At 59.6% G+C, this 57045-nt stretch carries 52 protein-coding genes, 2 tRNA genes, 1 pseudogene and 1 riboswitch (2 of these 56 only partly in view); of the genes and pseudogenes, 34 read left to right on the forward strand and 21 right to left on the reverse strand.

The genetic code is table 11. From position 1 onward, the window contains the following. Positions 1–609 carry the start of a long-chain fatty acid--CoA ligase gene (locus CFB10_RS08585; protein ID WP_020011008.1) on the reverse strand. It extends 1104 nt beyond the left edge of the window, so the window shows 609 of its 1713 coding nt (coding positions 1–609); its start codon is at positions 607–609; the stop codon falls past the left edge of the window. Between the two features lie 358 nt (positions 610–967). On the opposite strand from CFB10_RS08585, the gene CFB10_RS08590 reads away from it, so the two are divergent. The 6 genes from CFB10_RS08590 (at position 968) to CFB10_RS08615 (ending at position 8818) form a co-directional block, all read left to right on the forward strand. Continuing rightward, the gene (locus tag CFB10_RS08590) at positions 968–2017 is read left to right on the forward strand and encodes an ABC transporter ATP-binding protein (RefSeq protein ID WP_020011007.1); all 1050 of its coding nucleotides are present in this window, start codon (positions 968–970) and stop codon (positions 2015–2017) included. A gap of 153 nt (positions 2018–2170) precedes the next feature. Continuing rightward, complete coding sequence (locus tag CFB10_RS08595) at positions 2171–3187, forward strand: extracellular solute-binding protein (protein WP_020011006.1); 1017 nt, start codon at positions 2171–2173, stop codon at positions 3185–3187. A 73-nt stretch (positions 3188–3260) separates the two neighbouring features. Beyond that, on the forward strand, positions 3261–4937 hold the full coding sequence (locus CFB10_RS08600; protein ID WP_026363790.1) for an iron ABC transporter permease: 1677 nt from the start codon (positions 3261–3263) through the stop codon (positions 4935–4937). 179 nt (positions 4938–5116) lie between these two features. Continuing rightward, on the forward strand, positions 5117–7306 hold the full coding sequence (locus tag CFB10_RS08605; protein ID WP_081629579.1) for a TonB-dependent siderophore receptor: 2190 nt from the start codon (positions 5117–5119) through the stop codon (positions 7304–7306). Positions 7307–7414: 108 nt separating this feature from the next. Beyond that, positions 7415–8296 carry an AraC family transcriptional regulator gene (locus CFB10_RS08610; protein ID WP_020011003.1) on the forward strand — a complete coding sequence of 294 codons (882 nt, stop codon included), beginning with the start codon at positions 7415–7417 and terminating at the stop codon, positions 8294–8296. Positions 8297–8425: 129 nt separating this feature from the next. Beyond that, positions 8426–8818: a PRC-barrel domain-containing protein gene (locus tag CFB10_RS08615; RefSeq protein WP_026363789.1), complete on the forward strand. Its 393-nt coding sequence runs from the start codon at positions 8426–8428 to the stop codon at positions 8816–8818. 94 nt (positions 8819–8912) lie between these two features. On the opposite strand, the gene CFB10_RS08620 is transcribed toward CFB10_RS08615, so the two are convergent. Together CFB10_RS08620 and CFB10_RS08625 are read right to left on the reverse strand one after the other, a co-directional pair. Beyond that, a complete protein-coding gene (locus tag CFB10_RS08620) occupies positions 8913–9155 on the reverse strand; it encodes a DUF982 domain-containing protein (RefSeq protein ID WP_003503584.1) in 243 nt (80 codons plus the stop codon). A gap of 318 nt (positions 9156–9473) precedes the next feature. After that, positions 9474–9632 carry a YqaE/Pmp3 family membrane protein gene (locus CFB10_RS08625; protein ID WP_020811433.1) on the reverse strand — a complete coding sequence of 53 codons (159 nt, stop codon included), beginning with the start codon at positions 9630–9632 and terminating at the stop codon, positions 9474–9476. 325 nt (positions 9633–9957) lie between these two features. Here CFB10_RS08625 and CFB10_RS08630 point away from each other — a divergent pair, with 325 nt between their 5' ends. Continuing rightward, positions 9958–10146: a hypothetical protein gene (locus CFB10_RS08630; protein WP_020011000.1), complete on the forward strand. Its 189-nt coding sequence runs from the start codon at positions 9958–9960 to the stop codon at positions 10144–10146. 113 nt (positions 10147–10259) lie between these two features. Here the strand turns inward: CFB10_RS08630 and CFB10_RS08635 are convergent. Both CFB10_RS08635 and CFB10_RS08640 read right to left on the reverse strand, forming a co-directional pair. Then, a tRNA-Thr gene (locus CFB10_RS08635) sits at positions 10260–10335 on the reverse strand. Between the two features lie 136 nt (positions 10336–10471). Further along, on the reverse strand, positions 10472–11434 hold the full coding sequence (locus CFB10_RS08640) for a nitronate monooxygenase family protein (RefSeq protein WP_020010999.1): 963 nt from the start codon (positions 11432–11434) through the stop codon (positions 10472–10474). Positions 11435–11689: 255 nt separating this feature from the next. Here CFB10_RS08640 and CFB10_RS08645 point away from each other — a divergent pair, with 255 nt between their 5' ends. Then, positions 11690–12835: a hypothetical protein gene (locus tag CFB10_RS08645; protein WP_020010998.1), complete on the forward strand. Its 1146-nt coding sequence runs from the start codon at positions 11690–11692 to the stop codon at positions 12833–12835. 52 nt (positions 12836–12887) lie between these two features. Here CFB10_RS08645 and ppk2 read toward each other — a convergent pair whose 3' ends face one another. Beyond that, positions 12888–13769, reverse strand: coding sequence for a polyphosphate kinase 2 (ppk2, locus tag CFB10_RS08650; protein ID WP_020010997.1), 882 nt, complete (start codon positions 13767–13769; stop codon positions 12888–12890). A 242-nt stretch (positions 13770–14011) separates the two neighbouring features. Between ppk2 and phoR the strand changes: the two genes are divergently transcribed. The 7 genes from phoR to phoB all read left to right on the forward strand — a co-directional run bounded on the left by phoR (position 14012) and on the right by phoB (position 21940). Next, on the forward strand, positions 14012–15274 hold the full coding sequence (phoR, locus tag CFB10_RS08655) for a phosphate regulon sensor histidine kinase PhoR (protein WP_051091648.1): 1263 nt from the start codon (positions 14012–14014) through the stop codon (positions 15272–15274). A gap of 195 nt (positions 15275–15469) precedes the next feature. Further along, positions 15470–16504, forward strand: coding sequence for a substrate-binding domain-containing protein (locus tag CFB10_RS08660; protein WP_026363787.1), 1035 nt, complete (start codon positions 15470–15472; stop codon positions 16502–16504). A gap of 266 nt (positions 16505–16770) precedes the next feature. After that, positions 16771–18255, forward strand: a complete 1485-nt coding sequence (pstC, locus tag CFB10_RS08665; protein ID WP_020010994.1) for a phosphate ABC transporter permease subunit PstC — start codon at positions 16771–16773, stop codon at positions 18253–18255. Further along, on the forward strand, positions 18252–19574 hold the full coding sequence (gene pstA, locus CFB10_RS08670; protein ID WP_020010993.1) for a phosphate ABC transporter permease PstA: 1323 nt from the start codon (positions 18252–18254) through the stop codon (positions 19572–19574). The genes pstC and pstA overlap by 4 nt, the downstream gene beginning before the upstream one ends. A gap of 14 nt (positions 19575–19588) precedes the next feature. Beyond that, positions 19589–20404, forward strand: a complete 816-nt coding sequence (pstB, locus tag CFB10_RS08675) for a phosphate ABC transporter ATP-binding protein PstB (protein ID WP_003503557.1) — start codon at positions 19589–19591, stop codon at positions 20402–20404. Positions 20405–20500: 96 nt separating this feature from the next. Continuing rightward, positions 20501–21226, forward strand: a complete 726-nt coding sequence (gene phoU / locus CFB10_RS08680) for a phosphate signaling complex protein PhoU (protein WP_003503555.1) — start codon at positions 20501–20503, stop codon at positions 21224–21226. A gap of 30 nt (positions 21227–21256) precedes the next feature. After that, positions 21257–21940 carry a phosphate regulon transcriptional regulator PhoB gene (phoB, locus tag CFB10_RS08685; protein WP_003493692.1) on the forward strand — a complete coding sequence of 228 codons (684 nt, stop codon included), beginning with the start codon at positions 21257–21259 and terminating at the stop codon, positions 21938–21940. A 312-nt stretch (positions 21941–22252) separates the two neighbouring features. On the opposite strand, the gene CFB10_RS08690 is transcribed toward phoB, so the two are convergent. Continuing rightward, positions 22253–22786: a GcrA family cell cycle regulator gene (locus tag CFB10_RS08690; RefSeq protein WP_020010992.1), complete on the reverse strand. Its 534-nt coding sequence runs from the start codon at positions 22784–22786 to the stop codon at positions 22253–22255. 431 nt (positions 22787–23217) lie between these two features. Between CFB10_RS08690 and CFB10_RS08700 the strand changes: the two genes are divergently transcribed. The 3 genes from CFB10_RS08700 (at position 23218) to CFB10_RS08710 (ending at position 26621) form a co-directional block, all read left to right on the forward strand. Further along, entirely contained in the window at positions 23218–24417 is a 1200-nt protein-coding gene (locus CFB10_RS08700; RefSeq protein ID WP_020010991.1) for an aspartate aminotransferase family protein, read from the forward strand. Between the two features lie 56 nt (positions 24418–24473). Further along, on the forward strand, positions 24474–25391 hold the full coding sequence (gene argF, locus CFB10_RS08705; protein ID WP_020010990.1) for an ornithine carbamoyltransferase: 918 nt from the start codon (positions 24474–24476) through the stop codon (positions 25389–25391). Between the two features lie 240 nt (positions 25392–25631). Next, positions 25632–26621 carry an Hsp33 family molecular chaperone gene (locus CFB10_RS08710; protein WP_020010989.1) on the forward strand — a complete coding sequence of 330 codons (990 nt, stop codon included), beginning with the start codon at positions 25632–25634 and terminating at the stop codon, positions 26619–26621. Between the two features lie 53 nt (positions 26622–26674). On the opposite strand, the gene apaG is transcribed toward CFB10_RS08710, so the two are convergent. After that, positions 26675–27067: a Co2+/Mg2+ efflux protein ApaG gene (gene apaG, locus CFB10_RS08715; protein ID WP_003503545.1), complete on the reverse strand. Its 393-nt coding sequence runs from the start codon at positions 27065–27067 to the stop codon at positions 26675–26677. A 233-nt stretch (positions 27068–27300) separates the two neighbouring features. Beyond that, positions 27301–28485 carry an O-succinylhomoserine sulfhydrylase gene (locus CFB10_RS08720; protein ID WP_003503544.1) on the reverse strand — a complete coding sequence of 395 codons (1185 nt, stop codon included), beginning with the start codon at positions 28483–28485 and terminating at the stop codon, positions 27301–27303. A gap of 42 nt (positions 28486–28527) precedes the next feature. Beyond that, positions 28528–28606: riboswitch (SAM riboswitch) on the reverse strand. Between the two features lie 73 nt (positions 28607–28679). Between CFB10_RS08720 and CFB10_RS08725 the strand changes: the two genes are divergently transcribed. From CFB10_RS08725 to CFB10_RS08745, 5 genes and pseudogenes are all read left to right on the forward strand, one after another. After that, positions 28680–29777, forward strand: a complete 1098-nt coding sequence (locus CFB10_RS08725) for a 2'-deoxycytidine 5'-triphosphate deaminase (protein ID WP_026363786.1) — start codon at positions 28680–28682, stop codon at positions 29775–29777. A gap of 55 nt (positions 29778–29832) precedes the next feature. After that, positions 29833–29906 (forward strand) — tRNA-Gly (locus CFB10_RS08730). Between the two features lie 58 nt (positions 29907–29964). Further along, positions 29965–30512: pseudogene (locus CFB10_RS08735) on the forward strand (RNA 2'-phosphotransferase). Between the two features lie 153 nt (positions 30513–30665). Continuing rightward, a complete protein-coding gene (aqpZ, locus tag CFB10_RS08740) occupies positions 30666–31391 on the forward strand; it encodes an aquaporin Z (RefSeq protein ID WP_020010987.1) in 726 nt (241 codons plus the stop codon). Between the two features lie 52 nt (positions 31392–31443). Next, a complete protein-coding gene (locus tag CFB10_RS08745) occupies positions 31444–31737 on the forward strand; it encodes a hypothetical protein (protein ID WP_026363785.1) in 294 nt (97 codons plus the stop codon). Positions 31738–31949: 212 nt separating this feature from the next. Here CFB10_RS08745 and CFB10_RS08750 read toward each other — a convergent pair whose 3' ends face one another. Further along, positions 31950–33872, reverse strand: a complete 1923-nt coding sequence (locus tag CFB10_RS08750; RefSeq protein WP_020010985.1) for a glycosyltransferase family 2 protein — start codon at positions 33870–33872, stop codon at positions 31950–31952. Positions 33873–34041: 169 nt separating this feature from the next. Between CFB10_RS08750 and CFB10_RS08755 the strand changes: the two genes are divergently transcribed. Beyond that, complete coding sequence (locus tag CFB10_RS08755) at positions 34042–34803, forward strand: transporter substrate-binding domain-containing protein (protein ID WP_020010984.1); 762 nt, start codon at positions 34042–34044, stop codon at positions 34801–34803. 37 nt (positions 34804–34840) lie between these two features. Here the strand turns inward: CFB10_RS08755 and uppX are convergent, their stop codons facing one another. After that, positions 34841–36133 carry a Wzx-type polysaccharide biosynthesis protein UppX gene (gene uppX, locus CFB10_RS08760; RefSeq protein ID WP_026363784.1) on the reverse strand — a complete coding sequence of 431 codons (1293 nt, stop codon included), beginning with the start codon at positions 36131–36133 and terminating at the stop codon, positions 34841–34843. Positions 36134–36419: 286 nt separating this feature from the next. On the opposite strand from uppX, the gene uppY reads away from it, so the two are divergent. Beyond that, entirely contained in the window at positions 36420–37715 is a 1296-nt protein-coding gene (gene uppY / locus CFB10_RS08765; protein WP_020010982.1) for a Wzy-type polysaccharide biosynthesis protein UppY, read from the forward strand. Between the two features lie 26 nt (positions 37716–37741). Continuing rightward, a complete protein-coding gene (locus CFB10_RS08770; RefSeq protein ID WP_020010981.1) occupies positions 37742–38494 on the forward strand; it encodes a polysaccharide deacetylase family protein in 753 nt (250 codons plus the stop codon). A 68-nt stretch (positions 38495–38562) separates the two neighbouring features. Here CFB10_RS08770 and CFB10_RS08775 read toward each other — a convergent pair whose 3' ends face one another. Together CFB10_RS08775 and CFB10_RS08780 are read right to left on the reverse strand one after the other, a co-directional pair. Continuing rightward, positions 38563–39213 carry a helix-turn-helix transcriptional regulator gene (locus CFB10_RS08775; RefSeq protein ID WP_006313323.1) on the reverse strand — a complete coding sequence of 217 codons (651 nt, stop codon included), beginning with the start codon at positions 39211–39213 and terminating at the stop codon, positions 38563–38565. 112 nt (positions 39214–39325) lie between these two features. Further along, a complete protein-coding gene (locus CFB10_RS08780) occupies positions 39326–39976 on the reverse strand; it encodes a response regulator transcription factor (protein ID WP_020010980.1) in 651 nt (216 codons plus the stop codon). Positions 39977–40229: 253 nt separating this feature from the next. On the opposite strand from CFB10_RS08780, the gene CFB10_RS08785 reads away from it, so the two are divergent. After that, positions 40230–40583 carry a DUF952 domain-containing protein gene (locus tag CFB10_RS08785; protein WP_020010979.1) on the forward strand — a complete coding sequence of 118 codons (354 nt, stop codon included), beginning with the start codon at positions 40230–40232 and terminating at the stop codon, positions 40581–40583. Next, positions 40583–41674 (forward strand): quinone-dependent dihydroorotate dehydrogenase, encoded by a 1092-nt coding sequence (locus tag CFB10_RS08790; protein ID WP_020010978.1) that lies wholly within the window; start codon positions 40583–40585, stop codon positions 41672–41674. Before CFB10_RS08785 ends, CFB10_RS08790 begins: the two co-directional genes overlap by 1 nt. A 142-nt stretch (positions 41675–41816) precedes the next feature. Here CFB10_RS08790 and CFB10_RS08795 read toward each other — a convergent pair whose 3' ends face one another. Both CFB10_RS08795 and CFB10_RS08800 read right to left on the reverse strand, forming a co-directional pair. Beyond that, on the reverse strand, positions 41817–42314 hold the full coding sequence (locus CFB10_RS08795) for a CAP domain-containing protein (protein ID WP_020010977.1): 498 nt from the start codon (positions 42312–42314) through the stop codon (positions 41817–41819). Between the two features lies 1 nt (position 42315). After that, positions 42316–42582 carry a DUF6460 domain-containing protein gene (locus CFB10_RS08800; RefSeq protein ID WP_003493739.1) on the reverse strand — a complete coding sequence of 89 codons (267 nt, stop codon included), beginning with the start codon at positions 42580–42582 and terminating at the stop codon, positions 42316–42318. A gap of 169 nt (positions 42583–42751) precedes the next feature. Between CFB10_RS08800 and CFB10_RS08805 the strand changes: the two genes are divergently transcribed. The 3 genes from CFB10_RS08805 (at position 42752) to CFB10_RS08815 (ending at position 45153) form a co-directional block, all read left to right on the forward strand. Then, the gene (locus tag CFB10_RS08805; RefSeq protein WP_020010976.1) at positions 42752–43693 is read left to right on the forward strand and encodes a class I SAM-dependent methyltransferase; all 942 of its coding nucleotides are present in this window, start codon (positions 42752–42754) and stop codon (positions 43691–43693) included. A gap of 134 nt (positions 43694–43827) precedes the next feature. After that, the gene (locus tag CFB10_RS08810) at positions 43828–44439 is read left to right on the forward strand and encodes a YitT family protein (RefSeq protein ID WP_026363783.1); all 612 of its coding nucleotides are present in this window, start codon (positions 43828–43830) and stop codon (positions 44437–44439) included. Between the two features lie 72 nt (positions 44440–44511). Next, positions 44512–45153 (forward strand): YitT family protein, encoded by a 642-nt coding sequence (locus tag CFB10_RS08815; protein WP_020010974.1) that lies wholly within the window; start codon positions 44512–44514, stop codon positions 45151–45153. Positions 45154–45179: 26 nt separating this feature from the next. Here the strand turns inward: CFB10_RS08815 and CFB10_RS08820 are convergent, their stop codons facing one another. Then, positions 45180–45641 carry a carboxymuconolactone decarboxylase family protein gene (locus tag CFB10_RS08820; protein WP_020010973.1) on the reverse strand — a complete coding sequence of 154 codons (462 nt, stop codon included), beginning with the start codon at positions 45639–45641 and terminating at the stop codon, positions 45180–45182. Between the two features lie 98 nt (positions 45642–45739). Next, entirely contained in the window at positions 45740–46243 is a 504-nt protein-coding gene (locus tag CFB10_RS08825; RefSeq protein WP_020010972.1) for an Rrf2 family transcriptional regulator, read from the reverse strand. 56 nt (positions 46244–46299) lie between these two features. On the opposite strand from CFB10_RS08825, the gene CFB10_RS08830 reads away from it, so the two are divergent. Then, positions 46300–48885: a ligase-associated DNA damage response DEXH box helicase gene (locus tag CFB10_RS08830; RefSeq protein ID WP_244559857.1), complete on the forward strand. Its 2586-nt coding sequence runs from the start codon at positions 46300–46302 to the stop codon at positions 48883–48885. A 28-nt stretch (positions 48886–48913) separates the two neighbouring features. Then, on the forward strand, positions 48914–49642 hold the full coding sequence (pdeM, locus tag CFB10_RS08835; RefSeq protein ID WP_020010967.1) for a ligase-associated DNA damage response endonuclease PdeM: 729 nt from the start codon (positions 48914–48916) through the stop codon (positions 49640–49642). A gap of 78 nt (positions 49643–49720) precedes the next feature. Here pdeM and CFB10_RS08840 read toward each other — a convergent pair whose 3' ends face one another. The 4 genes from CFB10_RS08840 to podJ form a co-directional block, all read right to left on the reverse strand. Further along, a complete protein-coding gene (locus tag CFB10_RS08840) occupies positions 49721–50158 on the reverse strand; it encodes a universal stress protein (RefSeq protein WP_020010966.1) in 438 nt (145 codons plus the stop codon). Positions 50159–50317: 159 nt separating this feature from the next. Continuing rightward, positions 50318–51145, reverse strand: a complete 828-nt coding sequence (locus CFB10_RS08845; RefSeq protein ID WP_020010965.1) for a TIGR02186 family protein — start codon at positions 51143–51145, stop codon at positions 50318–50320. Next, a complete protein-coding gene (locus CFB10_RS08850; protein ID WP_020010964.1) occupies positions 51142–52068 on the reverse strand; it encodes a sulfite exporter TauE/SafE family protein in 927 nt (308 codons plus the stop codon). The genes CFB10_RS08845 and CFB10_RS08850 overlap by 4 nt, the downstream gene beginning before the upstream one ends. 264 nt (positions 52069–52332) lie before the next feature. Beyond that, entirely contained in the window at positions 52333–56082 is a 3750-nt protein-coding gene (podJ, locus tag CFB10_RS08855) for a cell division protein PodJ (RefSeq protein ID WP_026363780.1), read from the reverse strand. 377 nt (positions 56083–56459) lie between these two features. Between podJ and CFB10_RS08865 the strand changes: the two genes are divergently transcribed. After that, positions 56460–57045, forward strand: the 5' portion of a protein-coding gene (locus CFB10_RS08865; RefSeq protein ID WP_020010962.1) for an acyl-CoA dehydrogenase C-terminal domain-containing protein. 1211 nt of this gene lie beyond the right edge of the window; 586 of the gene's 1797 nt are visible here — the first part of the coding sequence; the start codon lies at positions 56460–56462; the stop codon falls past the right edge of the window.

Raw genomic sequence — 57045 nt, forward strand, 5'->3', positions numbered from 1 at the left:
TTCCTTCAGCATCGCCTTGAAGCTGATGGAGCCGGGGATGGTATAGGCGGGCACCAGTTTCTTGACCTTGCGAACCACCAGATTGACGATATGTCCCTTGAGGCCGAGCAGATCGCCCATCGCCGCGACGACCACATGCCGGACGGCGGTTTTTGGCACCGCCTGCTGCGCCACATGCGCGAAGTTTTCCAGCACGAAGATCGCCTTTGCGCCGGAATCCTTAAGCTGATGTTCCAGTTCGCGCGGTGTGTAGAGCGGATTGACATTGACCACGACCATACCTGCCCGCAGTATCCCGTATACGGCGACGGGATTTTGCAGGATATTCGGCATCATCACGGCAACCCGGTCGCCTTTTTCCAGCCCTCTGGATTGCAGCCAGGCGGCGACCGCGCGGGTTTCAGCGTCCAGTTCCCGGTAGGTCAGGGACTTTCCCATGCTGGAAAAGGCCTTGCGGTCGGCAAATTGCGCACAGCTCTTTTCGAGAAGTTCGACAAGGGAGGCATGGGCGGATGCGGGGATTTCGGAAGGTACGCCCGGCGGATAGGATGCCAGCCAACGCTTCTCTGCGCTGACATTTTCCGGGTGTCCCAGGGACAGTTCACTCATGCTTCTCCTCCCAGAGTCTTTGTTGCGCCGCGCATTCATTGAAATGCGTGAACGGCGCTTTCGGCTGCCTGATGTTCACGAGGTTCCGCATTCAGCCGGCCAATCCGGCCGGGTTGGGGGAACCTCATGTGGCGTCACCGGATCGACCGCTCCTCTCGCTCCCCGGTAACGAATGATAGACGCGTAATCCCTTGGCGTCCATCTCGTCGGCAAAACCTATTTAACTCTAACGTAAACGTCAATATTGCTGCCGCACATCTCGCCAACTCGTGAAGGGAAATGCATTTTGCCGGGCTTTTTTGACTTTAATCCTGATTTGAGCGATCAACATAATTCGCAAAGCAGGGCAGGATTGGAAATGGCAGGCAGGGCAGCGCTGGAACTGAAATCGGTCGGGAAAAGATTCGGCGATACGGATGTGCTGTCCGATATCGATCTTTCCGTCGAGCGCGGCGAAATCATTTGCCTGGTGGGGCGCTCCGGCTGTGGAAAATCGACCCTGCTGCGCATTGTGGCGGGCGTGGAGACGCCGGACCATGGCATCGTTTCCCTGAACGGCGCTGTCGTTGCCGGTCCCGCTGTTTTCGTGGAGCCTGAAAAGCGCAATATCGGTTTTGTCTTTCAGGATTATGCGCTTTTCCCGCATCTCACCGTCGAGCAGAATGTCATGTTCGGTCTTCGGTCTTTGCCGAAGGTGGAGGCTCGCCGCCGCGCTGCCGAGATGATCGAACATGTTCACCTGCAGGAGCTGGCAAAACGTTATCCGCATACGCTTTCAGGCGGTGAGCAGCAGCGCGTGGCGCTTGCCCGTGCGCTTGCCCCGCAGCCCGGTCTGCTGTTGATGGACGAGCCTTTTTCCAATCTGGACAGGGGATTGCGCGACAGCGTGCGCGAGGAAACGCTCGGGCTCCTGCGGCAGCTGGGCACGACGGCGATCATGGTCACCCACGACCCGGAAGAGGCGCTTTCGGCAGGTGACCGTGTGGTGCTGATGCAGCGTGGGCGGATCGTGCAGAGCGGTACGGGCTACGAAATTCACGATAATCCTAAAACCCGCTACGCCGCCGATTTTTTCTGCGCCTTCAACAAGATCGAAGGCCACGTCAGGCAGGGGCGCGTCGAAACACCGCTCGGGCCCCTGGGCGATGCTTCCGATCTGCCGGAAGGCCTTGCCGCCGTCGCCTATGTGCGCCCCAACGCGATTTCGATCATTGAGGATAGCACCGCGAAAGAGGGGATCGCCGGCGAAATATCGAGCCGTGTTTTTCTCGGTGAGATCGAGCAGCTTGGTATAGCCGTGCCCGGCCTGCCGGCGGATTTGCGCGTCAGAACGATGCAGCGTACGCCGACCAAGACCACGGCCGTGCGTTTCGGCATTGATCCGAAGGGCGTTCTGATATTTACTTGAGGTTGAATGAGCGGATTTGCATGTTTGTTTACGCTCCATTTTCAACTCTTGGTGATCAAGTCCCGTCTGAAAACGGCCAAATAAAACTTGATTTACTCCATCAGGTATGATGTTTGCTCCCCATATTGCCGCCATCGGAGAGGGAGACCACATATGACGAAATTTTCCAAAATTGCCCTGCTTGCCAGCACCGTTGCTTTTGCAGCCGGATCGGTCAGCGCTGCGGAACTGAACATCTACACCACCAGAGAGCCGGGCCTTATCCAGCCTCTGCTGGAATCCTTCACGGCTTCGAGCGGCGTCAAGGTCAACACCGTGTTCCTGAAGGATGGTCTTGCAGAGCGCGTTCTGAGCGAAGGTGCAAGCTCGCCGGCCGACGTTCTGATGACCGTGGATGCCGGCAACCTCGTTGATCTCGCTGAAAAGGGCGTCACCCAGGCGGTTGAATCCGAAACCCTGACGAAGGCTATTCCCGCCGAGCTTCGCGACGCCAAGGGCCATTGGTTCGCGCTTTCCATGCGCGCCCGCGTTCTCTACGCGGCGAAAGATGTCGATCTCGCCTCCTTCAACTATGAAGATCTGGCGGATGCAAAGTGGAAGGGCAAGGTTTGCATTCGCGCTGGCCAGCATCCCTATAACACGGCGCTCTTTGCCGATTACATCGCCCATTACGGCGCTGCGGACACCGAGAAGTGGCTCGCCGGCGTCAAGGAAAACCTGGCCCGCAAGGCAGGTGGCGGCGACCGCGACGTTGCCAAGGACATCCTCGGCGGCATTTGCGATATCGGCATCGCCAACTCCTATTATGTCGGCCTGATGCGCTCGGGCAAGGGCGGCGAGGAGCAGGTGAAGTGGGGCGACGCCATCAAGGTGGTTCTGCCGACCTTCAAGAATGGCGGCACGCAGGTCAATATCAGCGGCGCGGCTGTGGCCAAGAATGCACCGAACAAGGCGGAAGCCGTCAAGCTGCTGGAATATCTCGTTTCGGACGAAGCCCAGAAGATCTATGCGGAAGCCAACTACGAATATCCGGTCAAGCAGGGTGCTGCCCTCAACGAGATCATCGCTTCCTTCGGCACGCTGAAGATCGATAACAAGCCGCTGACGGAAATCGTCTCGCACCGCAAGCAGGCAAGCGAGCTGGTCGACAAGGTCGGTTTCGACAAGTAAAGGCCAATCAGCGATAACATGGTGGAAGGCGTTCGCATCTGCGGGCGCCTTTCCGCGTATTCTCCAAAAGCACATGAATCCAGACGCCATCCAGCCATTGACACCTCGTACCCGAGCCAGGTTTTCATCCTCCTTCTGGTGGCTGTGCCTCTCCGTGCTGGCGGTCTGTGGCGCCATGGTGCCGGTTCTGGCGCTTGTCTCCCAGGCTTTGCAGGGGTCCGAAGGCCTCTGGGCGCATCTCGGCTCGACCGTTCTTTTGACGGCTCTGCCGGATACGGCGATCCTTCTCGCCGGCGTCGGGCTGCTGGCCGGCATCGTCGGCACCTATGCCGCCTGGCTGGTCACTGCCTATGATTTTCCCGGGCGTAGACTATTGGAGTGGGCACTGCTGCTGCCGCTGGCCATGCCCACCTATATCGTTGCCTATGCCTATCTGGATATCCTGCATCCCATCGGGCCCGTGCAGGGGGCGATCCGCTGGCTGCTCGGTTATTCCAGCCCACGCGAATTCCGCCTGCCGGACATAAGGTCGATGACGGGCTGCATCATTCTCCTCGGCTTCGTGCTGTTTCCCTATGTCTATATTCCCGTGCGCGCCATGTTCCTGACGCAGGCGGGCAACCTGCTGGAAGCGGCCCGCACGCTCGGCGTTTCAAGACGCGCCGCTTTTTTCAAGGTCGCGGTGCCGCTCGCGCGCCCGGCGATCGCGGTCGGTATCAGCCTTGCCTTGATGGAAGCGCTGAACGACATCGGCGCATCGGAATTCCTCGGCGTCCGCACCCTCACCGTTTCCGTCTACACTACATGGGTCACGAAATCCGACCTTCCGGGTGCGGCGCAGATCGCGCTTTCCATGCTGTTCATCGTTGTCGCCCTCGTGGGGCTCGAGCGCTGGGCGCGGCGCAAGCAGCGTTATGCGGTCTCCGCGCAGAAAAGCAGGGAGCTGGAGCCGCTGCGGCTCAACGGCCTGAAGGGCTGGGCCGCTTTCGTACTCGGCAGCCTGCCGGTCCTGATCGGCTTTGTAGCGCCCGCCAGCTATCTCGTCATTGAGGCTTGGAAGCGCTTCCGCTTCAGCGGCCTGTCGGCCCGTTTCGCCGATGAGGCTCTGAACACCATCCTCTTTGCCGGGCTGGCGACGGTGATCACGCTTATCCTGGGCCTTGCCGTTGCTTACGCCATGCGCCTTGCACCGGGACGTCTCGCGCTCTGGTCCTATCGTCTTTCGACAGTGGGTTATGCTGCCCCCGGCACGGTCATCGCCATCGGGATACTGATTGCACTCGGCGGTTTCGACCGGTTTGTCGACCAGACCGTGCGTGACTGGTTCGGCATCTCCACCGGCCTGATCTTCATCGGCAGCGGCGCGGCCCTCATCTATGCCTATTCCACACGTTTCCTCACCATCGCCGCCGGCGGCGTGGATGCCGGCCTCAGCCGCATCCCGCAATCCTTCGATCACGCCGCACGAACGCTCGGGCGATCTGCGACGCAGACATTCCGTCAGATTCACTTGCCGCTTTCCAAGGCGTCGCTTGCGGCGGCGGGGCTGCTGATCTTTGTCGATTGCGTCAAGGAGCTTCCCGCCACGCTTCTCCTGCGGCCGCTCAATTTCGAAACCTTCGCAACTCATCTTTATGGCGAAGCGGCGCGAGGCACCTATGAAGAGGCGTCTATCGCAGCCCTGGCAATTGTCGTCATCGGCATGCTTCCCGTGGTGCTGCTTGCGAGGATCGGCCGGCGTAAGGGCTGACATCGAAGCTTAGCCCGATAAATGACGGGCGCAAAACTGTGCGAGAAGCCAATAAGCTTCAAATCCGCCCCGAAAACGACAAGCATCCCGCCTTAATCATGATGTAAACACTCATCTTAATTGAGGTGCTGCGGCCTGTCGGATAGGGACATCGACCGCGATCTGTTTCGGGGCATATCTTGAAAAATTTGCATGGGATGTTTTTGAGCCGTCTGGCTTTGGGCACGGCCGCCATTGTTTTGCTGGCGCCAGCGATGGGCCACGCGCAGGACACGACCGTTCTTCAGCAGATTACCGTTGAAGGGCAGGGCGCGGAAAACGCGACTGGCCCGGTCCGCGGTTATGTCGCGAAGAAAAGCGCCACCGGTTCGAAAACCGAGACGGAAACCAAGGATATTCCGCAATCCGTATCGGTCGTCGGCCGCCAGGAAATGAACGACCGCGGCGCGGTGACGAAAATCGATGAAGTGCTGCGTTACACCCCCGGTGTGACGGCGGAACCCTTCGGCACGGACCCGGACACGGACTGGATTTATATTCGCGGTTTTCAGGCAACCCAGACCGGCGTGTTTCTGGATGGTCTGAACCTGTTCAGCTACGGTTTCGGCGGTTTCCAGATGGATGCCTACGGCCTGGAGCGCGTGGAAATTCTCAAAGGCCCCGCCTCGGTGCTCTACGGCGGCGCCAATCCCGGCGGCATCGTGCAGATGGTCCGCAAGCGCACGCAGGATGAGCCGGTGCGGGAAACGGAAATCGGCATCAATAATTTCGGCAATGCCTTCTTCGGCTTCGATCTCGGCGACAAGGTCGATGGTGAAGGCGTGTGGAAATACCGCGTCACCGGCAAGGTCTCCGGTGGCGACAATTATACCGACTATTCCGAGGATTTGCGCGGCTTCATCATGCCGCAGATTACCTTCGAGCCGGATGCGCAGACCAGCGCCACGCTCTACGGCTATTTCTCGGCGCTCGATCAGGTTCATATCGGCAACGGCTTCCTGCCCTATGTCGGCACGGTCGTGGATGCGCCTTTCGGCAAGCTCGACCGCAAGGCCTTTTATGGTGAGCCGAATATCGACAATGGCCGTGTGTACCAGTCCATGGTCGGTTACGACGTCAGCCATGAATTCGACAACGGCTGGAAGATCAGCCAGAACGCCCGTTACGGCCACCTCTACAAGCACGAGACCGGACCCTATGCGGGCGGCTGGGCCAACACGGACGCCAACGGCCAGCCGATCCTCGACGCCACCACCAACGACTATATGCTGACCCGTTTCGGTTACGATGGCGTGTCGAAGGTCGACAGCTTCGGCGTGGATAACCGCGTTGAAGGCCAATTCGATACCGGCGCGGTCAATCATTCGCTGCTCTTCGGCCTCGACTATAAATATTACCGGCTGGATCAGGTGCAGGCCTGCTGCGGATCGAATGCAATCGGTGCGCTCAACCCGGTCTATGGCTCCACGCAGGGAACAAACTTCGTTTATGCCGACAATATCGTGACCCAGCAGCAGATCGGCATCTATGCCCAGGATCAGCTGCGTTTCGGCGACGGCTGGCTGGTCACGCTGAACGGCCGTTACGATTATGTCGATACGGAGCTGAACAACAGGCTGCCAGCTGGCGCATCCCGCCGCTCCAATGACGATGCGCTGAGCGGGCGCGCCGGCCTCGCCTATGAATTCGACAATGGCCTGACGCCCTATGTCTCGGCTGCTACCTTCTTCAATCCGCTCATCGATACGCTTGCAGATGGCACATCCGCCGTACCGGAGGAGGGACACCAGTTCGAGGCCGGCATCAAATATGAGCCGACCTTCTTCGATGGCAGCATCACCGCCTCTGTCTTCAAGCTGGTCAAGGACAACGCCATCGTGTCCTATACGGCGGGCGGCGTAACCACGAGCGGCCAGTTCGGGCAGGTGGAATCCACCGGCTTCGAGCTGGAGGCCAAGGCCAATCTCAGTGAGAACTGGAAGACCATTGCGTCCTATTCCTATACCGATCTCGATATCACCAAGGATGCCAATCCCAACCTGATCGGCAAATCACCATGGATCGTGCCCGCCCACACCGCCTCGCTGTGGCTGGACTACGCCTTTACCAATGATGCGCTGGAAGGCCTAAGCCTCGGCGGCGGTGTGCGTTATCAGGGCAAATCCTGGGCGGATGCAACCAATACGCTGCGCGTGCCGGATGCAGCCGTCTTCGACGCCGCAATCCGTTATGAGAAGAACGACTGGACCGCGTCCATCAACGTCGCCAATGTCTTCGACAAGGAATATGTCAAGAGCTGCGCCGGGGTCTCCGTCTGCGGCTGGGGTGACAGCCGCACCATCACCTTCAAGCTTTCCAAGAAGTGGTGATGGGCGGCCAGAGGCCGTAGTTGCAGGAAAATTGGTTTGCCACTATAAACATGAATAGATTTATCATGTTTATAGTGGCGCCGTGGCGCCTTGCGGGATCGAGAGGCCATGGCTTTCCGCGTGCGGATGGAAAATGAGATCGAGGGCTTTGCCGTCATCGGCGGTCCGCGCTCCAGGGTGTGGAACGGCATTGTCGCCGATCTCTGGGATGTGCGCTGCGCCCCGAAGGCGGGTGGCCGTTATGTCGGCAAGGATCCGCGTTTCGTTTTTCTGCTGGATATGGATGGGACGGATGACGGCCGGTTCATGATGAACCGATGCCGCCGCGATAATTACGGGTCGTCAAAAGCGAACCGGATTTCTTTCGTTCCCGCCGATCTGGACGTTCATGCTGAACTGAGCAACGTCTCCTTCGTGCGCCATCTCGATTTGCATTTTGATGCGGGATTGCTGGGCGCCCGGCTGGTGCAGGGCTTCGATCCGCACGGGCTGCTAGACCCGCATCTGATGTTCGAGGATGAGCGCCTGCTGGCGCTGGCGCGGCTGATTGCGGCCGAATGCGATAATCCCGATCCGCTGCACGACCTCTATGGCGAAAGCCTCGTGCTCGCGCTGCTCACGGATTTCCTGAAAGTGAAACGGGAACCGGTAAAGAAACGCAGCAAGCTCGCCGCCTGGCAATTGAGGGCGGCCACAGACTATATCCGCGAACATTGCCTGCGGTCGATCCGTCTGGAGGAACTGGCGGAACTCACCAACCTCTCGCAATCCCATTTCAGCCACGCCTTCAAGGCCTCCACCGGCGTGCCCCCGCACCAGTGGCAGATGCAGGCGCGCATTGATCGCGTCAAGGAACTGATGATGCGGACCAACATGGCGTTGACCGACATCGCCATCGCTGCCGGGTTTTCCGATCAGGCGCATTTCTCCCGGGTCTTTCGCAAGATGGTCGGCGTTTCCCCCTCCGTCTGGCAGAAGATTCGTCAGTAGGCACGGATTTCGTTCCATTTTCCTTCAAAAAAATACCCAGCGAGGCGCCTGAAACGCGGCGGAACGAATTGTCGGTCGCGGGGTTTACCAGACGTGACCTCAAAGAGGAAAAACAAGGAGGAAAGGCACATGATGCATCAGGAACCCCGCGCCGGACAGGACCCCTATGTCAAGGATACGCCGAGCCTGATCGCCAGCGACAAGGTGGAAGGCACCCGCGTTTATGGCGCTGATGGCAAGCATATCGGCTCGATCCAGCGCATCATTCTGGAAAAACGCGGCGGCCGCGTCGCCTATGCGGTGTTGAGCTTCGGTGGTTTTCTCGGAATCGGCGACGACTATTACCCGCTGCCTTGGGAAAAGCTGCATTATGACGAAGAACTCGACGGTTACCGTATCGATCTTACCAAGGAAGAGATCGAAAACGCGCCGCACTTCGCCAATCTGGATGATGACGACCTGCTGAACGCCAGGGATCGCAAGGTCTACGACTATTACGGCGTCGCCCCGTATTGGATGTAAAATCTGTCAAAAGGCGCTTCCGGCTGTTCTATCGCCGGAAGCGTCGCACATAAAGGAACGGCTCCTTTTCAGGAGCCGTTTTTCGTTTGGCGCATCAATGCGTGTTGTTCTGCATCTCGGAAACTGCATCGGTAAAGCACTTGCGTGCCTCTTCGGGCGATTTGCGTCCGTCAAGAGCGGCGCGGCAGGCGCTTCTCGCTCTTACGAAGCTCAATCCCCCAATTTTGGGCCAGCCTTCGGTCAACAATGTCAGTGCTTCGAAGGGGCCGGCGATGACACTCTTGCCATTCGCCTCAAGATTGACCTCTACAGGTTCTGTCCATCTCTCGTTCTTCATCGTGCACCTCCCAGAGCAACGCGATCCCGAAATACACCCGACAGCGAAGCAACCCATGAACGCAGTCGTGTGTCACTGCCGCTTAGGATATGCGCAAGCGATCGAATTGACAACGGGGATCAACGGAAGCCGAAAAACGACAGGATCGCCAGAACGATAACGACGAGGCCTACGATGTAGATGATCTGGTTCATGATTTTCTCCTTGGCTGGTGTCATCACCATAACGTGAGGGAGAAGACGAGGTTCCAGCAGCCAGTGAGAATTTAATCACGTACTAAAATATTGCGAACATCCCATCGTCGATAAAAGGCGAATGTCACCTGCGCAGGATTACCCAGATGGCATGAATGATGCCCGGAACATAACCGCACAGCGTCAGAAGAATGTTGAGCCAGAAATGCAGGCCGAGCCCGACCTGGAGAAAGACGCCGACGGGCGGGAGGATGATGGCGATCAGGATACGGATGACGTCCACGGTGAGTGCTTTCAAGTTAACCAAGACTAGACAATCAACGTAAGTGGAGCCCGGTTGGTTTCAACGCCCTGATGATGACGAATACCTTCCTTCAGCTGGCAACCGGAAGCCGCCAATTCTGAGGGGGCCACTCCCCGCGTGATGCATCAGGCGAGCGGGCTCAGGACCATTCAGCCCTCGTTCATGCGTGCCGCATCACTCTTGGCTCACGGAACCGAGGACACAGACAGACGTTGAAGTCCGTCATTGGGAGATGAGATCATGAAAATTCTAACCGCAGCAATCTGCTTCCTATCGGTTGGCATCCTGAGCGGATGCGTTGACGATGGCGGTTACCGCACAGGCGGGTATTACTCGTCCGGCGTCTATTATCGATCTTATGATCGAGACAGATATTACCGGGATTACGACCGCCGGAACTGGCGACAACACAGAGAGTGGCGGGATCGCAGGGATTGGCGCGGTGACTATCGTCACCGCCCGCGCCCACCGTCTTACGGTCAATATGGCGTGATTGTTCGTTAACGGCGGCGTTCTTATCGCGCCGGTCTGCGCGGCCCGCCATTGGGCGATTTCCGACAGCGCATCTATTTATATAATCGGCTGGGCAATCTTGAATGCGAAAAATGGTGCCGCTTACGTGACTCGAACACGTGACCCCGTCATTACGAATGACGTGCTCTACCAACTGAGCTAAAGCGGCCCGATTGTGACCCGCTTGTTGCGGATCAGCTTCATGGCGGGCTGATACAGGCAATGCTCACGGATTTCAAGCCTTGAATGTGCCGGTTTTGAAATTTCCGCAAAAAGCTTTGCCTGTCCATTGTTTGCCGGTGACTTCAGCCTTTCCCGCAGATGCGTTTCTTGGCCGTTTCATATTCATTCGCGAGACGATCGACGAGATCGGCCACCGGTTCCACTGCCTTGACTGCGCCGACGCCTTGCCCCGCGCCCCAGATGTCCTTCCAGGCCTTTGCGCCACCGGTGGCGGTTTCAAAGTCCATCTTCGAGGGGTCGGCTTCGGGCAGATTGTCGGGGTCCATGCCGGAGGCGACGATCGAGCTTTTCAGGTAGTTTCCGTGCACGCCCGTGAAATAGTTCGAATAAACGATATCCTTGGCCTGCGCTTCCACAATCGCCTGCTTGTAGCCTTCGGAAGCGCGTGCTTCCTGAGTGGCGATGAAGGGGGTGCCGATATAGGCCATGTCAGCGCCCATGGCCTGCGCGGCGAGAATGGAGCCGCCATTGGCGATGGCGCCGGCCAGCAGCAGCGGGCCGTCGAACCATTCGCGGATTTCCTGAACGAGGGCGAAGGGCGAAAGCGTGCCCGCATGTCCGCCGGCACCCGCCGCGACCGCAATCAGCCCATCCGCACCCTTGCGGATGGCGGAGCGGGCATGACGGTCGTTGATGACGTCATGCAGCACGATGCCGCCATAGGAATGCACGGCTGCATTGACCTCGGGCACCGCGCCAAGCGAAGAAATCACCACCGGCACCTTGTATTTCACGCAAAGGCCGAGATCATGCTCCAGCCGGCGATTGGACATGTGCACGATCTGGTTGACCGCGAAGGGTGCGGCCGGACGTTCGGGATTGGCACGGTTGTGCGCGTCGAGTTCCTCGGTGATCATCGCCAGCCACTCGTCGAGCTGGCTTTCGGGTCGCGCGTTGAGCGCCGGGAAAGCGCCGATGACGCCGGCCTTGCATTGCGCCAGCGTCAGTTGCGGATGTGAAATAATGAATAGCGGTGATGCTATGACCGGAAGACGCAGATTGTCTTTCAGCACGGACGGTAGCATGTCTCCTCCCACGAATTACGTTTACGCGCACGTAAGTCAATATCGCGTTCGGGAGCAGATTGAAAGCGAAAACAGCGTGGCACTTGCATCTCGAATCTGCGTTCGTAGCGCCACAATGGATCGATTTTCCTGAAAGCAATCCGGTCTTTATCATAAACGAAGCTTGCGGAGGGGCGGTATAGCCGTTACCGAATCGTGAACCCATGGCGCAGCGCCGCATATTTTTTGCAAAGCGTAATAGAACAAGGATCGGTCGTGAGCGGACTGGAAACGGCAATTAGAAATGCTCTGGAAAAATCGGACAGATCGAACGCCGAAGTTCGTGCACGGATTTACCAATCGTCCCGTCAGGCGCTGGAAGCAGGCCTGCGCAAGCAGGGGATAGACGATCCGCAGGTCGTCGCCCAGCAGCGGCAGCGGCTTGAAGGCCTGATCCACCAGATCGAGAATGAAGAGCGCAACAGTCTTCTGGACAGGGTGGAGCAGCAATTGCGCCCGCCAGCAGCGGAAAGTCCGGCACAGGATGATCACGCGGTCGATCCCGTTTCGCAGATGCCTCACCACGGCGATTTGGGTGTTGAGCCGGAACTGCGTGGTGAAACGCGCGATGTGCGACCGGGTGCTGCCGTCGCTCCGGCGCCGCTGAATGCGGGCCAGCGCAATGGAAAGCCGCCGAAGAGAGGCTCCCGCGCCAGCGATTCCTCGCTTGCCTTCCGTCCGGAAGGCGCGGTTGGCCGCCGCAAGCGCCGGGGGCTTTTTGCCCGCCTTTTTATCTACGTGACGCTTCTGGCCTTCATCGGTTTTGGCGCCTGGTGGGTTTATTCTTCCGGCCTCCTGCTGTCGCCGGAACAACGTGATACCAGCGTACCCAATCCGCCGGCGCAGGTGCAGTCGGAGGACTTCAACGGGACGGAGCCTGCGCCGAGCCTTTCGGCCGGTCGCGGTTTTTCCGACGACTGGGTTGAGGTCTTCAATGCCGAGCGTGGCAGTTCCGGCGTTTCGGCCGGCCAGCGCGCCAATGTCGAAAACATCGCCACACCCGCCGGCAAGGCTATAAAGATAACCTCGAGAAGTGTGGCGCAGGATGGCGCCGTCAGCGTCGAGGTTCCGGTGGAGGTGATGCGGGATATGGCGGGCAAGTCCTCGACCATATCGATCACGCTGCAATCCTCCAGCGACCGGCAGACCCAGGTTTCCGTCGCCTGCGATTTCGCAACCCTTGGCGATTGCTCCCGCCACCGCTTCACCGCCACGGCCGAGCGCGCGGACATGCTGCTGAACACGACATTCGAACGATCTCTCGCCCCCAATGCGCCGGGGAAGATCTTCATCAACAGCGATATCGATGGCAGCGGCCGCCCGGTCAATCTTTATTCCGTGCGCATTCTGCCGGGCCAGTAATGGAAAAACGACAGGCGCCTCGAGTGGCGGCGCCTGTCATCGCCTTCCGGTCTCACTTGAGAAAAGCCGGGCCTGATCCCAATATCTTGTCGTCGATTTCGCCGATCGCCTTCTCGTCCTTGCCCTCATAGTCGAGCGCAAGAAGAATGTGGCGGATGAGGTTCACCCGCGCGCGGCGCTTGTCGTTGGCGCGCACCACTGTCCAGGGGGCGGCATCGGTGTGGGTCTTTTCCAGCATCTCGTCGCGCTTTTGCGTGTAGTCGTCCCATTTCGTCAGCGCGGCTATGTCCATATCCGAAAGCTTCCAGCATTTCAGCGGGCTGTGGCGACGGTCATGGAAGCGCTCGATCTGCGTTTCGCGTCCGATGTCGAGCCAGAATTTGAAAAGATTGATGTCTTCATGGGCCAGCATCTTTTCCAGACGCGGCGTTTCCTTGAGGAAGAGCTTGTGTTCTTCCGGCGTGCAGAACCCCATGACCGGCTCGACCCCGGCGCGGTTATACCATGAGCGGTCGAAGAGAACGAATTCGCCGGCGGTCGGAAAATGCGAGATGTAGCGCTGGAAATACCATTGGCCGCGCTCGGTTTCCGTCGGTTTGGTCAGCGCCACCACGCGGGCATAACGGGGGTTGAGATAGGCCCGGGCCGCGAAGATCGCACCGCCCTTGCCCGCGGCGTCGCGGCCTTCGAAAACCGCCATGACCCTTTTGCCGGTCGCCTGCAGCCAGAACTGAACCTTGACCAGTTCCACCTGCAGCGCCTCGAGAGCGGTGTCGTAATCTTCCCGCTTCATCTTCTTGTCGTAGGGAAAATTTCCGGCAGAAAGTTTCTTTTCCTCAACCCATTCAGGAAGAACCGGATCGTCGATGTCGAAGCTGCGCAGTTTGCCGCCAATGGTGATCTCGACTGCCCGCTTCTTCGTTTCTTCGCCCATGGGTTCCTCCAGTTGTTGTTGTGTAAAGGCAACTCGCCGCCAATGAGTTCACATCCATTGCCGGAATTCAAGTGAAACAGGACCGGTTGAGCGGGATGCGGCGGCAGGAGCGATTGCCGCGTCGATTTTGCGCATATACGTTGTGGAAAATGCGCGATGATGAATCTCTGTCATGAAGCTGGCCTATGAGATTTCGATGCGCTGTCAGATGAGAATGGAAAGAGCAGGCTGAAATGGCAGTCATGAAAGGCGAGGGTGGATTAAGGCTTTTGGGAAGGAAGCTCGGCCGGAACTGGTTGCCCGTTCTCATCGTCAGCATGCTCGCCATCGTGGCCGTTGCGGAACTCCATACGCCCTATATGCCCGCCGCCCTGTGGCTTTGCGCGGTCATTGCCATCCTGGCCGTTGCGGAGGGCCCGGCGGCCGCCTCCGCAAAGGACGGAGCTGCGGAGGCGGAGACGGATGAGCCGGAAGTGCCCGGCGAAAACGTCATTTCCGGCGTAAGGGCGGGCCTTGCGGTTCTGGATACTCCCGTTTTCATTCTCGACAAGAACGCCAGTGTACTGTTTCAGAACGGCGCGGCCGAGCGCGCCTTCGGCCAGCTGCTTGCCGGTGCACATATTTCCGCCCGGCTGCGCTCTCCCGGCCTGCTGGATGTCATTCGCGAAACCATCACCACCGGCCAGCCCAACCAGGTCGAACATTCGGAGCGCTTTCCTTCCGAACGGGTCTTCATCGTCCGCATCGCCCGGGCGGATGTGGGAGAGGGGGCAGGTCCGCCATTCTACATCCTGTCGTTCCGCGACGTTTCAGAGCTTCGCCGCATCGACCGCATGCGCAGCGACTTCGTCGCCAATGCGAGCCATGAACTGCGCACCCCGCTCGCCTCGCTCCGCGGTTTCATCGAAACCATGCAGGGGCCGGCGCGCAATGACCCCAAGGCGCAGGAGCGTTTCCTCGCCATCATGCTGGATCAGGCAACCCGCATGAGCAGGCTTGTGGACGATCTCATGTCCCTTTCGCGGCTGGAATTGCGTGCAAACATCGCGCCGGACCAGAAGGTCGATCTCGTTCCCGTCATCGGCCACGTGCGCGATACGCTGCTGCCGCTTGCCGACGAGCTTGATGTGACCATCACGCTGCACCTGCCGGACCGGCCGGCGGAGGTGCAGGGGGATCGCGACGAGCTGGTGCAGGTGTTCCAGAACCTCGTTGAAAATGCTTGCAAATACGGCCAGGAAGGCAAGGTCGTGGATGTCTGGCTGCGCGCCGAACCCGGCAAGCCGGTGGAGGTGAGTGTCATCGACAAGGGGCCGGGCATTCCCGCCGAACATGTGCCGCGCCTGACGGAGCGTTTTTATCGCGTCAGCGTTGCCGACAGCCGCTCGAAAAAGGGCACGGGCCTCGGGCTTGCCATCGTCAAGCACATCCTCACTCGCCACCGCGCCCGCCTCATCATTAAATCGGAATTGGACAACGGCACGGACTTCACCGTGAGATTTTGACATAAAATATGCATCTGCTTTTAATGCAGTGAATATTTATAAATTAAATCAGTGATTTAGATTGTCACAAATCTTTCGTCAAAGTGACATAAAAGGATGTGGCTACGGTGGTTAAGAAAAGGTCGCCGAGCGCAAGCTAAGAGCGAGTGTCGCTATCGGCTGCGTCCACAACAAAGCCCACGACGGGAGAGACAAATGAACATCGTTAAATTTTCCGCAGCAGCTCTGGTGGCTTCTGTCGCCTTCGCTGGCGCCGCCGCTGCTCGCGACCAGATCCAGGTTGCCGGTTCCTCCACGGTTCTGCCCTACGCCAAGATCGTTGCCGAGACTTTTGCCGAAACCTTCCCGAACTTCAAGGCTCCGGTTGTTGAGTCCGGCGGCACGGGCGGCGGTCTGAAGGCATTCTGCTCGGGCGTGGGCGAAGGCACCATCGACATTGCAAACGCTTCGCGCAAGATCAAGAGCGACGAACTGGCCGCCTGTAAGGCTGCTGGCGTTGCCGACGTTCAGGAAGTGAAGATCGGTTACGACGGTATCGTCTTTGCGATGGACTCTTCCAACAAGGACATCAAGCTCGAGCCGAAGGATCTTTACCTCGCGCTCGCTGCTGAAGTCGTCAAGGACGGCAAGCTTGTTGCCAACCCCTACAAGAAGTGGTCGGAAATCAACAAGGAACTGCCTGACGTAGCGATCGCCGCTTACATCCCGGGTTCCAAGCACGGCACGCGCGAAGTCTTCGAAGAGAAGATCATGGCTGACGGCTGCAAGGAAGCCAAGGCGACCGACGTCATCAAGACGCTCATCACCGACGCCAAGCAGGCTGCTGCAAAGTGCGTTGCAGTCCGTAAGGACGGCGCAGCTGTCGACATCGACGGCGACTACACCGAAACGCTCGCTCGTATCGATGCCAACAAGACCGGCCTCGGCGTTTTTGGCCTCGCTTTCTATGAAAACAACGCTGACCGTCTGAAGGTCGCGACCGTTTCGGGCGTCGTTCCGTCCACCGAAACCGTTGCCAGCGGCAAGTACCCGGTTTCCCGCCCGCTGTTCTTCTACGTGAAGAAGGCTCACCTGGGCGTTATCCCGGGCCTCAAGGAATACGTCGAGTTCTTCGTTTCTGACGAAATGATCGGCCCGGATTCCCCGCTCGCCAACTACGGCCTCGTTGCCGCTCCGGATAAAGAACGCGAAGAAATTCGCTCCAAGTTCGCTGCCGGCGCTTCGATGTAATAAAGATGAGGGGCGCGGTCTGCCGCGCCCCTTATTCCCTCCGGCGCCGCTTCGGCGATTATCTCCGGTTGACAGGTCCTATTCATCGCCATCCACATAATTGTTTATGGATTACAGATGGATAGGATGTATCAACCTTGACGCTTGCACAACTTTGATACAGTCAAAATGCAAGCGTCTCTGGATGGTCCAGCGGTCTCGTTTTGATGACTTTTTGATTTGCCCGATATCGCACCGTGCTCTTGAGGCACGCCGAGGGAACTCTAATGAACACATCGATCCTTTTGCTGATACTGGCGCTCATCGGCATCGGCAGCTATCTGCTCGGCAGCCGCCGCGCCGTTGTCCTGTCTGGTGGTCGCCCCTCCAGCATGCATTCCCGTGCCGGTTATCACGGCTCTTACGCGGTCGTCTGGGCTGTTTTGCCCGCGGCGTTCATTCTCTGCGCCTGGCTCATTATCAGCCCCCTGCTCGTCACGTCGGCGGTGCGCGGTAATTTCCCCGAGGATGTGCGGGCGCAATCCGAAGCACAGCAGAGCCTGACCTATGGTATGGTGACCTCCATCGCCCGCGGTCTTCAGCGGCTGACGCCGGAGGAAACCGCGCAGGTCGAGGCCGATACGGCTGCGGTCCGGCCGCTTCTGGCATCGAAGGGTGTGGCGATCGCGGGTGATCCCGAGCGCTTCATGGTCGATGCCGCCCACATGCTCAACAGCATGACCTCCACCAGCCGCCTCGCGATGATTGCCGTCGTGCTGCTGGCCGCGCTTGGCGGCGGCGCCTATGCGCTGCGGGCGATCGCGCCGCGCTTCCGGGCGCGCAACCAGGTCGAGAAGGTCATTCTCGCGGCCCTGCTCGTCGCCTCGTCCATCGCTATCCTCACGACCATCGGTATCGTCCTGTCGATGCTGACGGAGGCGATCCAGTTCTTCACCATGGTCCCGGCGCACCAGTTCTTCTTCGGAACGGTATGGGATCCGCGTTTCGCAGCGGCTGGTGCGACCGACTCCTCCGGCCAGTTCGGCCTGATCCCGCTGCTCGCGGGCACGCTTTATATCGGTTTCGTCGCCATGCTGGTTGCGGTTCCGGTCGGTCTTTTCTCGGCGATCTACATGGCGGAATATGCCTCGCCGCGCTTCCGCTCGATGGCAAAGCCGCTGCTTGAAGTACTCGCCGGTATCCCCACCATCGTCTACGGCTTTTTCGCGCTGACGACGGTCGGTCCTTTCCTCAGAGACATTTCCACGCAGATCAATGGTCTGGCGACGGGTAACTACGCCAACTTCATCCAGGCGCAGAGCGTCATCACCGCCGGTTTCGTCATGGGCATCATGCTGATCCCCTATGTCTCGTCGCTGTCGGATGACATCATCACCGCCGTTCCGCGTTCGCTGCGTGACGGTTCCCTCGGTCTCGGCGCCACGCGGTCCGAAACCATCAAGAGGGTTATCGTTCCCGCCGCTCTTCCCGGCATCGTCGGCGCCGTGCTGATGACGGCATCGCGCGCCATCGGCGAAACCATGATCGTGGTTCTCGCGGCCGGCGTTGCGGCCCGCCTGCAGCTCAATCCATTCGAGCCCATGACCACGGTGACCGTCAAGATCGTCAGCCAGCTGACCGGCGACCTTGAATTCACCTCGCCGCAGACGCTGGTCGCCTTCGCGCTCGGCATCACGCTTTTCGCCATCACGCTTTGCCTGAATATCTACGCGCTTTACATCGTGCGCAAATACCGGGAGCAATATGAATGACCGACATCGTCTCTCCCGCAGCCGGCGCTGGCGCCGTGAACAAGGCCACGCGCCGTGATATCGGCATCAAGCGCCGTTATGCCGCCGAACGCCGTTTCCGTGCTTACGGCATGGCAGCGATTTCCTTCGGCCTCATCTTTCTCTTCCTGCTGCTTTTCTCGGTGGTTTCCAAGGGTTACACCGCCTTCCAGCAGACGATGATCACCGTTCCGGTCGAGTTTTCCGAACAGATCATCGATCCGAAAAATGAGCGCGCCACCAACCCGGCAAAGCTGATGACGGCCAATTATCCCGTTGTTGCCCGTGACGCGGTCGCAAAGGTCCTTGGTGTTGCGCCCACGGACCGCGCCGGTCTTCGCGCCGTCAATCTCCTGATCTCCGACAGCGTGCGCACGCAGCTTCGCGACATCGTCGTCGCCGATCCCGCCGTCATCGGCACCACCCGCACCGTCACGCTGCTGGCGTCGGGCGATGTCGACAGCGCCTTCAAGGGTCAGGTCGATCTGACCGCGGATGAAGCCAATCGCCGTATCTCGAACCAGCAGCTCGGCTGGATGAACCAGCTCGCCGAAAGCGGCCAGCTCGGCAAACATTTCAACACCGGCATTTTCGTCAACGGCGCTTCGAGCCGTCCGGAAGCGGCGGGTGTCGGTGTGGCGCTGATCGGTTCCTTCTACATGATGCTGATCGTGCTGGTGCTGTCATTGCCGATCGGTGTCGCGGCCTCGATCTATCTCGAGGAATTCGCCCCGAAGAACCGTCTGACGGATCTTATCGAGGTGAACATCAACAATCTCGCGGCTGTTCCTTCGATCGTTTACGGTCTGCTCGGCCTCTCCGTCTTCATCAACTTCATGGGCTTTCCGCGCTCGGCCTCGCTGGTCGGCGGTCTCGTCCTGACGCTGATGACCCTGCCGACGATCATCATCGCGACCCGCGCTGCCCTGAAAGCCGTGCCGCCGTCAATCCGCGCCGCCGCCCTCGGCCTCGGCGCCTCCAAGATGCAGACGATCTTCCACCATGTGCTGCCGCTCGCCATGCCCGGCATTCTGACCGGCACCATCATCGGCCTCGCCCACGCGCTGGGCGAAACGGCGCCGCTGCTCCTGATCGGCATGGTGGCATTCGTTGCGAATTACCCGACAACGCCGATGGATCCGTCCACGGCCCTGCCGGTGCAGATTTATATGTGGGCGAACGAAGCCGAGCGCGCCTTTGTCGAAAGGACATCCGGCGCTATCATCATCCTGCTTTTGTTCCTCATCGTCATGAATGTTGGCGCAATCCTGTTGCGTCGCCGCTTCGAGCGGCGCTGGTAGAGGGAGATTGAGCAATGAACATGTTGTCGGAAGCAGCAGTTGAAAAGGCGCTGGACAAGAAAATGAATGAAGTCTCATACAAGATGATCGGCAAGGACGTTTCGGTTTATTACGGCGAAAAGCGCGCGCTTTACGACGTGAACCTCAACGTTCGGGAAAATACGGTGACCGCGCTTATCGGCCCGTCCGGCTGCGGTAAATCCACCTTCCTGCGCACCCTGAACCGTATGAACGACACGATCGACGGTTGCCGGGTCACCGGCAAGATCACGCTCGATACCGACGATATCTACGATCAGGCGATCGACGTCGTGGAATTGCGCGCCCGCGTCGGCATGGTGTTCCAGAAGCCGAACCCCTTCCCGAAGTCGATCTACGAGAACATCGCCTATGGCCCGCGTATCCACGGTCTCGCCCGCAACAAGGCGGATATGGACCAGATCGTCGAGCACAGCCTGCAGAAGGCGGGTCTCTGGAACGAAGTGAAGGATCGCCTGCTGGAGTCCGGCACCGGCCTTTCCGGCGGTCAGCAGCAGCGCCTGTGCATCGCGCGTGCGGTTGCCGTCAGCCCGGAAGTGATCCTGATGGACGAGCCCTGCTCGGCCCTGGACCCGATCGCGACCGCAAAGGTCGAGGAACTGATCCACGAGCTGCGTACCAATTACACGATCGTCATCGTCACGCACTCCATGCAGCAGGCGGCGCGTGTTTCCCAGCGCACGGCCATGTTCCACCTTGGTCATCTTGTCGAAGAAAACGAAACCGACAAGATGTTCACCAATCCGGACGACCAGCGCACGCAGGATTACATCATGGGCCGCTTCGGCTGATCCCGGCCGGCGCTTTATCGAAACCGAACAAGACTGGTGCCTCTGCCGTGCCCGCTTCCGGGTACGCGCATGCAGGCCAAGCCGGAGGACTAGACCATGACACAGACAACGACCCATTCGCATATCCTGTCGGCCTATGACGACGAACTGAAATTCCTGACGCGCCGCATCGCCGAAATGGGCGGTCTCGCGGAACAGATGTGCGCCGATGCCGTGCGTGCGCTCGTCAATTCCGACGCCGCGCTCGCTCAGAAGGTCATTTCCGATGACGCGATCCTCGATCATTCCGAGCGCGAGATCGGCGACAAGGCCATCGTCACCATCGCCAGACGCCAGCCGATGGCGGCCGACCTTCGCGAGATCATCGGCACGTTGCGTATCGCCGGCGACCTTGAACGCGTTGGCGACCTTGGCAAGAACACTGCCAAGCGTGTGATCGCGGTTGCCGGAACCGGTGTGCCGCGCAAGCTCGCCCGCGGCATCGAGCACCTGTCGGAGCTTGCGCTGGTGCAGCTCAAGGAAGTCCTCGACGTTTATTCCACGCGTTCCGCAGAGAAGGCCAATGCCATCCGCGAGCGCGACGAAGAAATCGACGCCATGTATACGTCGCTCTTCCGTGAGCTTCTGACCTACATGATGGAAGATCCGCGCAACATCACCACCTGCACGCATCTTCTGTTCTGCGCCAAGAACATCGAGCGTATCGGCGACCACGCCACCAATATCGCCGAGACGATCTATTACATGACCACCGGCAGCCAGCCGGAAGGTGAGCGTCCGAAGGACGACAGTTCCAACACGCTCGGTTCGGTGACCGAGTAACAGACGAGCAGCGGCTTGCGGAGTTAGCATATGGTGCCCAAGATTGCAGTTGTGGAAGACGAGGAAGCGCTGAGCGTCCTCCTTCGTTACAATCTCGAGGCTGAGGGATATGACGTCGACACAATACCCCGTGGAGACGAGGCAGAGATCAGGCTGCAGGAACGTATTCCGGACCTTCTTATCCTGGATTGGATGCTTCCCGGCGTTTCCGGTATCGAACTGTGCCGTCGGCTCAGGATGCGGCCGGAAACCGAGCGCCTTCCCATCATCATGCTGACGGCGCGCGGCGAAGAAAGCGAACGGGTTCGCGGCCTCGCCACCGGCGCCGACGATTATGTCGTGAAGCCGTTTTCAACACCGGAACTCATGGCCCGGGTCAAGGCCATGCTGCGCCGGGCCCGTCCCGAGGTGCTGTCTTCGGTGCTGAAATGCGGTGATATCGAGCTGGATCGCGAGACCCATCGCGTTCACCGCAAGAGCCGCGAAGTGCGCCTCGGCCCGACGGAGTTCCGCCTGCTGGAATTCCTGATGACGTCACCCGGCCGGGTGTTCTCCCGCTCGCAATTGCTGGATGGCGTCTGGGGCCACGATATCTATGTGGATGAGCGCACCGTCGACGTGCATGTCGGACGCCTGCGCAAGGCGCTCAATTTTTCGCATATGCAGGATGTTATCCGCACCGTGCGCGGCGCCGGATATTCGATGGAAGCCTGAGCAAGACTCGACCGACGAGTTACACTCGGGACAACATCCCGCCAAAACCGAAAGGCCCGAACCGGAATGGTGTCGGGCCTTTCGGTTTCTGGACACTCCCAAACGCGAAGGCTTCATCCTTTTTGACGGGACGACGGACAATTGGCTGAAATCCCGCTCGCTCAATCGGAATTGTGGGTCGGGTTCGACAGCGATGGAAGATAGGGATCGGCGCTTCGCCGGTGAGTTGACCCCGGAACCGCCTGAGTTTTGCCATAAAAAAACGGGCCCGAAGGCCCGTAGTTTTTGAGTGTCGAATGCGTGCCGCAACACTCAAGCCTTGCGGCGCTCGCTTACCGGCTGATAGGCGAGTTTCGCATGGAACTTGCAATAAGGCGAAGATTCCAGCGCTTCACAACCGCAGAAATGGAAATCATCCTTTAGCGGATCGCCGACCGGCCACTTGCAGGTGCGCTCCGTCAGTTCCGTCAGCGTCAGGCGACGGGAAATCGGCGAAACCACGTTTTTGGAAGGAACGTAATCGAGAACCTGTGCGGTCTCGATGTCCATCTCTTCATTCAGCGCGGTTGCCGCGTTCGAACGGGTGAGAATCCGTGCCGGCGCCGCATTGACGCGGCCTGCAAAGGTCGTCGCGCGTGGCGCAGGTGCAGCGGTGCGCTTGGGCGCAGAGCGCGCCGAAGTGACCGGACCGCCAGCCTTGACGCGCCCCGGCAGATTGAGACGATGGACCTTGCCGATTACGGCATTACGGCTGACGCCGCCGAGCTGCGCTGCAATCTGGCTGGCGCTAAGGCCCTCGGACCATAATTTCTTGAGTTTCTCGACTCGTTCGTCTGTCCAGTTCATGCCGCTTCTCCGCTCGTCGCGTATAATGTCGGCAGAATCCCTCTCCGTCTCGCGGGCGTGCCGCGAGCGTGGTTTCTGCCGGATTTTTGGTGACTAGTTCCGCCGCAATGCAGTCTAGTAATTAGCGATTAACCTAGTGCCACGCAGACTCCGTGGCAAGAGTCGCGGGATTCATCTCGAATCGATTTTCCGGTTTTCCCCAACTTGCTGGCGAGTTGAGTCTGAAAGGCAACACCTTGGGCCTCGCAGGCCGCCACCTACTAGGGCTTGAGAAGCCCGGGAAATACGGACTTTTGTTGACATCGGCAGGCGAAGTGACAATAGTGCCCCTGCCGCCGCGAGGCGGCATTTTTGATTTTCAGGCGAGGGATAACCCCCAGAGCCTATTGACAACCGTCTGACAGCGCGTCTGCGCAAGGAGTGATACAGCCATGGCCGAAGCCGCCGCGCCATTGTTCGATACGTTTGCAAGAGCCCCCCTGCGCTTCGAGCGAGGCGAGGGCGTCTGGCTGTTCACGGAGAGCGGCGAACGATATCTGGATTTTGCGGCTGGCGTCGCGGTCAATTCGCTGGGTCACGCCCATCCGCACCTCGTGGAAGCGATCAAGACCCAGGCCGAGAAGGTCTGGCACGTCTCGAACCTTTATGAAGTGCCGGGCCAGGAAAAGCTTGCCAAGCGCCTGACGGAAGCGACATTCGCAGACAAGGTCTTCTTCACCAATTCCGGCGCGGAAGCGCTGGAATGCGCGATCAAGACCGCGCGCCGTTATCATTATTCCAAGGGGCATCCGGAAAAGTTCCGGATCATCACCTTTGAAGGCGCCTTTCATGGACGTACGCTGGCGACGATCGCCGCCGGCGGCCAGCAGAAATATCTCGAAGGTTTCGGCCCCAAGGTCGAAGGTTTCGACCAGGTGCCCTTCGGTGACGTTGATGCGCTGAAAGCCGCCATCACGGCCGAGACGGCTGCACTTCTGATCGAGCCCATTCAGGGCGAGGGCGGCATCCGTGCGCCCAGCAAGGAATTCCTGCAGCTGCTGCGGTCGCTCTGCGATGAGCATGGCATGCTGCTGATTTTCGATGAGGTCCAGACCGGCGTCGGCCGCACGGGCAAGCTCTTTGCCTATGAGCAGACGGGTGTCGCGCCTGACATCATGGCGGTGGCCAAGGGTATCGGCGGCGGTTTCCCGCTCGGCGCATGCCTTGCGACGGCGGATGCCGCTTCCGGCATGACCGCAGGCGTGCACGGCACCACCTATGGCGGCAACCCGCTGGCCATGGCTGTGGGCAACGCCGTGCTTGATGTCGTCCTCTCCGAGGGTTTTCTGGAAAAGGTCCGTGATGTCGCGCTGGTCTTCCGCCAGGGCCTTGCTTCGCTGAAGGATCGTTATCCTGATGTCATCGAGGAAATTCGCGGCGAAGGCCTTCTTCTCGGCATCAAGGCGAAGGTTCCGTCGGGCGAAATGCTGCATGCCATGCGCGGCGAGCATCTGCTCGGCGTGCCCGCGGGCGACAACGTCATCCGTCTCCTGCCGCCCCTCGTTACCACGGCGGAGGAAGCCCGTGAGGGGCTGGCACGTGTGGAAGCGGCCGCCGCTTCCCTGACAGCGAAACAGGCAAAAATCGCCTGAGGAAACAATAAAGGGCGGGCCTCTTCCCGGAGGCTCGCGAGCATGGGACGTTTGAAATGGCTTCACCTAAACATTTTCTTGACCTGTCGGCCGTCAGCTCGCAGGACCTGCGGGCAATTCTCAACGATGCCCGCGCGCGCAAGGCCGCAACCAAGGCCGGAACGGCGGAAAAGCCGCTTGCCGGCAAGATGCTGGCAATGATCTTCGAAAAGCCTTCCACCCGCACCCGCGTCTCCTTTGATGTCGGCATGCGCCAGCTTGGTGGCGAGACGCTTTTCCTCTCTGGAACTGAAATGCAGCTCGGTCGTGCCGAAACGATCGGCGATACGGCCAAGGTATTGTCGCGTTATGTCGACGCCATCATGATCCGTACAACGGATCATTCGCGCCTGCTGGAGCTTGCCGAGCACGCAACCGTGCCTGTTATCAACGCCCTGACTGACGACACGCATCCCTGCCAGATCATGGCTGACATCATGACCTTCGAGGAACATCGCGGCCCGGTCAAAGGCAAGACCATTGCCTGGACGGGTGACGGCAATAATGTCCTGCATTCCTTCGTGGAAGGCTCGGCCCGCTTCGGTTACCGCATGACAATGGCGGTGCCGATGGGTTCCGAACCGCATGACAAGTTCCTGAACTGGGCCCGCAACAATGGCGGCGAGATCATGTTGTGCCACGATGCCGACAAGGCCGTGGCCGGGGCCGATTGCGTCGTCACCGATACCTGGGTGTCTATGAACCAGGAACACAAGGCGCGCGGCCACAACATCTTCCAGCCCTATCAAGTCAACGAAGCCCTGATGGCCAAGGCGGAAAAAGACGCGCTGTTCATGCATTGCCTGCCGGCCCATCGCGGTGAAGAAGTGACGGATGCCGTGATCGACGGTCCGCAATCCGTGGTCTTCGACGAGGCGGAAAACCGCCTCCACGCGCAGAAGTCCATCATTGCTTGGTGCATGGGCGCCATCTGAGCAATTCCCCCGGCCTGACACGAGGCCACGCCGGGTGCTTGAACTTGCCCACGTAGATTACCATCTGTGGGACTTCGAAGAGGCTCGTCGGTTTTGCTGGCGGGCCATCATCACGATTTGCACGTTTTTCCCGGAAGCGGTTTCTCTTCCCGGGTCTCTGTGCGACAAGCGGAAAAAGCACATTTTAAAAGCCGGACTTTTGGACGGTAGCGGCGCCACGGCTGCGCCAAGGAGTATGACATGGCAGATGTAACGGTTGAACTGGACGATCTCGATTTTGCTGGCGACGACAAGGTTGTGCCCTTTCAGGTCGAAGGTCTGGATGTGCGCGGCCGCGCCGTACAGGTTGGGCCGCTGCTGAATGCCATTCTCGAGCGGCACGATTATCCTGCCGCGGTCGCCCGCCTGCTGGCGGAAGCGACTGTTCTGACGGCGCTGATCGGCACGTCGCTCAAGTTTTCCGGCAAGCTGACCCTCCAGACCAAGGGCGACGGCCCGGTTGACCTGCTGGTCGCGGATTTTACCGCGCCTGAAAGCATGCGCGCTTACGCCCGTTTCGACGAGGAGCGGCTGGCCGCGGCGATTGCGGAAGGCGCAACCTCACCGGAGCAATTGCTCGGCACCGGCATTCTGGCCTTCACGATCGATCAGGGCGTGGGCATGCAGCCTTATCAGGGCATCGTGCCGCTCGATGGCTCGTCGCTGGAAGACATTGCCGGGGTTTATTTCCGTCAGTCGGAACAGCTGCCTACCCGCGTGCGGCTGGGCGTTGCCGAGTTCTTCGACCGTGATGGCGAAGGCAAGCCGCGTCATGGCTGGCGTGCGGGCGGCGTTATCGCGCAGTTCCTGCCGCAGGCGCCCGAGCGGCTGCGTATGCGCGACCTGCATGGCGGCGACGGCGATGAAAGCGGTCACGAGGTGCAGGAGGATGATGCCTGGATGGAAGCCGTCACGCTGTTGAACACGGTGGATACCGACGAGTTGACCGATCCGCAGGTGCCGGTGGAACGCCTGCTCTTCAGGCTTTTCCATGAGAGCGGCGTGCGCATCTATGATCCGCAGGCAGTTTTCGACCGTTGCAGCTGCTCGCGGGACAAGATCAAGGGTGTGCTGTCAGGCTTCACCGCCGAAGAGATCAAGGCGAGCGAGGAAGACGGGGCCATTGCTGTGACCTGCGAGTTCTGCTCCACCACCTATCGCTACGATGTCAGCGAATTTGAAAATGCCTGAATAGAAAGCCGCGCCCCACAAAGGGTGCGGCTTTTTCATTGCCGGGCGAGTGGTCAGTTCAGAACCCGCATCAGGCCCGGTGAATCCAGCGAAAAGGCGGGTATGGTGACGTTGAACACCTCGCCATTTTCCGTTTCCATTTCATAATGCCCGAACATCAGGCCCGAGGGTGTGTCCAGCGGGCAACCCGAAGAGTATTCGTAGCTGTCGCCGGGTTTAAGATGTGGCTTCTCACCCACGACGCCAGGCCCATAGACCTCATCGACCTGTCCGTTCTGATCGGTGATGTGCCAATAGCGATTGACGAGGGTAACCGGAATATCGGAGTTGTTCGCGATCACGACTTTGTAGCCCCAGACGTAACGATCGTCATCCGGGTCGGATTGTTCCTCGAGATAATACGGGTCGACCGTTACCTCGATATCCCTTGTCAGAGCACGATACATACGCGCCACACCTCGATATTATGCCTGCCGCCACATCCTACACTATAGGTTCTGGCTATCGTCAAGAAAATGAATGACTTGACGGGCAGGGGGCATCTCCTGTTGCGCTGCTTTCCACCGTTAGGGATAACGGGAAAGGTAAATATTGGTTGCCTGATAGGGTCTTTTCGGACCGCACCGGCGAACCATGGCCCGACACGCGGTCAGGCCATGGCGATTTGCCGATTGAATTTTCAGGCCGAAACGGCCGCCAGACCCTTCGCCAGGTCTTCCAGCAGATCGTCGGTATCCTCGATGCCGCAGGAAAGGCGCAGGGTGCCGCCGGAAATGCCGAGTTCAGCACGCGCCTCGTCGGAGAGGTTCTTGTGCGTCGTCGTGCCGGGATGGGTGATAAGGCTCTTGGCGTCGCCGAGATTGTTGGAAATCTTTACGATCTCAAGCGCGTTCTGCAGCTTGAAGGCCGCTTCCTTGCCACCCTTCAGTTCGAAAGCCACCAGCGTCGAGCCGCCGGACATCTGCCGTGCGATGATGTCAGCCTGCGGATGGTCGGCGCGGCCGGGATAGATGACCTTGGCGACCTTGCCGTTATCGGCGAGAAAATCGGCGATTTTGCCGGCATTGGCCGTCTGCTGCTTCACACGCAGCGGCAGGGTCTCGATGCCTTTCAGAAGCGTCCAGGCATTGAACGGCGACATGGCCGGGCCGGTATGGCGGAAATAATCCTGCAGCTCTTCTTCGATCCACTTCTTGTCAGAAAGGATCACGCCGCCGAGGCAGCGGCCCTGGCCGTCAATATGTTTGGTGGCCGAATAAACAACGATATGGGCGCCGAGTTCGAGCGGCTTCTGGAAAAGCGGCGTCGCAAAGACGTTGTCGACCACCACCTTGGCGCCGATCTGGTTGGCGAGCTTCGCCACGCCGGCAATATCCACCACTTCGAGCGTCGGATTGGTCGGGCTTTCGAGGAAGAACAGCTTGGTGTTGGGCTGGATCGCCTTTTCCCAATTGCCGAGATCGCGACCGTCGATCAGCGTGCATTCGATGCCGTATTTCGGCGCGAGCGTTTCGACCACCCAGCGGCAGGAGCCGAAAAGGGCGCGGGCAGCAACGATATGGTCGCCGGCGCGCAGCTGGCACATGATGGCGGCGGTGACGGCGGCCATGCCCGACGCAAGTGCGCGGGCGTCTTCAGCGCCTTCCAGCAGGCACATGCGCTTTTCGAACATGTCGTTGGTAGGGCTCGCATAACGGGCGTAGATGAACCCGTCCGTTTCACCCTTGAAGCGCGCTTCGGCTGCTTCGGAGTTTTCGTAGACGAAACCCTGGGTCAGATAGATCGCTTCCGACGTTTCACCGTAAGGGGAGCGTAGCGTACCGCCGTGAACGAGCTGGGTTGCCGGGCGCCATTTATTGCTCATGTGATCACCTTCAAAACAAAAAACCGGCCGCAAAAGCAGACCGGTTCCTAGCACCCGGTCTTTTTAGCCACTTGTTTAACGTGGCTGCAAGCCGACCGGCCAAATCACCACGGGATAAGCTTGCCATACTGCCGTTACCGGCTTGCGTCAATGCTTTCCTTTTGGTTTTGTCGCCGTAAAAAGGAATGATGACCATGACGAGAACCACGGGCATTTTGGCGGATGGCGCGATCAAGGCGCTGTTTGCAGGCGGCAAGCTGAAGAGCGAGGCCGATCTCGATGCTGATCAGGTGCAGCCCGCCAGCCTTGATCTCAGGCTCGGCTCGAAGGCCTATCGCGTGCGCGCCAGTTTCATGCCCGGCCCCGGAACCCAGGTCATCGACAAGCTCAATCGTCTCAGCCTGCACGAGATCGACCTCACTCAGGGCGCGGTGCTGGAAACCGGTTGCGTTTATATCGTTCCCTTGATGGAAAGCCTTGCGTTGCCGGCGGACATGTCTGCCTCGGCCAATCCCAAAAGCTCGACCGGCCGTCTCGATATCTTCACCCGCGTCATGACCGATAACGCGCAGGAATTCGACAAGATACCGGCTGGTTATGCCGGCCCGCTTTATCTGGAAATCAGCCCGCGCACATTCCCCATCGTGGTGCGCCGGGGCTCACGCCTGTCGCAGATCCGCTTCCGCATTGGCCATTCGCTGCTCAACGAAAGTGAACTGCTGAAGCTGCACGAGACGGAAATGCTGGTCGCAAGCGACACGCCCAACGTGACCGGCGGCGGCATCGCGCTTTCGATCGACCTCAAGGGTTTCGGTGAAAACGGGCTGATCGGTTATCGCGGCAAACATCACACGGCGGTGGTGGATGTCGACAAGAAGGCCCAGCACGACGTTCTCGATTTCTGGGAACCGCTCTACGCACGCGGCCGCGCCGAATTGATCCTCGACCCGGATGAATTCTATATTCTCGTCTCACGCGAAGCTGTCCACGTTCCGCCGCTTTACGCGGCTGAAATGACGCCCTTCGACCCGTTGGTGGGCGAGTTCCGTGTGCATTACGCCGGCTTCTTCGATCCGGGTTTCGGCCATGCCGAGGCCGGCGGCACGGGCAGCCGCGCCGTGCTCGAAGTGCGCAGCCACGAAGTGCCCTTCATCCTGGAGCACGGCCAGATCGTCGGCCGGCTGGTTTACGAGCACATGCTGCAGAAACCGGAAGGCCTCTATGGCAGCGGCCTCGGCTCCAACTATCAGGCGCAGGGACTGAAGCTCTCCAAGCATTTTCGCGCCGAATAACGAACCCGGCGGGTGCTTGACACCCGCTGCGAACTATCCGATGTCTTATGCGCGCGCGGGTGTAGCTCAATGGTAGAGCAGCAGCTTCCCAAGCTGAATACGAGGGTTCGATTCCCTTCACCCGCTCCAGCGATGCCGCGATCCATGTGCCGGAATATTAAAGGTCATAAGAGAAAGCCGCATCCCGATGGCGCAGTCCCTCAGCGAGATCAGTAAATTTCTAAGCTATGTCCTTCGTCACAAACCGGATGCGATCGGTATTAAACTCGACGCGGAAGGGTGGGCCAATATCGACGAGTTGATAGCAAGAGCCGATATTCCCCTTACGCATGAGTTGCTGCTTGAGATTGTCGATACCAGCGACAAGAAGCGGTTCGCCATTTCTGCCGATGGGCAATTCATCCGGGCCAATCAGGGCCATTCGGTGGTGGTGGATCTCGGTCTCGAGCCTGTAGAGCCACCCGTTTTGCTCTATCACGGCACACCACCCGTTTTCTCGGCAGCATCAGGGAAAAGGGATTGCTCCCGCAGAACCGGCAATATGTCCATCTCTCCGCTGATAAAGAAACAGCGAGAAGAGTTGGAGAAAGGCACGGAAAACCTGTTATTCTGACGATCTCCGCCCTGGCGCTGCATCAGGGAGGCCATCGTTTCTTTCAGGCCAAAAATGGTGTCTGGCTCACGAATGAGATAGAGCCGGGCTCTCTTCCGGGGCTGCCGGAAGAGGTGGGCTGAAGCCACTATTTTCCGCGGAACAGCCTGAAATGGTGGGATACGGTCTTGGCCGGATCGTCGTGGAGCCGGCTTTTGGGAGTAGTACACAATTTAGCTTGACTACGATTAAATTGCACGTAATAGTTGATGCAGTCGTAACATAGGGAAAGTGTTATGAGTCGCAAACTTCTTTCGGAATTTCTGGGAACCTTTTGGCTCGTGTTCGGAGGATGCGGCAGCGCGGTTTTTGCCGCCGCCTTTCCCGAACTCGGCATCGGCTTCCTTGGCGTCGCTTTCGCTTTTGGTCTGACCGTTCTGACCATGGCCTACGCGGTTGGCGGCATTTCAGGCGGTCACTTCAATCCGGCTGTTTCAGTTGGCCTCACGGTTGCCGGTAAATTCCCGGCGGCAAGCCTCGTGCCTTATATCGTGGCGCAGGTTCTGGGGGCGATCGTCGCGGCTGCGGCGCTTTATGTCATCCTCACCGGCAAGGCAGAGGCTGACATTGGCGGTTTTGCCGCCAATGGTTATGGCGAACATTCGCCGGGCGGATATTCTCTCGTATCGGCGCTGCTGATCGAAGTCATTCTGACGGCATTTTTTCTTATCGTCATTCTGGGGTCGACGCATGGCAGGGTTCCGGCCGGCTTCGCGCCGATCGCCATCGGTCTTGCCCTTACCCTTATTCATCTGATTTCCATTCCAGTCACCAACACATCCGTCAATCCGGCCCGCTCGACGGGACAGGCGTTGTTCGTCGGCGGATGGGCGCTGCAGCAGCTCTGGCTGTTCTGGCTTGCTCCGATCCTTGGTGGCGCCATCGGGGCCGTGATCTGGAAAATTTTCGGCGAGGAAGAGAAGGCCGGCCATGCCGGTTCGGTTCAGCCTGCGCAGACGTGAATAAGAGGCTTTGTTTCCCCGAATGGTCGGGGAAACGACTGAGGAGGATGACATGGATCTTGCTTCGATATTGGCCCAAATCGTTGGCGGTGCGGTAGGCGGCACGGCCGGTGGAAAGATAGTGAAGGACTCCGATCTTGGTTCGCTCGGCAACCTGATTGCCGGCGCCATTGGCGGCCTCGGCGGCGGAACCGTGCTCGGATCGCTGCTCGGCGCGGCGGGCGGTGCGGCAGCCGGCGGCGTGGATATCGGCACTCTTGCCGGTCAGCTCGTTGGCGGCGGCGTCGGTGGTCTGATCGTGCAGATCATCGTCGGCCTGATCAAGAACAAGCTCGTTGCCAAGTAGAGCGGTTCGGTCGATCTCAGGATGAAATGACGGACCTTGCCGAAGGAGGAGCTTCGTTCGGCAAGGCATTGGCTTCTATTATTGATGACAGCGGTAATGCAAAGCCTGAAGCGGCTTTGCAGATAACGGTATGTCGCTGAAACCATGAAGCGTCGCCGCGGTTGGCCGAAAGAAGCACCAAAACTATTTTGACTGTTTTCGAAAACGCCGGGTCAGTCGGTTTTTTTGACGACCGGAGCGTGTGGTGTCTTGTTCCATGCGAAGGGTTTGGTTTTGAGCTCCACCACGGCCCGCCAGGCCGCGACTGATAACATCAGCCAATATGCGGGCATCGCCAGCCATCGCCCTCCGACATGTCTTCTTTCATAGGCGATCATTCTGTTTCGACCCATCAGCACGAAGATCGTGTAGCTTCCGACGATATTCAGCGCATCGATAAAAAACAGCAGACCCTGCCAGGTGATTAGCAGATCGACGCCTTTTTCCCGGATGGCGATAATCATGAATGTCAGGGAAACGAAGAGCAGGGGATGGGCAAGCGACGACAGAAGCATGCCGCCGATCAGCAGCTGAAAAACCATATAGGCAAACCATCCCATGTCGCGGGCGGTCGCAAAAGGCGCACGGGTCATCACCAGCCAGCTTTGCAGCCACCCCTTGTACCATCGTGTTCGCTGGTTCAGCCACACGGGCAGCGAGGTCGGCGCGTCCTCCAGCGTCTGTCGTCGGATGACGCCGCAACGATAACCGAGCCGATGCAGCCTGAGTCCGAGGTCGGCGTCCTCGGTTACATTGTAGGGATCCCAGGCGCCGGCCCGCCGCAACACGGCGGTCCGGAAGTGATTGGAGGTGCCGCCAAGCGGCAGCGGCAAGCCGTGTGCGGATAGCACAGGTAACATGCAGCGGAAGAGACCGGAATATTCCAAGGCGAAACAGGCGCTGAGCCAGGAGGAAGAGGCATTACTGATGATAAGCGGCGCCTGCAGGCAGGCCACCTCGTCAGGCTCGCTGCGAAAGGCGGTATAGGCTTCGCGCAATTGCTGCGGATGGGGCCGGTCCTCGGCATCATAGACCACAATGAATGCGCCGCGAGCGCCGGAAAGCGCATAGGTGAGGGCTTTGGGTTTGGTGCGCGGCAGGGAGGGGGGCACCCTGACGACCTCTATATGCGGGCCGGGGTTTATCCGACGGATCGCCTCGATCGTTGCGTCGTCGTCCGCCTCGCAGACAAGCTTGATGTCCAGCCGGGATCTGGGCCAGTCCAGACGCTCCAATGCGCCGATGAGTTGCCCGATGACGGCCTCTTCCCGGTAAAGCGCCACCAGAACGGTATAGACAGGCAATTCGTTTTCCTGCCGAAGAGGCAAGGTGGCGTCCTTTTCCATGGGTAGATGAACGAGCGCGAACAGCCTGAAAAGCAGGGTCAAAAGGTAAAGCATCGTCAGGGTGACATGGAGATACGTAAATGCCGCTTCCGTGTAAAACAGCAGCGACAGAATGAGCAGCGTAAGGAGAACGCCGCTGCAAAAACCCTGCTGGCCATGCAGCGTGATCCTGGCGGAATGGTGCGGCGCCGTGTTGAAAAGCCGCTGCTGGGTTTCTGCCGAGCGGCGGGCCTCGCCCGCTTTCCAGATTGCGTTGCGCATGGCCTGCGGGGTTGTGACGGCAAAGTCGTTGAGAAGACGCGGACGCTGATCCAGCATGTTTTTCAGCGACGCCATCCGCGCCAGTTCCGGCACGATCAGCAGCGTTGGCGTGCCGTTCAGCGGTGTCAGCCGCAGGAACCTTGGTTCGAAGAGCTGAGTGTCCAGCTTATTCAAGTCCGTCACACGATCCGGATCGATTTTCGGGAGAAACGGCAACCGCAGGAATCTGGCGAAAGCGCCGAAATAGGCATCCGTCGTGACGAGACCGCTTGCCAGCAATTCGTCCTCCAAAGTCGAGCTATTTTCCAGAGCCTGCTGTTCGAATGCCTCGATATAGGGCCTGCCAAATCCCAGCGAAGAGAGAAAGCGGGCTTGGTCCTGTTCGGAAGCGGTTGAGAGTGGATTTTCATTGAGATGGGAAAATGCAATTTTTCGTGTCGCCGGCGTCGTGCGAAACGAATCTCGTGTATATTGCCTAGAATAATCCATGCATTGCCGCCGCCGTCATGGTAACGCCCACTTTCTGTCACGGATAGTATAGATGAGAATGACGAATGTAACGCGGAATATAAGTCTCGGATTTACTTTAGCTTTCGCTTTACAATTTACTGGTTTTTTTAGCGATGTACGTGCGGAGGGCCTGTCGGACGGGAACCGGATGCCGGTGTTGTTCGATGCGCAGGAGCGATTTCCGGGCGGCGACCTTTCTTCCGTTCCCCGCATCAGATTTCTGATGTCGGTCGATTTTCCGCCGTTCAATTTTACCGACCAGGAAGGCCGGCTTGCGGGTTTCCATGTCGATCTGGTGCGTGAAATCTGCGCCCAGTTGAAGGTGGAAAGCAAATGCCAGGTGCAGGCGCTGCCGTTTGACGAGCTGGAGGCGGCGCTCGAAATGGGTGAGGGCGAAGCGGTCATTTCCGGCCTCGCCACCACTGCCGATCTGCGCAAGAGTTTCACCTTCTCGCGGCCCTATCTCTTAATGCCTGCCCGTCTTGCGGTGAACAAGGCGGCGAAATTCACCGGCTCCGGCGCTGATGCGCTTTCGGGAAAGAAGGTGGGTGTGGTTGCCGCTTCGCGGCACGAACAGATGCTGAAAGCATTTTTTCCAAAGGCCACGGCCGAGGGTTTCGATGGTTACGAACCCATGTATGACGCATTGAAGAAAGGTAAGGTGGACGCCATCTTCGCCGATGGTCTGCGCCTGCCTTTCTGGATTTCGGGAACCGCGTCCGAAGGCTGTTGCGCCCTCTTCGGTGGTCCCTATATGTCCGACAGGTTTCTCGGCGAGGGCCTGTCCATCATGACCGTCGATCCCGACAACGTGCTTGTTCCGGCTTTCGATCAGGCGCTGGCGGCCCTTTCCCGCAATGGAAGGCTGGAAGAAATCTACCGGCGTTATTTCCCTTACGGGCTCTATTAGAGAGAGCCGGCCGCCAGATCGGTTCTGACGCCAGCTCTTATTTGGCCGGCGCGAAAACCTCTTCGTTTCGGCGCAGGCGCAGCAGCGCGATCCACACGGCGGCGGCGATCGCGGTTTCCACCATGAAATAGCTGCCGATCGTTCCCGAAATGCTGAAGGACCAGGTGAAGAAGGCCACGACCACGGAGCCGATGAGATTACCGCTGTTCCAGATCTTCGCGCGAATATCCTGCCGTCCGGATGCGCCGAGCGCCTCGAGCGCGGTGGCGGCAACGGCCATCGGCAGAACCGCCCAGCAAAGCACGCGGGTGATGATAGGCAGCGAAACATATTCATCGCCAAACAAAAGCGGCAGGAAGGGTGCGATGATGAAAATGACGAGCGCACTGCCGGTCGCGATGAAAAGTGCAGCCTTCAGCACGTTATAGGCGCGCTCTATGGTCTTGCTGATGCCCTGCAGGGCGGCGGAGGCCGAACCCGGATAGATCAGCCGGTTGAGGGCTTCGACGGAGAGATAGGAACTGTCGAGAATGCGCCGGGCGATGGAATAGCTGCCGAGCACCTCGGCGCTGGCAATGGCGCCGAGAACGAGAATATCGGCATTGCCGCGCACGGCCTTGAACAGGAACTGGGTGGAAAACAGGACGCCGATGCGGATTTCCTCACGCACGATGCGGAACACCGGGCGGCCTAGTCTCGCGATCGCCTTCACCGAAATCATGGCCGCAATGGTGTGGGCGGCGAGGTTCCACAGCGCCCAGGCCTCCACGGTTTCCACCTTGAAGATGAGGCAGGCGACCACCGCGGCAATGGTGCGGGCGACGGCAAACATCACTTCCAGCTTGTTGGCGGAGGCAAAGTCGGAATGCGCGATGAAGCTCTGCGTGGAAAGCGAGATGACTTTCAGGAGGACGAGGTTCGTGAACAGGATCAGGAAGGTGGTGATTAGCGTGTGCAGCAGGGTTTCCGAGGTCGGGAAAAATACCGGGATCGTCACCATGCCGATGATTGTCAGCACCACGCCGGTCGCGGCGCTCAGGAGATAGCTGTGGCCGAGCATGACGGGAAACATGCTGCGATCCTGCGCCACACGGCGGATCAGCGATTCCTGCGAACCGATACCGCATATCTGGACGCCGAGATTGGTGACGGCCGTGATGGAGGCGTAAAGCGCGAATTGTTCGACACCGAGATGGCGGGCAAGCAACGCGAAGGTCAAAAGCTGGGCGGCGCTGGACATGAGGAGCGCTCCGCCTGACGCCATGTAGGTCAATCCCAGTCTGACTAGATGGCCGAGCCGCGGCGTATTGAACGACACCTCATTCTCCATGTTTTCCGGCATTGCCGGGGGAATTCAAAAATGACTGCGTTGTTTTTAAAATCTGGCGAACTGAAAAAGCCGCAACCGGCCAATAATGTGAAGGTCCGCGACCCGAATGAATGGCAGTTTATCCTGTCTTATCCCTCTTGAGGTAAGAGAGGGTTAAAGCAATTGCATAATAATGATGATAATGACTGTTTATGGTTATTTGGACATGGCCCTGTTTCAGAAGGGTTTCGTTGTTCGTCACAAGGCAGGCCAATGATCCGATCATCCATATCAGGTGCAGGCGACCATGCCGCGTTTGGCTGACACGCAGCCCCTCTCTGCGCAGGGCAGTGCGATATCCCTTGCCGGCGGCCGGCGCGACGCGATTTTTTTCGTCGCCACCATGCTCTATATCTGGATTTCCGTCGCACCTTTCGAAAATCTCGCAGCGCCACCTGTACCGCACGCCGCCGCAAACCAGCTGACCGGCCTCGTGATCGCGTTGATCCTCGGCGTTTTTGCACTGCGCCACCGGCTGACGGGTCTACTGCTGCGGCCGCGACTGCCCATTCTGCTGCTGTTCTTCTGGCTGGCGATATGCTCCGTGGTTGGAACCCAGCCCGGCACGTCGCTGCAACGTCTGGTCTTCACGGCGCTCCTGTGCTTCATCACCAGCGTTCTCGTCGTCATGCCGCGGGACCGGCGGCAGTTCGACCGGATGATGGCTATCTTCGCCATCATTCTCCTGGCGTTGTGTTATCTGGGGGTGATCTTCCTCAGTTCGCGCTCGATCCATCAGCCCTATGATCTCGATGAGAAAGCGCTCGCGGGAGACTGGCGCGGCATTTTCAACCACAAGAACGCCGCCGCTCCGGCCATGATCATTCTTTTCATGATCGGGCTTTACCTGCGCAACGCCTGGTCGACGCTGGGCGGCATCGCCATCACGCTGCTGGCCGGTTTTTTCCTCTGGAAGACCAATGGAAAAACCGCGGCCATGCTTTTGCCCGTCACCGTCGCGCTGATCTGGATCATGGAAAGGCATGCCCACCGCACGCTGCTTATGATCGGCGGTCTTCTGGCCTTCATCAACATATCCGCGGTCGGCTCCACTTATTTCCCAAGCATACAGAATTTTGTCGAAAGCCTGGGCATCGATTCCACCTTCACTGGCCGCACGGACATATGGCGGCTGTCCTTCGACACTTTTGCGCAATCGCCGATCTTCGGGCAAGGGTTCCAGGCATTCTGGGCGAGCGACCGGCTCCTGTCGCAAGCCGATATAGCCGGCACCTGGGCCGTCACAGCCTTTCATGCCCATAATGGCTATATTGAAAGCCTGCTGAATGGCGGCTTGCCGGCCTTCATTCTCACCGTCATCTGGCTGGTCATCATCCCCGCGAACGATTTCCGCACGGCGGTGGACAAGGGCACCGATCCGGGCCTGACCCGACTTTTTGCACGAATTTGGGTGTATGCGCTGCTTTCTTCGTGTCTTGAGAGTAATTTCTTTACCGGAACCGGGCCTATCTGGTCTTCTCTGCTGATCGCAATCTATTGTTTGAGGCATCAGGCTTACGACATACTTGAACAGGGGCAGTAATTTGCAGACAGGCCGGGGGGCTTTGTATGACGCAAAAAATCGGGACTTTTGCAGACCGGATCAATAACCGGCTGGTGCGCTATTTTCCGGGACCTGCGGCACGGATCGAAACATCCGAACCGATCGTGTCCTTCACATTCGATGATGTGCCGGCAAGTGCCTGGACGGCGGGTGCGCGCATTCTGGAAAACGAGGGCGTCTGCGGGACGTTTTATATCGCCGGCGTGTTCATCGACAAATACGATGAACAACAGCAGATGATTTCCACAAAAGGCTGTTCGGAACTGGCCGCGGCCGGCCATGAACTTGCCTGCCACACCTTTTCCCATCGCAAACTTTCGAGCTTTTCACGACGGGGGCTCGAGGCGGATCTCGATCGCAATGACACCGTGCTCGGATCATTCGATGGAAGCCGCCACGGTCGCAATTTCTCCGTTCCCTTCGGCATGGCCTCACCGGTCATGCAGTCGCTGCTGCGGCGCCGGTTCAGGACTGCACGCGGCATCATGCCTGGCATCAACCGGGGCAGCATCGACCCGTATAATCTTGCCGCAGTCGAGTTGCGTGCGGATCAGAACTACCTCAACGCCGCCGACCAGTGGCTGGAAGATGTTCTGCAGAAAGGCGGCTGGCTCATCATCTTCACCCATGATGTTTCGCGCACACCAAGCTTTTACGGTTGCCCTGAAGACAGATTTCAGGGCCTCGTCCGCAGGGCGGTGTCCGGTGGTGCGAAGATCATGACGGTCGATGCCGCGGCAACGGCGCTCGGCCTGTAGAGGAAATTCTCTGCGCGTTTCCCGGGCCGCAACGGCTGAAACGGGAAGCCAGTGTCCGCAATTGCGGGCTACTGGCTGGCCCAGATGATGCGGGCAATCCACTCCACATCGGCCATGTCGAAGCTGCGATTGGGATGTTCCGGGTTGAGCGAAAGAAGCTCGATGTTTTTGGGGCTTTGCCGTGCCAGCACCTTCGCCATCACTTCGCCGTCGCGGCTTTTCAGCACCACGCGGTCACCGCGCCGCACCTGTGCGCCCGGCTCCACGATGAGGATGTCGCCGTCACGGTAAAGCGGCATCATGCTCTCACCCTGCACTTCCAGCGCATAGACGCCCTGTTTGCGCTCGGGAGAGGAAGGGAATTCCACCACATCCCAGCCCTGACCGGCCGGAAAACCGCCATCATCGAAAAAGCCGCCGGAACCGGCCTGCGCGAAACCGAGCAGGGGAATAGCGTTGTCGGCACCTGAAGGCTGCATCGTCTGCGCCCTGCCAAAAGCATAACCGAAAAACTGGTCGACGCTTGCCCCCGTCGCCTCCAGCACCTTGGAGACGGATTCCGTCGAAGGCCAGCGTTTGCGGCCATCCGGCCCGAAACGTTTCGATTTGTTGAACGAGGTGGGATCGAGGCCGGCGCGCTTCGCCAACGCCGAAGGCGTCAGCTGATGGCGTTCGGCAAGCGTATCGATGGCGCTCCAGATCGTCTCGTGTGAAAGCATGATAGAAAGCCCGCAAGTGGAGCCGATAGCGGAAAGCTCCTGTCGTATATTGACCGGAATCTAGACCATATCCGGTCAGGAGTAAAGCAAGTAAAGGAATAAAATCCTTTCCCTACGCCACCATGGCCGAGGTATTTATCTTGGCGAGCTGGATTACCGCCTGCGTGCGGCTGTCGACCTTGAGCTTCAGCAGGATCGCGGAGACATGCGCCTTGATGGTGGCTTCGGAAACATGGAGCTCATAGGCGATCTGCTTGTTCAGCAGCCCTTCGGCCAGCATGCCCAGAACCCGGCTCTGCTGCGGTGTCAGTGTTCTCAGCCGACCGATGAGATCGGCCACGTCAGGATCCTGTTCCTTGTCGCCCTGATGACCTGCCGGTATCCAGACATCGCCTTCCAGAACCGCGCGGATGCCGTCTCTGATATCATCGATACCGGAGGACTTGGAAATGAAACCGGAAGCGCCGAGTTCGATGGACCGGCGAACCGTGGTCGCATCGTCCGTTGCCGAAACGATGACGATCGGCAGGCTGGAAAACTCCGCCCTCAGCGCCATCAGGCCTGAAAATCCGCTCACTCCCGGCATGGCGAGGTCGAGCAGCATGAGATCGGCGTCGTGGCGCGCTGCGGCCGCACTTCGGGCAGCCTCGAAATCTCCGGCTTCAACAATGGTCTGCTGCCCGTCGAGGCCGGATACGGCCTGTTTCAGGGCGCCGCGAAAAAGCGGGTGGTCATCTGCTATGATAATGACAAGTTCCGACATTCTGGCCCCCTCCCAAGGGCGTTATGCGGTTCTTTATTTGGGTACTGGCGCACTCCCATTTGCCGGCGGTCGAACGCTTCCGGCTCCTCCGCCAAAGGTTGCGCCAATCGCTCCCGCATTACAAGGAAAAGCTTGTGGACAGGCGGTCTTTCAGGGCTTCCGCAATAAAAATGCCGTGGAAACTGTGGACAATTGCCATGCTTTGCGGCAAACCGCCCGGACAGGAAAGCGCTGGAAAGCCTTGGAGAGCCCCATGCAGGAAACGCCCGCGATCATCTATAAAATCGTGCCGGAGACGTTGTGGAATGCGGCCAGGGCGAAGGGCGTCTTCGAAGGCGCGGCCATAGATCTGACCGATGGCTTCATTCACTTTTCAACGGCAAAACAGGTGGCCGAGACCGCCGCACGGCATTTTTCCGGCCAGGTCGATCTGCTTCTCATTGCAGTCGACGGCGCGGCCCTTGGCGACAGGCTGGTCTATGAACCCTCCAGAGGCGGCGATCTTTTCCCGCATCTCTACGCGTCTCTTCCCTTGACTGCCGTGCTTTGGGAAACGCCGCTTTCACTCGGCCACGACGGCCAGCACCAGTTTCCGGAGATTTTGTGATGAGCGGATTATTTTCCTCTGTCGGCCGCAAGGGCCTGTTTCTCGTCGATCCGGAAAAAGCGCATGGCCTGTCCATTGCGGCGCTGAAAAGCGGCTTTCTGCCCACCTGCATGGTGCCGCACGATCCGCGTCTGCAGCAGACCGTGGCGGGTCTCGTGTTCCCCAATCCGCTCGGCATGGCGGCCGGTTACGACAAGAATGCGGAAGTGCCCGGGCCGCTTCTGAGGCTCGGTTTCGGCTTCACCGAAATCGGCACCGTCACGCCGAAGGCGCAATCCGGCAATCCCAAACCGCGCATCTTCCGTCTGGTCGAAGATGAAGGTGTCATCAACCGCCTCGGCTTCAACAATGAAGGTCATGCCGCTGCACTGGAACGTCTGAAGCAGGCGCGTCTGCGCGGTATTGTCGGCGTCAATATCGGCGCCAACAAGGATAGCGAAGACCGCATCGCCGATTATGTGCAGGGCATCGAGGCGTTTTATTCGGTTGCGTCCTATTTCACCGTCAATATTTCCTCGCCCAATACGCCCGGTCTGCGTGACCTGCAGGCGCGCGAAAGCCTTGCCGCCCTTCTCACGGCGGTGCTGGAGCGCCGCAAGGCGGAAGCCGAACGTTTCGGCAAACGCATCCCGGTCTTCCTCAAGATCGCGCCCGATCTGACCGAAGAGGGGCTGGATGATGTTGCCGAAGAGGCGCTCGCCCATAATCTCGATGGCCTGATCGTCTCGAACACCACGCTCTCCCGCGAAGGCCTGCGCCCCGGTCCGCATAAGGGCGAGGCCGGCGGCCTGTCCGGCAAGCCGCTGTTCGAGCTTTCCACCATCGTTCTCGCCAAGATGCGCCGTCGCGTCGGCGCCAATCTGCCGATTATCGGCGTTGGCGGTATTTCATCCGCGGAAACGGCGCTGGAAAAGGTGAGGGCGGGGGCCGATCTCGTGCAGCTTTATTCCTGCATGGTCTATGAAGGTCCCGGCCTGCCATCGGCCACCGTCAAGGGACTGTCGAAGCTGGTCGCCCGCGAGGGCGTGGAGTCGATCCGCGAACTGCGCGACAGCGCGGTGGACCGCTGGGCTGACCGCAAGCTTGGCTGAGCGTTGGCAGGCTGCTTGAAAAAAGAGTGCGCCAATCCTCGGGTCGAGCTCGAGGATGACGGCTGAGGAGGACGCTTTTTCAGCATCGCTGGCGGAGTGGCGAAATCTATCAGCGTTTTTCGCCCGCCCCGGGCCTAATATCTCAAGCGCAGAGCACCATCGCCCAATAGGGCCGGTTGCGGCTGGCGGCGTCATAGGCCACCGCGACGCCGAGACCATTATAGGGACCCAGCATATTTTCGAGATGGTGTTTGGAGCCGATCCAGGCCTTGACGACCCGCTCGACGCTGTCCTGACCTGCGGCCACGTTTTCCGCCGCGGGTAGCGGTACACTGCCGTCCTTCATGCGGATGAGGAAACTGTCGGTCAGGCCGATCAGATGCGCCATCTTCTGCGCCTTGACCATACGGCCGGCCTGATAGGCGGCGGCGCTGCTAGCCGCGCCATTGATGGCGAGCGGCGAAAGCCCTTTCGAGCGGCGCAACTCGTTGACCATCGGAAGCGCTGCCGCGGTCTCATCGCGGGTGCCTGACGGCATGCCCTTGTTGGTGGGCATGGAAACGCAGGCGGAAAGAACGGAACCGGCGGAAAGCAGCACGAAGCCGCGCCGTGAAAGCGTTTGAAGCGTGGAATCTGTCATGTCAGCGGCGATAGCTCAGGAGGCGCAGGATGATGAAAACGGGAATGACGATCGTTGCGCCAAGGATCAGATAGTCGCCGATTGCGCCGAGCGCATGGAAACCGCTGCGCCACAGATCGACCACGAAATCACGCGCGCCGTAGATGATGTTCCACGGCGTCAATCCGAAGATCGCCATCAGAAAGCCGACGAGCAATGAAACGACGAGCAGTTTCACCACGGTGCGGGCCACCGTATCACCCAGCATTTTGTTGACCTCACCGGCCATCAGCAAGTCTCCTGTTTTATCCTGACATATGGGGCGCACCGCTTCGATGCAAGTTTTCGCGCACTATATCGCGCCATATCCGTCAATTCCACGCAGGGGCCATGAAATAGGACTTGAGTTTTTTTATGGCTTGATAAATGACAGCCGGCATCTTCTCAGGAAATAATTGATGGCCCCAAACCAGTTTTCTTCCGGTGACGTCATTGCCGACCGCCGGGCGGACTATGCCCGCATGTTGGCGGAGGGCGGTGACTATCCCGCCGCCGCCGAACTCATGGAACAGGCGCTTGAACTTGCGCCACGGTGGACGGCGGGCTGGTTTCGTTTCGGGGAATATCATGAAAAGGCGGGGGAGACCGCAAAAGCCGTGGCGGCTTACGAGAAAGTCGCCGAACTGGATACGGAAGGGCTGTTTGCAGCCGAACTGAAGCTCGCGGTTCTCGGCGCCGCGGAAACACCCGAGCAGCCGCCGAGCCGTTATGTGGAAGGGCTGTTCGACGATTATGCCGACCGTTTCGAAACCTCGCTTGTGGAGAAGCTTGACTACAGCGTGCCGCAAAAGCTTGCGGAACTGATCGGCAAAGCGGTGGATGGCGGCGTCTTCGATACCATTGTCGATATCGGCTGCGGCACGGGTCTCCTCGGTGTCGAAATCCGCGCCCTTGCAAGACGGCTTGAAGGTTTCGATATCTCCCAGAACATGCTGGCCAAGGCGGAGGAAAAGGGGCTTTACGATTATCTGGGCCAGGCCGATCTTTCGCTGGAAGCAGAGGCCTCCGGCCTGTTCACAACGGCGCTGGCGGAGCACCGCGCCGGTCTCGTCGCCGCCGCCGATGTGATGATGTATCTCGGCAGCCTCGAAGCCGTCATGCCGCTTGTTTCCACCCTGCTCAGGCCTTCAGGCTTTTTTGCCTTCTCGGTGGAGGATGCGGGGGATGAGGACGGTTTTATCCTGCGGGAATCCCTTCGTTACGCCCATTCCAAAAGCTATGTGACCGACCTTCTTGAGCGGACTGGCTTTTCCCTCCTCGAAATACGCAAAACCACCATTCGCAAGGATGCCGGAAAACCCCTTTCCGGCATTCTTTTTCTTGCCCGCGCTAAAGCCTGAACATTCCGTTTCTTGCCTTTTTCACGATAGGTCAGTCTTGCTTACTTATCCATCTTGATCAGCTGTTTTTTGCAGTGCAAAATATGTCTGAACCTGAGGAAAAAAGCGTGAGCATAACGAGAAGCGTTTACGGCATGTGGAGTTCCGATCCGGCCAGACATGCGCCAGTGGAAGACGTGCAGGGCATCGTCACCGGCGCCATCGTCTCGGCGCTCGGCTTTTATCTCCTGAACAAGGTCGGCCTTCTGACCGGCGGCACCGCCGGCGTCGCCTTCCTCCTTCATTATGCCTTCGGCATCAGCTTCGGCCTTCTGTTCTTCCTCGTCAATCTGCCGTTTTATTACCTGTCCTTCCGCCGCCTTGGTCTCGCTTTCTCTTTCAAGACCTTCATCGCCATCGGCCTCGTTTCAGTGCTGACAGAGGTGGAAGCGCGCTGGATGGTGATTGACAGCATCAATCCGCTCTGGGCCGCGCTGCTCGGCGGACTGCTTCTGGGTTACGGATTGCTGGCGCTTTATCGTCACCGCGCCAGCCTCGGCGGTATCGGCATTCTCGCCATCTATATTCAGGACCGTTTCGGCATCCGCGCCGGTCTGATCCAGCTGGCCTTCGACGCCTTCGTCATGCTCTGCGCCTTCCTCGTCATCGATCCTGCGACGGTTGTCTATTCGATTGTCGGCGCTTTTGTTCTCAACATGTTTCTGGCCATCAATCACCGCTCTGACAGATATATCGTCGTGCGCTGAATAGGCACGCTTGAAATCCGTCCTGCTTGAGTGCAATAGCTCGGCGATGGCCTGAAAATCAGGGGAAAAGGCATGGACGATACGACTGCGCGCAGGCGCCTGAACCTTTGGGCCTCCGCGCCGGATCGTCATTCGCTGCTGGAAGACGCGCAGGGCGTTCTGGCGGGCAGCATGCTGGTCTCGCTGGGCGTCACGCTGTTTTCGTCCGCGGGCCTTTTGACGGGCGGCGTGGTGGGGCTTGCCTTCCTGGCGCATTATTCCACCGGCTTCAGCTTCGGCGTGGTGTTTTTCCTTGCCAATCTGCCGTTTTATTATCTCGCTTTCCGCCGCCTCGGCCTCGCCTTCACGGTCAAGACCTTCTGCGCCATCGCGATGACGGCGCTGCTTTCCGAATATATGCCCGGCTTCTTCGCCTTTCAGAGTATCAATCCGGTTGCTGCCGCCCTTTTCGGCGGGCTGACGGTTGCGGCCGGCATGCTGGCGCTGTTTCGCCACCGCACCAGCCTCGGCGGTTTCGGCATCTTGGCGCTTTATCTGCAGGATCGTTTCGGCTGGCGCGCGGGCCTCGTGCAGCTCGCCTTTGACGGCATGGTGCTCGCCTGCTCGTTCTTCGTGGCCACACCTTTCGTCATCCTCTGCTCCATCCTTGGCGCGCTGGTCATGAACCTCACCCTTGCCATCAATCACAGGAACGACCGCTACATCGCCATGTAGCGGTCGCCCGTTTTGGGTTTAAGAGGTCAGGCCGCCTTTGCAGCCGCATCGACCGGATGCTGCGAGCGGAAACCGACGGCGATGCGGTTCCAGGTGTTGATCGCGCCGATGGCGACCGTGATCTTCACGATGTCCTCATCGGAGAAATGCGCCTTCAGCGTCTCGAAGGCGTCATCCGGCGCGCCGGTTTCGGCAATCTTCGTCACCGCATCCACCCAGCCGAGCAGCGCCCGTTCCTGCTGGGTATAAACGGGGGATTCCCGCCACACGCTCATCAGGTTGATCCATTGTTCGGAAAGGCCGTCATGACGGCTTTCCTTCACATGCATGTCCACACAGAAGGCGCAGCCGTTGATGATCGAGGCACGCAGCTTGATGAGGTGAACAAAGCGGCGCTCAAGCCCGCTGCCCTGGACGTAGTTTTCCAGCGCCATCACGGCCTTGAAGGCTTCGGGGGATGCTTTGGCATAGTTCAAACGGGTTTTCATGGGTCTCTCTCCATTGGTTGGGTCTGTTTAAGGGCATGCGTCATCGGTCCGGAAAGCTGTGATGCTTCCGGTATTTCGGAGATCCTGTCTTTTGGGCCTCAGCGCGTCGCTGTCTTGCGCTCGTTCAGTTCCAGAAAGGCGCAGCCGCGCGCGGCAATCCCGCCATCATCATTGGCGGCAAGATCGCCCAGAATGTCGGCGATGGTGGTTTTGGCGAGCTCCGCCCGATAGGCCTTCTCCGCTTTCAGCATCGCGGCGTTGATGCCGCAGGGCTTGGTGAAATAACGTCCCGGCAAGGGGTTCGGTCCGCGCTGGCGGATTTCCGCACACCGGAAGGCAGGCTGCGGCCCTTCGACGGCAAGCACGATATCGAGCAGCGTGATCGTGTCGGGCGACCGGGCCAGACGATAACCGCCCTTCGGCCCCGGCACGGTGGCTACTATTCCGGCATTGGACAGCGACTGCAGGTGTTTCAGAAGATAGCTCGTGGAAACGCCGTGAAATTCCGCCAGCGCCGCCGCCGAAAGCACACCGCCCTCGGAAAGTCCCGCCAGCATGCCCACGCTGTGAATGGCCTGTTCCACGCCGTCCCCGAGTTTCATCCGACTTGCCTCTGTGTGGTTTGTGTCATTATCATGGATATTATTTATCCACGATTATGCTTTCCTGTCAAGCGGCCCTGTTGCGCTCTTCTTTTTCGCGGGCTTTTCACTACCTTGATGGGGTGAAACACACCGAGTCTCCCATTTCCGGCACCCATGTCGGCTCCTTGCCCCTTTCATTCCAGAAATGGTTTGTCGAAAAAGGGTGGTCTCCGCGCGCCCATCAATTGGAGCTGATGGCGCGGGCGCGCGGCGGCGAGAACATGCTGCTGATTGCGCCCACGGGCGCCGGCAAGACGCTGGGCGGCTTCATGGCCTCGCTCACCGATCTGGCAGAGCGCGGCAAGGTGCCGCCGGGCTCGGGCTTTGTCGGCGTGCACACGCTCTATATCTCGCCGCTCAAGGCGCTTGCGGTCGATATCGAGCGCAACCTCACCAGGCCCGTTTCCGAAATGGGCCTGCCGATTTCCATCGAGACCCGCACGGGCGATACGCCGCAGGGCAAACGCCAGCGCCAGAAGGTGAAGCCGCCGGATATTCTGCTGACGACGCCGGAACAGGTCTCGCTGCTGCTCGCCAACAAGGAGGCCGAGCGCTTTTTCCGTGACCTGAAATATGTGGTGCTCGACGAATTACATTCGCTCGTCACCTCCAAACGTGGCCATCTGCTGTCGCTGGCGCTTGCCCGTGTGCGCCGGCACGCGCCCGATGTGCGTTTCATCGGTCTTTCGGCTACGGTGGCGGAGCCGATGGATTTGCGCCGTTATCTTGCGCCGCAGGGGCAGGGTGAGCCGCCCGCTGGCCTCATCACCGTCGAGGGCGGGGCAAAACCGGATATTTCCATCCTGAACACGGAAGAGCGCATCCCATGGTCCGGCCATTCGGCGCGTTACGCCATGAAGGATTTGTACTCTGCGCTGAAGGACCACCAGACGACGCTAATCTTCGTCAACACCCGCTCGCAGGCGGAGTTGATCTTCCAGGAACTCTGGACGATCAATGACGACAATCTGCCGATTGCCCTGCATCACGGTTCGCTGGATGCCGGTCAGCGCCGCAGGGTGGAGGCCGCCATGGCCGAAAACCGGCTGCGCGCCGTCGTCGCCACCTCCACGCTCGATCTCGGCATAGACTGGGGCGATGTCGATCTCGTCGTGCATGTCGGCGCACCAAAGGGGGCGAGCCGCCTGGCCCAACGCATTGGCCGCGCCAATCACCGCATGGATGAGCCGTCAAAGGCGATCCTCGTTCCCGCCAACCGGTTCGAGGTGATGGAGTGCCGGGCAGCCCTTGATGCCAATTATATCGGCGCGCAGGATACGCCGCCGATTGCCGAAGGCGCGCTCGATGTTCTCGCCCAGCATGTTCTCGGGATGGCCTGCGCCGAACCCTTCGATGCCGACGATCTTTACCGCGAAGTGACCAGCGCCTCGCCCTATGCCGACCTGCCGCGCGCTACCTTCGACCGGGTGGTGGATTTCACCGCCACCGGTGGCTACGCGCTGCGCACCTATGAGCGTTACGCCCGCATCCGCCAGATGAAGGACGGTCGCTGGCGTGTCTCCAATCCCGCCGTCGCACAGCAATATCGGCTGAACCTCGGCACCATCGTCGAGGCGGCGGAACTCAATGTCCGCATGGTCAGGCGCAATCCCAAGGGCACGGTCGGGCGCGGCGGCATGTCGCTCGGCAAGGTCGAGGAATATTTCCTCGAGCAGCTGGTGCAGGGCGATACGTTCCTTTTTGCCGGCAAGGTGCTGCGTTTCGAAGGTATCCGCGAGAATGAATGTCTGGTCTCGCAGGCCTTTTCCATGGACCCGAAGATACCCTCCTATGCCGGCGGCAAGTTTCCGCTTTCCACCTACCTCGCGGATCAGGTGCGCTCCATGCTGTCAGACCCGACGCGTTGGCATGCGCTCCCGGATCAGGTGCGTGACTGGCTGGCGATCCAGAGGGAAAAATCGATCATTCCCAGGCGCGACGAACTGCTGGTGGAAACCTTCCCCTTCCGCAAGCGCTTCTTCATGGTCATGTATCCCTTCGAGGGACGCTTGGCGCACCAGACGCTCGGCATGCTTTTGACGCGCCGGCTGGAGCGTGCGGGCGCAAAACCCATGGGCTTCGTCGCCACCGATTATTCGCTGGCCATCTGGGCGATGGAGGATATCGGCATGCGGCTGAAATCCCGCCGCCTGTCACTGGCCAACCTCCTCGATGAGGACATGCTGGGCGACGATCTGGAAGCATGGCTGGATGAATCCTTCATGCTGAAGCGCACCTTTCGCAACTGCGCCGTCATTTCCGGGCTGATCGAACGCCGCCATCCCGGCAAGGAAAAGACCGGCCGTCAGGTCACGGTGTCTGCCGATCTTATTTATGACGTTCTTCGCAGCCATGAGCCGGATCATATCCTGCTGGAAGCGACGCGGCGCGATGCCGCGGCTGGACTTTTGGACATTGGCCGTCTTGGCGATATGCTGAAGCGAATCAAGGGTCACACCACCCACCGCGCGCTGGAACATGTCTCGCCGCTTGCCGTTCCGGTCATGCTGGAAATCGGCCGTGAGACGGTGGCGGGCGAAGCGATGGACGATGTGCTGGCCGAGGCTGCCGATGAGCTTATCGCCGAGGCCATGTCCTGAAACATGCAATGAAGGAACAACGATAAAAGTGCTGAGCCGGCTGACATTGAGCGACAGGTTTTCCAATGGCTTCGAATGCCTTGGCAGCGACACCGCCATCAACGGCGTCGCCGCCTGGTGCGACCCGTTGGGCGGGCTATACTTGCCTGACCTGTCATTGCTCGTCGTCTCCGATCTGCATCTGGAAAAGGGCGCGGCTTTTGCAAGGCGTGGCCGCATGCTGCCGCCCTATGACACCATCGCCACGCTTAAGATCCTGTCCTCCCTCGTCCGCCGCTATGATCCGAAGATCGTCGTCAGTCTTGGCGATAATTTCCACGATCGCGTCGGTTCCGAGCATCTGCCGCTGCCGCTGCGCGAACTCATCCGCGAGATGGCCCGTGGCCGCGAGTGGATATGGATCAATGGCAACCACGACCCCGACGGTACGGTCGATCTGCCGGGTTCTTCGGTGGACGAGATGTTTTATGGCAATCTCGTCTTCCGCCATGAGCCGAAGCTGGGAGATGCCGCGGGTGAAATTGCGGGGCACCTGCATCCTTCTGCAACCGTGCGCCGTCGCGAGAAAACGGTGCGACGCCCCTGTTTCGCCGTCGACGGTTCACGGCTTTTGATGCCGGCATTCGGGGTGATGAGCGGTGGGCTGGATTTGCGGCATAAAGCCATGCGCGGGCTGTTCGATCATGCCGCGCTCGTCGCGCATCTGATGGGCAGGGATCGCATCTATTCGGTGCGATTTTCAAATCTCATCGGCTGAGCGCATCGTCGCCGTTATCTTTTTGTTTCTACGCATTGTCCAGACGCAAAGCCGCTACGCATTTTTGCAGGAAATGCTCTATTGCCGGTAGACCAGTACCGGTATCTTCGAATTCTTCAGCACCTTGGCCGTGACGCTGCCGAGCAGCATTTCCACGAAGCTCCTGCGCCGATGCGAGGCCATGGCGATGAGGTCGCAGCCGGTCTTATCGGCGATTTCGATGATCGCCTCGTCCGGCCGCCCCGCCCGCGCCAGCAGCGCTTCGCAATCGAGCCCCATGGCGGCGGCGTGCGCCTGCGTATCGCGCAGCAGATGCTCCGCCTCTTCGCAACGGTGAAATTCCTCTTCGGCAATGGCGGCAATGTCCTCGACATCGCTGGCAATCACATGAAAGGGTTCCGATACCGTCACCACGGTCACCTTTGCGCCTGCCTCCTTGGCGAGAGCGAACCCTTGGTCGATTGCGATCTGCGCCAGCGGCGAGCCATCGGTGGGAATGAGAATGTGCTTGAACATGACATTTCTCCTTTTCATCCCGGTCACAGCCACACTGGCCGCCAAGAGCTGTGTGCGTGGTTGTAACGCCTTGAATTTTACCGCAAACAGATGAAGGAAGCGAATGCTATCTTTGGCGCAGAGGGTCGCCTGCGCCCTATTTTGCAGGAGGAAGAGCGGTCAGTCCTTGCGGAAGATGATGCTGGCGCCCCAGCCGGTCACGACGGCGAGCAGAACGCAGAGCGCGCCGTAGGCAAGCGGCGTCTGATGCGCCGCGTCGGTGATCGCCTGCTCCATGCCGGTCTTGACGACACGCAGTTTCAATTCGCGCTGGGCGATGAATTTGCCGCTCTTGAAAAGATAGGCGCGGGCGGTATGCACGCCGTTCGGCACATTGGCGGGCAGGCGAAGTGTCGCCCAGAACAGGCCAGTGCGTTCCAGCCGCACCCCGGTCGTGTCGTTGCGATAGATGCCGCTGGAAAGCTTGAGCCGACGGTAGGCTTCCTGAAAATCGAAGACATTGTCGGGCACGCCGGAAAACACCGCGCTTTTCAGCGACAGATGGTCGACACCCAGCCCCATGGCCCTGAGTGTGCCGGGCGAGGCGATGTCGCTGATATTGCGCGTGCTGGCCATGGAATAGGATTCCGGCAGCGGCGTGAAGGTGATGGCGCTGGTATTGATCCAGATGCCCGCCACACGCTCCTTCTTGCGCACGGTCATATAGTCGCTCGGCCCTTCCAGCGTCACGACGATATCATATTGCCCGATGGCAAGCAGCAGCTGGTCGGTATTGTTGAGCGCACCGAAGAGCGTGAAATCCGCCCCGCGAAAATCCGACGCAATGGGAATTTCCGTCGTCGATGCGCCGATTTCGATATTTTCCAGCAGGGACCGCTGCTGCGGCCCGGGCGGCAGGGCAAGCGGCGGCGTCTGCGCCGAAGCAGTTTGCCCGAGGGCAAGACATGAGAGCAGGGCAAGGGCGGCAAGCCGCAAATGGCGGGTCAATAACCTAACCCCCCGACGGCGACCGAAAACAGGTCTTCCGGCCGCACCACCAGCGATACCGCAAGGCGAAGCGCAACCGCAAGGACGAGAAGGGCGAGCAAAGCACGCAGCTGTTCACCGCGCAGTTTCTGGCCGACGCGCACACCATATTGCGCGCCGATGACGCCCGCCACCATCAGGATGAAGGCCAGCACCACGTCGACGGAATAGTTGGTCGCGGCCTGAACGACGGTCGTATAGGCGGTCACGAAAATGATCTGGAACAGCGAAGTGCCGACAACCACGCTGGTGGGGATGCGCAGGAGATAGATCATGGCCGGCACCATGATGAAGCCGCCGCCGACACCCATGATCGAGGTGAGGATACCAATGCCGAAACCCAGCGTGACGACGGGAATGATGCTGAGATAGATCTTCGATTTCTTGAACCGCATTTTCAGCGGCAGGCGATGCACCCAGTTGTGGTGCCCCGGCCGACGCAGCGTCACGGTTTCGTTGCGGGCGGCGCGGCGCAGCGCCGAAATGCTCTCTTTCAGCATCAGCACGCCAACGGTGCCGAGCAGGATGACGTAAAGCAGCGAAACAATGAGATCGAGCTGGCCGATACTGCGCAGGAAGGAGAATATCCAAACGCCGACCGTCGCCCCCACAAGACCGCCGACAAGCAGCACGCTGCCGAGCTTCACGTCCAGCGTTCCGCGCCGGAAATGGGTGATCGACCCTGACACGGAGGAGGCGACCACCTGGTTTGCGCCTGTCGCCACGGCCACCACGGGGGGAATATTGTAGAAAATCAGAAGCGGCGTGATCAGAAAGCCGCCGCCCACGCCGAACATGCCGGAAAGAAAACCGACGGCCGCGCCCATGCCGAGAATGATGAAAATATTCACCGACAGTTCTGCGATCGGCAGATAGACAGTCACGGCTCGGACCTCGGGCAAATGGTTCCGGGCGGCAGGGCCTGTCCGGGTGAGGGGGCCGCGCCGCGATTTACACTTTCTGTCTGAAAAGACCGGGCGTGCCCGACCTTCATCCGTCATGCCCGCGAGGGCCTGACCTGTCAACATTCAACGGTAAATACGTTGATAATTTGGAAAGATAGCGGTCGTGTGTCGACAGGCCGCCACATTCCTGCGCCGGGTTGCCCGGAAGCGGCCAAGGGGGCCGCTTCACCAGTTGCAGAACGCTTACTTGTTGCGGGCGAGAAGCGCGGTCACCAGCTCGTTGGTGATGCGCCCGTCGGGTGCCTGACCCACGGACTTCTGGAAGTCCTTGATGGCGGTTACGGTGTTCTTGCCAAGCTTGCCATCGGGCTGGCCTGCGTCGAAACCGTTCTTGTTCAGGATCGCCTGAATATTGCGGATCGCCTTTTCCATGTCCACGGAGGCGGTCTTTACCCCCTCCTTGCCGGCCCATTCCTCAGGCGGGTTGACGCTGTTGGCGTCTTCCGAAAGCGGTTTGACCTTCCAGGCGTCCACCTTGGCCTTGGCGCTCTGAAGCTGCTGCGGGTTCAGTGCCCCTGCCACTTCGTCGCGCTTCTGGGCGGCGTCGGCGTCACCGTCCCTGGCGGCGATGGCGAACCACTTGTAGGATTCTTCGATATCCTGCTTTACGCCGCTGCCGCGGGCGTAGAGAATGGCGAGGTTGAACTGGCTGTCGCGCACACCGAGGTCGGAGGCCTTGATGAACCACTGTGCGGCGGCGGCAAAATCCGGCTGACCGGCCGCGTCGGAGGCGAGCAGGACCGCGAGATTGTGCATGGCGCCGGCATTGCCCTGTTCGGCCGCCAACGTGTAATAGCGCTTGGCTTCGGCAAGGTTGCGTTCGACGCCGTTCGCCTTTTCGTAGAGATTGGCAAGACGATATTGCGCCGGCGCAAGACCGCGATCGGCAGCCAGCTTGTACCACTTTGCCGCTTCGGCACGGTCGGCGGCAAGGCCGCGGCCGTCGGTGTAGCGTGCTGCGATCTCGAACAGCGCCTGCGTCTCGCCCTTGGCGGCGGCTTCGGCAAGCGATGCGGGCTCGATGCCAGCGGGAACCGCGATGGCATCCTGGGCAGGAGCGGCCGTGGCGGCGACCTCAGCCGGTTTTGGAGCTTCGTTCTGCGCGACGGCGCCGGAATTTGCGGGATCCACAGCGGGAACATCGGCAACCGGCGGCTCGTCCGGCAGCGGCGCACCGCCTATGGTGCGATTATCAATGGTATTTTGCGCCGGTGCGGTATTTTCGATGCTGTCAGCGGATGCCGACTGTTCCGGATCGATGGCGAGATCGGACGGAATGGTGACGGCCTTTTCGCCAGTCTCGGGAAGTGCTGAAACCGGGCCATTGTCCATCTTCTGCTCGATGACCGGCGCCGGGGCTTCCGCGCCGCCGATCAGCGTCTTGACGAGCGGCATGGCCATCATGGCAAGAAGAATGGCGCCGATGCCAAGCAGCAGCGGGCGGCGATAGCGGGAAAGTGCCGAGGTGTCGGCCTTGCGGCTCTTTTTGCCGGTTTCAAGCTTTTCCGGCGATGTTTCCATGGCGGCGGCCTGCGCTGCGCGGCGGGCGGCGGCGATGAAATCCGTCCGTCCTTCCGCATCCGCAGCCTTGCCGCTGGCGGCCACCTGGCTGGCGCGCACGCGTTCCAGGATTTTCTTGATATCGGGGGCACCTGAACCCGGCTCCAGAAGTTCGTTCTCCTGACCTGCGGGCAGCACATCGATCGGATCGAGCGAGGGAGCGGGCTCGACCTGCGTGCGGGTGGAGGAGGCCGATACGGGTTCTTCAGCGGTCTTGGCGGTCTTCGCCGTACCGGTCTTGAAACGCTTCGTCAGGCCTGCAAGCAGGCTTGTCTTTTCCGCTTTTGCGGGCTTTGCGGCGGCGGGTGGTACGATCGTTGCCGCGTCGTTCTCGCTGCTATCGTCGAGAATGGCCTGTTCTTCGGCAATATAGCCTTCCTCCGGGAAGATGGCGGCCGGCATGGGCGCTTCTTCGCGGGCGGGGGCGACCATCTGCTGCGCGACGTTGCGGGGCGTTTCGTCACGATAGGCGGGTGCGTTGTCGAGGCTGTCGAGCCGGCCGGCGATCTGCACCAGCGTTTCATGCAGCGCCTCGAAGGTACGGTGCGTGCGCTCTTCGGTATTGCGGCTCAGCGCTTCGAGACTGCGCAGGTCGGTCGCAAGATCGGTCAGCATCGTCATGTCGGCGATGTTTGCGCCGGCCGAGAGATTGTTGCGGGTATAGGCATCCAGAACTGCTTCGGCAGCCTGCCGCGCCGCTTCGATGATATATTCATCGTTCGAGGCCATGTAGTCTTCGATCGCCGCCATACGCGCGTCGAGTTCCGGCGACATGCCTGTCGCCTGCATCTGCACGGGCTGGCTGATCAGCGTGGACAGATGCGCGATCTGGTTTTCGAGGCTGGCCAGCGCATGGCTGTCGGCGGGCGCGGCGTGGGCGGTTTCGTCCAGGCGGGCGGCAATATTGCCGAGCCGCTCTTCCAGACGCGAAAAGGCGCTTTCGCTGAGCCCGGATGCGGCCTGCGGCTGGCTGTAACGATAGTCGAGGTCCTCGATCCGGCGCGACAGCGTGTCGAGCCGTTCGGCTAGACCATCATTGACGGCGCCGTGGTCGAGCGCATCGATCTTGCGGGAAATATCGCTCAGAAAAGATGTCAGCTCCGCCTGCTGCGAAGGGCGCTGCGAACGCTCCAGCAGCAGGGAGAGCTGGTCCAGCCGCTCGTGCAGCTGGGCGGCGTCGCGGGCGGTGCTGAGCTCATCGATCTTGCCGGCCAGCGCTTCAAGGCGGGCGGTGAGATCGAGCGCCGGTTCCGGCTTGGCGGCGGCAAGGCGGTTGATGTCGCCGAGCTGTTCGGAAAGGCCGTTCAGCCGGGTTTCCAGCCGCTGCGCCAGCGCATTGTCCGTTGCCTGTGCATTCGCGCGTGTGCCGGTGGCGGCAATGGCGCGGCTGATTTCATCCAGCCGCTGGTCGAGACCGGAAAACTGCTCGCTAAAGGCGGCCTCGTTCGGCTTCATATGTTTGCCGAGCTGCTCTACGGCGCTGGCAATCGCGATCAGCTTGTCTTCGAGCACGCGCACGGCCGGATTGTTGCTCATGCCGCCAAGCTGAGTCTTGATGTCATCAAGACGATAGGCGAGCGAAACGATCTCATCCTGCAGCGCGCCGGCGTCGAAACCACGCAGCGTGTCTTCCACATTGTTCCAGAGGCTTTCGATCCGGTGCACGCTGTCTTCGCGCGCAAGCTGGTCGATCGTCAGGCGCAGGTCTTCGAATTCGTTGCGCAGCCCGTAGGCGTCAGGCGATGCCAGATTGCCGAGCTGGTCTATGCTGCCGGCCAGCCGTGCGATATCGTCGCGCAGGTCGCCAATGAACTGCTGGTCTTCCGCGACTGCGCGAATATTGCGGATTTCGGCGCGCAGGCCCTGCGCTTCGCGCGCAACGCCCTCGGCAATATCGTGCTTCAGTTCATGCCGCAGATTGACGAGCGCCTGCGCAATCTCCTGCAGGGCCGCGTCGTTGCGTTGCGGTTCCTGATAGGACGGAATGGAACGTGTACGCGGGGCGGGAGCGGCTGCGGCCTGCTGCGCGTCCCTCGGACGGTATTCCGGCGCAAGCGGTCTGGTAATCGTCCGTTCCGGGCGGGCGGCGGGTTCCTGCGGGCGCTGGAAGCTTGCTTCGAGGAGGCGCTGGCGTTGGCGGATTTCGTTCACGGGGTCGAGCTGCGGCGGGGTAACACTGGCGCGTGGCTCGCGGGGCGCGGCATAAGCTTCGTTTTTGGGCTCGGCCTGAGCGCTCGCACCCCGAGGGTCGCGCGGAAACTTCTGGCTCATCAGCCCTTCGATGCGGGCTTCGAGGCCTTCAATGGTGCGATTGAGAGCATCAAGAGACGATCTGTCGCTTGGCTGTTGGTTTTTCGATCGCAATCCGTTCATCTTTTCGCTCGCTTCGCTTCCGCCCGCCGTGCCCGGTTATCTGTCGCGACGTTGCCTGCCTGAACACGCCGTCGCCGCAACATGCAGCAATTCCAGAGCCGGTATTTGCCCCCGTTGAGGAAAATGCGCCGGAGTACGAAGCAGTTACCTCTCTCGGGAGAATTCACGAAACGTGGTAAAGAAGTGGTTAACTATGGTCGGAATTTTTTAACTTTTGTGGCGCGTGAGAGCCATGAGCAGGACCGGCCATCCATTCCGCGGAAAAGGGGAGGCGATATTCCGCCGAAATTTGTTTGACGTTTACGCGCACGTCAAATATTGTCATCCCATATCGGCCGGATTATCGCCGGCCCCCACGATGCGGAGGAACATCGGTAATGCCTGTTTACAAGGCCCCAGTCAAAGACACGCTTTTTATCCTGAACGACGTTCTCGGCCTGGAGCGGTATAACAACCTGCCCGGCTTTGAGGATGCAACCCCCGACATGATCGAGGCGATCACCGGTGAGGCCGCAAAGCTTGCCGAGGAGCGGCTTTTCCCGCTCAACCTTTCCGGCGACAGCCAAGGCTGCAAGCGCGCCGATGACGGTTCGGTCTCCGTGCCCGATGGTTTCAAGGACGCCTACGACGCCTATTGCGAAGGCGGCTGGATCGGTCTTGCCGTTCCGCCGGAGTTCGGCGGGCAGGGCCTGCCCTATACGCTGCATGCGGCTATCGGCGAATATATGTCGTCGGCCAACCTGTCGCTGATGATGTATCCGGGCCTCACGCAGGGTGCGATTGCCGCCGTCCTCGTGCATGGCACGCAGGAGCAGAAGCAAACCTACCTGCCGAAGATGGTCGAAGGTTCCTGGTCCGGCACCATGAACCTCACCGAACCCCATTGCGGTACCGATCTCGGCCTGCTGCGCACAAAGGCCGTGCCGCAGGGCGACGGCAGCTATAAGATTTCCGGGCAGAAGA

It is taken from the genome of Agrobacterium sp. 719_389 (assembly GCF_900188475.1).
Taxonomy (GTDB): Bacteria; Pseudomonadota; Alphaproteobacteria; order Rhizobiales; family Rhizobiaceae; genus Agrobacterium; species Agrobacterium radiobacter.

Coding starts and splice junctions, on each gene's coding strand:
- uppX (WP_026363784.1), bottom strand. CDS start 36,133: ATGGAGAATGAGGTGTCGTTCAATACGCCGCGGCTCGGCCATCTAGTC.
- CFB10_RS08615 (WP_026363789.1), top strand. CDS start 8,426: ATGATGCATCAGGAACCCCGCGCCGGACAGGACCCCTATGTCAAGGAT.
- CFB10_RS08805 (WP_020010976.1), top strand. CDS start 42,752: ATGGCCCCAAACCAGTTTTCTTCCGGTGACGTCATTGCCGACCGCCGG.
- phoR (WP_051091648.1), top strand. CDS start 14,012: ATGAAAGGCGAGGGTGGATTAAGGCTTTTGGGAAGGAAGCTCGGCCGG.
- CFB10_RS08725 (WP_026363786.1), top strand. CDS start 28,680: ATGACGAGAACCACGGGCATTTTGGCGGATGGCGCGATCAAGGCGCTG.
- CFB10_RS08780 (WP_020010980.1), bottom strand. CDS start 39,976: ATGTCGGAACTTGTCATTATCATAGCAGATGACCACCCGCTTTTTCGC.
- ppk2 (WP_020010997.1), bottom strand. CDS start 13,769: ATGGGCGAAGAAACGAAGAAGCGGGCAGTCGAGATCACCATTGGCGGC.
- CFB10_RS08700 (WP_020010991.1), top strand. CDS start 23,218: ATGGCCGAAGCCGCCGCGCCATTGTTCGATACGTTTGCAAGAGCCCCC.
- CFB10_RS08785 (WP_020010979.1), top strand. CDS start 40,230: ATGCAGGAAACGCCCGCGATCATCTATAAAATCGTGCCGGAGACGTTG.
- CFB10_RS08620 (WP_003503584.1), bottom strand. CDS start 9,155: ATGAAGAACGAGAGATGGACAGAACCTGTAGAGGTCAATCTTGAGGCG.
- argF (WP_020010990.1), top strand. CDS start 24,474: ATGGCTTCACCTAAACATTTTCTTGACCTGTCGGCCGTCAGCTCGCAG.
- CFB10_RS08610 (WP_020011003.1), top strand. CDS start 7,415: ATGGCTTTCCGCGTGCGGATGGAAAATGAGATCGAGGGCTTTGCCGTC.
- CFB10_RS08710 (WP_020010989.1), top strand. CDS start 25,632: ATGGCAGATGTAACGGTTGAACTGGACGATCTCGATTTTGCTGGCGAC.
- CFB10_RS08720 (WP_003503544.1), bottom strand. CDS start 28,485: ATGAGCAATAAATGGCGCCCGGCAACCCAGCTCGTTCACGGCGGTACG.
- apaG (WP_003503545.1), bottom strand. CDS start 27,067: ATGTATCGTGCTCTGACAAGGGATATCGAGGTAACGGTCGACCCGTAT.
- CFB10_RS08790 (WP_020010978.1), top strand. CDS start 40,583: ATGAGCGGATTATTTTCCTCTGTCGGCCGCAAGGGCCTGTTTCTCGTC.
- CFB10_RS08590 (WP_020011007.1), top strand. CDS start 968: ATGGCAGGCAGGGCAGCGCTGGAACTGAAATCGGTCGGGAAAAGATTC.
- aqpZ (WP_020010987.1), top strand. CDS start 30,666: ATGAGTCGCAAACTTCTTTCGGAATTTCTGGGAACCTTTTGGCTCGTG.
- CFB10_RS08745 (WP_026363785.1), top strand. CDS start 31,444: ATGGATCTTGCTTCGATATTGGCCCAAATCGTTGGCGGTGCGGTAGGC.
- CFB10_RS08825 (WP_020010972.1), bottom strand. CDS start 46,243: ATGAAACTCGGGGACGGCGTGGAACAGGCCATTCACAGCGTGGGCATG.
- phoU (WP_003503555.1), top strand. CDS start 20,501: ATGACACAGACAACGACCCATTCGCATATCCTGTCGGCCTATGACGAC.
- CFB10_RS08775 (WP_006313323.1), bottom strand. CDS start 39,213: ATGCTTTCACACGAGACGATCTGGAGCGCCATCGATACGCTTGCCGAA.
- CFB10_RS08810 (WP_026363783.1), top strand. CDS start 43,828: ATGTGGAGTTCCGATCCGGCCAGACATGCGCCAGTGGAAGACGTGCAG.
- pstA (WP_020010993.1), top strand. CDS start 18,252: ATGACCGACATCGTCTCTCCCGCAGCCGGCGCTGGCGCCGTGAACAAG.
- CFB10_RS08690 (WP_020010992.1), bottom strand. CDS start 22,786: ATGAACTGGACAGACGAACGAGTCGAGAAACTCAAGAAATTATGGTCC.
- podJ (WP_026363780.1), bottom strand. CDS start 56,082: ATGAACGGATTGCGATCGAAAAACCAACAGCCAAGCGACAGATCGTCT.
- CFB10_RS08770 (WP_020010981.1), top strand. CDS start 37,742: ATGACGCAAAAAATCGGGACTTTTGCAGACCGGATCAATAACCGGCTG.
- uppY (WP_020010982.1), top strand. CDS start 36,420: ATGCCGCGTTTGGCTGACACGCAGCCCCTCTCTGCGCAGGGCAGTGCG.
- CFB10_RS08640 (WP_020010999.1), bottom strand. CDS start 11,434: ATGCTACCGTCCGTGCTGAAAGACAATCTGCGTCTTCCGGTCATAGCA.
- CFB10_RS08630 (WP_020011000.1), top strand. CDS start 9,958: ATGGCGGTTACCGCACAGGCGGGTATTACTCGTCCGGCGTCTATTATC.
- CFB10_RS08800 (WP_003493739.1), bottom strand. CDS start 42,582: ATGGCCGGTGAGGTCAACAAAATGCTGGGTGATACGGTGGCCCGCACC.
- CFB10_RS08840 (WP_020010966.1), bottom strand. CDS start 50,158: ATGTTCAAGCACATTCTCATTCCCACCGATGGCTCGCCGCTGGCGCAG.
- CFB10_RS08820 (WP_020010973.1), bottom strand. CDS start 45,641: ATGAAAACCCGTTTGAACTATGCCAAAGCATCCCCCGAAGCCTTCAAG.
- CFB10_RS08660 (WP_026363787.1), top strand. CDS start 15,470: ATGAACATCGTTAAATTTTCCGCAGCAGCTCTGGTGGCTTCTGTCGCC.
- pstC (WP_020010994.1), top strand. CDS start 16,771: ATGAACACATCGATCCTTTTGCTGATACTGGCGCTCATCGGCATCGGC.
- CFB10_RS08795 (WP_020010977.1), bottom strand. CDS start 42,314: ATGACAGATTCCACGCTTCAAACGCTTTCACGGCGCGGCTTCGTGCTG.
- phoB (WP_003493692.1), top strand. CDS start 21,257: ATGGTGCCCAAGATTGCAGTTGTGGAAGACGAGGAAGCGCTGAGCGTC.
- pstB (WP_003503557.1), top strand. CDS start 19,589: ATGAACATGTTGTCGGAAGCAGCAGTTGAAAAGGCGCTGGACAAGAAA.
- CFB10_RS08830 (WP_244559857.1), top strand. CDS start 46,300: ATGCTTTCCTGTCAAGCGGCCCTGTTGCGCTCTTCTTTTTCGCGGGCT.
- CFB10_RS08750 (WP_020010985.1), bottom strand. CDS start 33,872: ATGGATTATTCTAGGCAATATACACGAGATTCGTTTCGCACGACGCCG.
- CFB10_RS08755 (WP_020010984.1), top strand. CDS start 34,042: ATGCCGGTGTTGTTCGATGCGCAGGAGCGATTTCCGGGCGGCGACCTT.
- CFB10_RS08600 (WP_026363790.1), top strand. CDS start 3,261: ATGAATCCAGACGCCATCCAGCCATTGACACCTCGTACCCGAGCCAGG.
- CFB10_RS08815 (WP_020010974.1), top strand. CDS start 44,512: ATGGACGATACGACTGCGCGCAGGCGCCTGAACCTTTGGGCCTCCGCG.
- CFB10_RS08595 (WP_020011006.1), top strand. CDS start 2,171: ATGACGAAATTTTCCAAAATTGCCCTGCTTGCCAGCACCGTTGCTTTT.